This window comes from Streptomyces sp. PsTaAH-137 (assembly GCF_003259365.1).
Classification (GTDB): Bacteria; Actinomycetota; Actinomycetes; order Streptomycetales; family Streptomycetaceae; genus Streptomyces.
This window is the reverse complement of record NZ_QLLY01000011.1, coordinates 113494-171164: the sequence shown is the minus strand read 5'-3', so window position 1 is coordinate 171164 and position 57671 is coordinate 113494. Positions and strand designations below refer to the sequence as shown.

The following is a 57671-nucleotide window of genomic DNA, read 5'->3' as shown; positions in this document are numbered from 1 at the left end:
CGCGGCAGCGAGAAGAACCCGCAGCTCCAGCGCATCTACGGCACCGCGTGGCCGTCGAAGGACGAGCTCAAGGGCTACCTCGACTTCCTCGCCGAGGCCGAGAAGCGCGACCACCGCAAGCTGGGCGCCGAGCTGGACCTCTTCTCCTTCCCGGAGGAGCTGGGCCCCGGCCTCGCCGTGTTCCACCCCAAGGGCGGCGTGGTCCGCAAGGTCATGGAGGACTACTCGCGGCGCCGCCACGAGGTCTCCGGCTACGAGTTCGTGAACACCCCGCACATCTCCAAGGAAGGCCTCTTCCACACCTCGGGCCACCTGCCGCACTACGCCGAGGGCATGTTCCCGGCGATCGAGTTCGACGAGCAGAACTACCGCCTCAAGGCGATGAACTGCCCGATGCACAACCTGATCTTCAAGTCCCGCGGCCGTTCCTACCGTGAACTCCCGCTGCGGCTCTTCGAGTTCGGCACCGTGTACCGGTACGAGAAGTCGGGCGTCGTGCACGGCCTGACCCGCTCGCGCGGCTTCACCCAGGACGACTCGCACATCTACTGCACCAAGGAGCAGATGGCGGAGGAGCTCGACAAGCTCCTCACCTTCGTCCTCGACCTGCTGCGCGACTACGGCCTGACCGAGTTCGAGCTGGAGCTGTCCACCCGCGACGACTCCGACAAGTTCATCGGCTCGGACGAGGACTGGGCGGAGGCCACCGAGGCGCTGCGCCAGGCCGCCGAGAAGCAGAACCTGCCGCTGGTCCCGGACCCGGGCGGCGCCGCCTACTACGGCCCGAAGATCTCCGTGCAGGCCAAGGACGCCATCGGCCGGTCCTGGCAGATGTCGACCCTCCAGGTGGACTTCAACCAGCCCAAGCGGTTCGGCCTGGAGTACACCGCGGCGGACGGCTCGCGCCAGCAGCCCGTCATGCTGCACCGCGCCCTGTTCGGCTCGATCGAGCGGTTCTTCGGCGTGCTCCTGGAGCACTACGCGGGCGCGTTCCCGGCGTGGCTCGCCCCGGTCCAGGCCGTCGGCATCCCGATCGGCGACGGACACGTGGAGTACCTCCAGGAGTTCGCCGAGAAGGCCCGTGCCCAGGGGCTGCGCGTCGAGGTCGACGCGTCCTCGGACCGGATGCAGAAGAAGATCCGCAACCAGCAGAAGGCCAAGGTGCCCTTCATGGTCATCGCGGGCGACGAGGACATGAACGCCGGTTCGGTGTCCTTCCGCTACCGCGACGGCTCGCAGGAGAACGGCATCCCGGTCGACGAGGCCATCGCGAAGATCGTGAAGGTCGTCGAGGAGCGGGCGCAGGTCTGAGGCTCAGTCCTTGCCGTCGGAGGCCCCCGGGGAGTTCCCCGGGGGCCTCTCGCCCTCTCGCGCGAAGACCTGGAGCAGCCACGACGAGAACGTGCCGGTGACCGCGCCCAGCAGGGCCAGACCGCAGGCCATCACGCCCACCGCGATGAGCCGCCCCAGCGGCGTCACCGGTGCCAGATCGCCGTAGCCCACGGTCGACAGCGTCGTGCAGGTGAACCAGACCGCGTCCCCGTACGTGACGATGTCCGCGCCCGGAGCGGTGCGCTCCTGCTGGTACAGGGCGAGCGAGCCCGCGAAGCCGAGCAGGGTCACCGAGACACCGGCGTACGTGATCACCCGCGCGTGCAGGGCGAGCCGCGGCCGGTCGTGGTGGGCCTGCACCGTCTCGTAGGCCTGCACGATCCGCACCGGCCGCAGCAGCGGCAGCACCAGCACCACCGTGTCCAGCCAGTGCGTGCGCACGAAGCGCGGCCAGCGCTGCCCGCTGAGCCGCTTGCGCACCCCGTAGTCCAGGGCGAAGACGGCCCAGGACGCGAGGGTCACCGCCAGACACAGGTCGCGCACGGCGCCCGGCAGGCCGTGGCCCAGGACTCTGACCGCGTAACTGGCGAGGTACAGCAGGGAGGCCACGGCGAGCACGGTGCCGTTGTACCGCTCCCAGCGGGCGAGAGGGCTGTCCGTCATCCGCACAGCATCGCGTGCGGCCACCCGGTGTCCCACCCGGCGACACGCTGTCCGGAGGTCACGCCATATGCTGCACTTCATGACGAGTGAGCCGGAGCAGCAGGTCGGTCCAGTGGGTGAACCGGACGGATTCGGGCGTCTGTGGACCCCGCACCGCATCGCCTACATCCAGGGCGAGGGCAAACCGACGGGCCCCGGAGCCGACGACGGCTGTCCCTTCTGCGCCGCTCCCGGCAAGACCGACGAGGACGCGCTGATCGTGGCGCGCGGCGAGCACGTCTTCGCGATCCTCAACCTGTACCCGTACAACGGCGGGCACATGATGGTGCTGCCCTACCGGCACGTCGCCGACTACACCGACCTCGACGACGCCGAGACCGCCGAGCTGGCCGTCTTCACCAAGCACGCGATGACCGCGCTGCGCGCCGCCTCGGGGGCGCACGGGTTCAACATCGGCATGAACCAGGGCGCGGTCGCCGGCGCCGGTATCGCCGCCCACCTGCACCAGCACGTCGTCCCGCGCTGGGGCGGCGACACGAACTTCATGCCGGTCGTCGGCCACACCAAGGTGCTGCCGCAGATGCTGGCCGACACCCGGACCGCGCTCGCCAAGGCGTGGCCGGGCGCCTGATTCCCGGTACGTCCCGTCGGCGGATCCGGTTCCTGGACGGGCCCGGATCCGCCGTACCCGTGTCCTACGCGATCCAGTGCGGCCGGTGCGCCGAGGCGGCCGGGCCCGGCTCCTCGGCGAGCGCGCGGGCCATCCGCTGCACCGCTTCGGTGAGCGTGTCCGGCGGCAGGGTGAACGGGATGCGCAGCCGGTTCTCGAACAGACCCGGATCCGTACCGAAGTAGCCGCCGCCCTCGATCCGCACCCCGTGCGCGAGCGCCCGCTCGGCCAGGGCGGAGGAGACCGGCGCGCCCAGGTCGACCCAGAGGGAGAGGCCGCCGGGCGGGGTGTGCCACGACCACCGGGGCGTGTGCCGGCGCAGCGCCTCGACGAGCGCGGCGCGCCGCTCGCGCAGGCGGTCCAGATGGCCGGGCAGCAGATCGTCCGTCCTGGTCAGCAGGGCGAGCGCCAGGAGCTGGTCGACGACGGAACCGCCCATGTCGGTCGCCACCCGCTGCGCGGCCAGCTCCGTCACCAGCCGGGCGGGGGCGCGCACCCAGCCGATGCGCAGGCCCGCCCAGTGCGTCTTGCTCAGCGACCCGGTCGTGATGACTTTGCCCGCCGCCTCCGCCGTGCCGTGCGCCGCGAACGGCGGCGGGGCCGGTGCGTCGAGCGCCAGCTCCGCCAGGGTCTCGTCGACGATCAGCCAGGTCCCGGAGCGGTGCGCGGCCGACAGCACCCTGGCCCGCTCGGCGGACGGCATCAGCCGGCCCGTCGGGTTGTGGAAGTCCGGCACCAGATAGCCGAGCTGCGGCACGGAGCGGCGCAGCGTCGACTCGACGATCTCTACGTCCCAGCCGCCCCTCGCCGCGGCGCCTTCCCGTGCGGGGCCGTCCGTCACGGGGACCGACACCGTGCGCAGCCCGCGGCGGCGCAGCGCCTCCAGGGCGTTCGGGTAGGACGGGTTCTCGACCATGACCCGGTCCCCGGGCCCGGCCAGCAGGCCCAGGACGAGCGAGAGGCCGTGCTGGGCGCCTGAGGTGACCAGGATCTGCTCGGGCGTCGTGGCCAGGCCGCGCGCCGTGAACCGGTCGGCGATCACCGCTCTCAACTCCGGCAGCCCGTACGGGTGATAGCCCAGGGTTCCCGCGTGCCCGGCCGCCTGCGGGGCGATCTCGGCGAGGGTGTCGGCGAGGAGCTGCCCGGGCAGCGCGGCAGCGGCCCTGGCCAGGTCGATCGCCGTGTCCTCGGGGCGCAGCAGCCTGCTGACGCCCTTCGCGGCATGGCCCGCGGGCAGCGCGGTCCAGGTGCCGGAGCCCTGCCTGCTGTGCGCGTACCCGCTCTCGCGCAGCAGGTCGTACAGGGCCGTGACCGTGGTCCGGCTGGTGCCGAGCGCGGTCGCCAGCTCCCGCTCGGCGGGCAGCCGCACATGCAGCGCGAGCCGTCCGTCGAGGATCAACTCGCCCATGGCGTGGGCCAGATGACGGTATGCGGGCCGGGACCGCGCCGGGTCGGGAAGCAGCGCGGCGAGCCGGCGGGCTCCGATGGTCCGGGCTGTCCGGGCGCCGGGACCGGAGGCGTCGGCGTACCCGGAGGCGTACCCAGCGGCGTGCTCAGAGGCGTGCTCAGAGTCGGGAACCACACCATTCTCCTGCGATTGGCCCTGCATATCGAGCCAATCAATCTACAGAGTGACGGCATTGGCCCTGAAGCCGCCCTCCCGTGGCGGCGCACGCCCGTTCCTCCGGAGTCCTGATGTCCCTGTCCTACGTACCGCTGCGCGAACGGCCCGCCCGCCGGCTGCCGCAGCTCGTCGCCGGTCTGTTCCTGTACGGGTTCAGCGTCGCGCTCATGATCCGCTCGGGCCTGGGCCTCGCCCCGTGGAGCGTCCTCAACGAAGGGCTCGCCCAGCACCTCCCGCTCAGCTTCGGCACGCTCACCAATCTGATCGGCGTGGCCGTCCTGCTGCTGTGGATCCCGCTGCGCCAGCGGCCCACCCTGGGCACCTTCGCGAACATCCTCACGGTGGGCTGGTCCTGCGACCTGGGGCTGTGGCTCCTGCCCTCCGGCCTCGCCCTCCCGGCCCGCGCCGCACTGCTCGCGGCCGGGATCCTCCTCAACGGGCTCTCGATCGCCGTCTACGTCGGCGCCCGCTGCGGGCCCGGCCCCCGCGACGGCCTGATGACCGGCCTCACCGCCGCGACGGGCCGCAGCGTGCGCACCGTCCGCACCGCCATCGAGGTCGTGGTCCTCGCCGCCGGCTGGCTGCTCGGCGGGGGAGTGGGCATCGGCACCGTGCTGTACGCGGTGTCGGTGGGGCCGGTGGCGCAGTACTGGATGCCGCGGTTCACCTACCGGGGCGACGAGCGGGTGGGAGCTACGCGTCGTACACGTCGGCCTTGCGCGGAGACGGGTCCTGGACCTGGCCGCTGAGGAAGCCGGAGCGGGTGCCGAACTTCTCGGTGTCCACGCCGTGTTCCTCCAGGACGCGGATGGCCGCCGAGTGGACCACGCGCAGCACCGGGGTCGCGGTGCGCAGCGCGTCGTCCGCCATGAAGCGGTGCCGCCAGGGCTGGTCGGCCCAGGCGTGCCGCAGCCCGAACGGCTCGGGCAGCACCAGCTTGCCGCCCATGTGGTCCAGCAGCGGCGGGTACCAGGAGAGCGGGGCGCGGACCGCGATCCGGACGGCGTCGTCCGCCTCGATCAGCGGCAGCGTCCGGTCCGTGGTCTCCCAGAACCGTATCGACTTGGCGACCGTCTTCGTCTTCGCCTCGGGCTTCGACGTGAACAGGGAGTGCACCGGGCCCAGCGCGTGCCCGGTCACCTCGATGCGCAGCGTCTCGTGCAGCACCGTCACCGTGATCAGCATCGTGATCACCAACTGGCCGTCCCAGAGCGTGAACTGGACGCCCAGGTAGTGCCGGTCACCGCTGCCGAACTGCTGCTCGTTGCAGATCCGCTGTATCTCGTGCTGCTTGATCTGGAACGCGTCGACGTCCTCGCCCGTGGGGCGGGCCACCGACGAGGCGTTCTCCCCGATCGGGGTGACGATCCAGTGCTTGATCGACGGCGTCGGGAAGCCGCCCGTGTGCAGCGGGCCCCGCTCGAGCAGGCGCAGCTGGTCGTGGATCACGCGGATGACGTCCCAGCTGCGGAACGGGTGGATCTCCTTGCCCGGCTCGCGCGAGACCAGGTCCTCGGCGAGCTGCCAGCTGCCCCAGCGGGTGCCCATGCCCAGGATGCCCTTGGGGCCCGCGTAGAAGACCGTGTTCGACTGCTGCTCCGCGGTCAGCTTGGCCAGGTTCTGGCGCAGCTGCTCCGCGGCGGTCTCGCCGGGGCTGCCGGGCACCGCCTCCGGGATCTTCGCGCCGATCCCGCCGCCGGAGAGCAGCGCGTCCCACCGGTCGCGCAGGTCCTGCGCGGTCCGCTCGCAGACCCGCCGGGCCCAGAACGCGCCGATGACGGGCGCGACGAAGCACGCCCGCAGGTACCAGGCCCAGAAACCGCCGAACGGCAGCTTGATCAGCAGGATCACGATGCCCACGCCGACGACGACCATGACCGTCGTGGCGAAGGCCGACCGGCCGTGCGCGGCGATCTCGTGCTTCTTCGCCTCGCGCTGCGCCGCCGCTCCCTTGCCCGCGGCCTCCTTGACCTCCTTCTCCGCCAGCGCCACCCGCGCGTTGCTCCGCTGGCGGATCTGGAACGCGGCCAGCCACAGCAGGAAACCCGGAAGGAACAGGACACCGAAGACCAGGGTGATGATGGTGAGCAGCCGGTCGCGCTGACGGCGGATGTTGTTCGCCGCGAGACAGTGCTCCACGACGACCTGGGGCTCCGTGCCGAACGACTGGATGAGGGGCTTGCGGCCGCCGCCCAGCATCCGCAGCTGCACCGCGCGGGAGAACGCCTCGCCGAGATTGGGCGCGAACAGCGACGACTTGCCGCTCTTCAGCTCGGACTTGTGCCAGTCGTTGTTCGCCTCCAGGATCTTCGCCGCCGGGTCGTCCCGGTACGCCGCCGAGGCGATGGCGAACGTCGCCGCGGTCTGTCCCGCGGAACCCTGCAGCGGGACCTGGGCCCCGGGCCTGAAATCGAATGCGTCGTCCGCCACTGCCGCCCCCATCGCCGCCTGCCCTCGCTGCTGCGGCTCTTCCCGACTTCCCTGCCCCGCACACCTGTTGATCGGTTCATCGGCTTGATGATGTTGATCGTCGACCAGCGTAACGGCCCCTACCGACATCCGTCCCTCCAAGACGGGATGCCGGTGGGGGCGGGTCCGGCCGTTCCCCGGCTAGGGACTGTCCCCGGCCTGCTCGCGGATCCGGTCGCCGAGCTGCGGAGGCATCGGCTCGTGCCGTGCGTACCGGCGGCTGAAACGTGCGGTGCCGTGCGACAGGGAGCGCAGATCGACCGCGTACCGGCCGATCTCGATCTCCGGAACCTCGGCCCGTACGAGGGTGCGGCCGCCCGGCGCCTGTTCGGTGCCGACGACGCGGCCGCGCCGGCCGGACAGATCGCTCATCACGCTCCCCACGTAATCCTCGCCGACCAGGACCTGGACCTCGGCCACCGGTTCCAGGAGATGGATCCGGGTGCCCGCGGCCGCCTCCCGCAGCGCGAGCGCGCCCGCCGTCTGGAACGCCGCGTCCGAGGAGTCCACCGAGTGCGCCTTGCCGTCGAGCAGCGTCACGCGCACGTCGATCAGCGGATACCCGGCGGCGACCCCCTTCGTGGCCTGCGCCCGCACGCCCTTCTCGACGGACGGGATGAACTGCCGCGGCACGGCCCCGCCGACGACCTTGTCCACGAACTGGACGCCCGAGCCGCCGGGCAGCGGTTCCACCTCGATCTCGCAGATCGCGTACTGCCCGTGCCCGCCGGACTGCTTCACGTGGCGGCCGCGCCCCGCCGACCTGTTCGCGAACGTCTCGCGCAGGGAGACCTTGTGCGCGACGACGTCGACCTGGACGCCGTACCGGCTGCGCAGCCGCTCCAGCGCGACGTCCGCGTGCGCCTCGCCCAGGCACCACAGCACCACCTGATGGGTGTCCTGGTTCTGTTCGAGCCGCATCGTCGGATCCTCCGCGACCAGCCGCGACAGACCCTGCGACAGCTTGTCCTCGTCGGCCTTGCTGTGCGCCTGGATCGCCAGCGGCAGCAGCGGGTCCGGCATGTCCCACGGCGTCATCAGCAGCGGGTCGTCCTTCGCGGAGAGCGTGTCACCGGTCTCCGCCCGGTTCAGCTTCGCCACACAGGCGAGATCGCCCGCGATGCAGTGCGTCAGGGTCCGCTGCTGCTTGCCGAACGGCGCCGACAGGGCCTCGATCCGCTCGTCCACATCGTGATCCTCGTGGCCGCGGTCGGCCAGCCCGTGCCCCGACACGTGCACCGTCTCGTCCGGGCGCAGGGTGCCGGAGAAGACCCGTACGAGAGAGACCCGGCCGACATAGGGGTCCGAGGCGGTCTTCACGACCTCCGCCACCAGCGGTCCCTCCGGATCGCAGGACGGGATCGCGCGGGGCGCCCCGCCCGGCGTCGCCACGGCCGGTGCCGCGCGCTCCAGCGGGCTCGGGAAGCCACCCGTGATCAGCTCCAGGAGCTCGACCGTCCCGATGCCCTGCCGACCGCCCTCCGCGGCCGGGGCCGCGGCGAGGACCGGGTGGAAGACACCGCGCGCCACCGCCCGCTCCAGGTCCTCGACGAGCGTCTTGACGTCGACGTCCTCGCCACCCAGATAGCGGTCCATCAGGGTCTCGTCCTCGCTCTCCGCGATGATCCCCTCGATGAGCCGGTTGCGGGCCTCCTCGATCCGCGGCAGCTGCCCGTCGTCGGGCTCGGACTCCTTGCGTTCGCCCGACGCGTAGTCGTACAGCCGCTGGGAGAGCAGCCCGGTCAGACCCGTCACGGACGCGTGCCCGTCCGCTCCCTGCGCGCCGTGCAGCGGCAGGTACAGCGGCAGGACGGCGTCGGGATCGTCCCCGCCGAAGAACTCGGCGCAGGTACGGGTCACGTCCTCGAAGTCGGCGCGCGCCGCCTCCAGATGGGTGACCACGATGGCCCGCGGCATGCCGACCGCCGCGCACTCGTCCCACACCATCCGGGTGGCCCCCGCCAAGGTCTCCGGCCCGTCCGACGCCGAGACGACGAAAAGGGCCGCGTCCGCGGCCCGCAGACCGGCCCTCAGCTCCCCGACGAAATCCGCGTAGCCGGGGGTGTCCAGCAGATTGATCTTGAAGCCGTCCCACTCCACCGGGACCAGGGAGAGCTGGACCGAGCGCTGCTGCCGGTGCTCGATCTCGTCGTAGTCGGAGACGCACGTGCCGTCCTCGACGCGGCCCGCCCGGTTCACCGCCCCCGCGGTCAGCGCGAGCGCCTCCACCAGCGTCGTCTTGCCCGATCCGCTGTGGCCGACCAGCACCACATTCCGTACGGACGCGGGATGGTCGGCCGTCGTCGCCCTGCCGGCGGCTCCGGGGTGTCCGTTCGCCTTGTCGCCCATGTCCTTGCCTCCCGGTCGGTTCTCACGGTGAGGTGGCCCTCGTCGGGGCCGTGGTCACGGCAGGCGGACACGCGAACCCGCGTGTTGGGAGGCGGCTTCGGCGACGCCCGCGGTGCCTTCGAGCTTTCCACTCCGGTCACGGTGCGTCCATACGTCGTACGAGATCGCACGCGCGCGTGGTGGCCCGGCGGCCGTATCCGGGCACGCGTGGCTACGATGGGCCAGCCGGTGGCCAGAGGGGCCGCACGGCACCGACCCTCGGGAAGGCCATGCTGAACAAGTACGCGCGTGCATTCTTCACGCGTGTCCTCACACCGTTCGCCGCGTTTCTCATCCGTCGCGGGGTGAGCCCCGACACGGTCACACTCCTCGGCACGGCCGGAGTGATGGCGGGAGCGCTGGTCTTCTTCCCGCGCGGGGAATTCTTCTGGGGCACGGTCGTCATCACGCTGTTCGTCTTCTCGGACCTCGTGGACGGCAACATGGCGCGCCAGCTCGGCCGCTCCAGCCGCTGGGGAGCCTTCCTCGACTCCACGCTCGACCGGGTCGCCGACAGCGCCATCTTCGGCGGTCTCGCGCTCTGGTACGCGGGCAGCGGCGACGACAACACGCTGTGCGCGGTGTCCATCTTCTGCCTCGCCAGCGGCCAGGTCGTCTCGTACACGAAGGCACGTGGAGAATCGATCGGCCTGCCGGTCGCCGTCAACGGCCTCGTCGAGCGCGCCGAGCGGCTCGTCATCACGCTGGTGGCCGCGGGCTTCGCGGGTCTGCACAAGTTCGGCGTGCCCGGCATTCAGTACCTGCTGCCCGTCGCGCTGTGGATCGTCGCCGTCGGCAGCCTTGTCACGCTGATCCAGCGCGTGGTCACGGTGCGCCGGGAGTCCGCCGAGGCCGAGGCGGCAGCCGCCTCGGCCCAGGAGGAGGCCGCCTCGTGAGCGGCGCGCAGGAACGGATCACCGACGCGCTGTACGGGCTCGGCTGGGCCGGGGTCAAGAAGCTGCCCGAGCCGGTCGCCACGCGCCTGGGCCGGACCATCGCGGACGCCGTCTGGAAGAAGCGCGGCAAGGGCGTGCTCCGCCTGGAGGCGAACCTCGCGCGCGTGGTGCCCGACGCGAGCCCCGAGCACCTGGCGCGCCTCTCCAAGGCCGGCATGCGTTCGTACCTGCGCTACTGGATGGAGTCCTTCCGGCTCCCCACCTGGAGCAAGGACCGCATCAGGAACGGCTTCACGCCCGAGGACGTCCACCATCTCGTCGACGGCCTCGCCACCGGCAAGGGCGTCGTCCTCGCCTTGCCGCACATGGGCAACTACGACCTCGCGGGCGCCTGGGTCACCACCAAGCTGGAGACCCCCTTCACGACGGTCGCCGAACGGCTCAAGCCGGAGACCCTGTACGACCGGTTCGTCGCCTACCGCGAGGGCCTGGGCATGGAGGTGCTGCCGCACACCGGCGGCGCCGCCTTCGGGACGCTGGCGCGCCGGCTGCGGGCGGGCGGCCTCGTCTGCCTGGTCGCCGACCGCGACCTGTCCTCGTCGGGCGTCGAGGTGAAGTTCTTCGGCGAGCCGACCCGGATGCCCGCCGGACCGGCCATGCTCGCCCAGCAGACCGGCGCGCTGCTGCTGCCGGTCACTCTCTGGTACGACGACACGGCCGTCATGCGCGGTCGTGTCCACCCGCCCATCGACGTACCGGAGACAGGCACCCGGGCCGAGAAGACGTCTGTCATGACACAGGCGCTGGCCGATGCCTTCGCCACGGGGATCGCGGACCATCCGGAGGACTGGCACATGTTGCAGCGCCTGTGGCTGGCCGACCTGGACAGTTTTGAGGAGCGGCCGGCGTGAGGATCGGAATCGTCTGCCCGTACTCCTGGGACGTGCCGGGCGGCGTCCAGTTCCACATCCGCGATCTGGCGGAGCACCTCATCGCCCTGGGGCACGAGGTCTCCGTCCTCGCCCCGGCTGACGACGAGACCCCCCTGCCGCCGTACGTCGTCTCGGCCGGCCGGGCCGTGCCCGTCCCGTACAACGGCTCGGTGGCCCGTCTCAACTTCGGGTTCCTGAGCGCCGCGCGGGTACGCCGCTGGCTGCACGACGGCACCTTCGACGTGATCCACATCCACGAGCCGGCGTCACCGTCGCTCGGGCTGCTCGCCTGCTGGGCGGCGCAGGGGCCGATCGTGGCCACCTTCCACACGTCCAATCCCCGCTCGCGCGCGATGATCGCGGCGTACCCGATCCTGCAGCCCGCGCTGGAGAAGATCAGCGCGCGCATCGCCGTGAGCGAGTACGCCCGCCGCACCCTCGTCGAGCACCTCGGCGGCGACGCGGTCGTCATCCCCAACGGCGTCGACGTCGACTTCTTCGCGCGGGCCGAGCCCCGGCCCGAGTGGCAGGGGGACACCCTCGGCTTCATCGGGCGGATCGACGAGCCCCGCAAGGGCCTGCCCGTCCTCATGAGGGCACTGCCGAAGATCCTCGCGGAACGCCCGCGGACGCGGCTGCTGGTCGCGGGCCGCGGCGACGAGGAGGAGGCCGTCGCCTCGCTGCCCGCCGAGATGCGCGAACGCGTCGAGTTCCTCGGCATGGTCAGCGACGAGGACAAGGCGCGGCTGCTCGCCAGCGTCGACGTGTACGTCGCCCCGAACACCGGCGGCGAGTCCTTCGGCATCATCCTCGTCGAGGCGATGTCGGCGGGCGCCCCCGTGCTCGCCTCCGACCTGGACGCCTTCGCGCAGGTCCTCGACCAGGGCGCGGCCGGCGAACTCTTCGCCAACGAGGACGCCGACACGCTCGCCGAGGCGGCCGTCAAACTCCTCGGCAACCCCACCCGCCGCGCGGAACTGCGCGATCGCGGCAGCAGGCACGTCCGCCGCTTCGACTGGTCGACGGTCGGTGCCGACATCCTCTCCGTGTACGAGACGGTGACCCAGGGCGCGGCGGCGGTGGCGGAGGACGAGCGCCTGGGCCGCTTCAGATCCCGCTTCGGCCTGGCCCGCGACTGACCCCGCCGGGCGCGCTCTAGGGGGCCCGCACGCGCGGTGACACCCCGCGCCGACGGTAGCCTTGCCGCCCGTGACCGCCACCCTGATCTGGATCGCCGTAGCCCTCTTCGCGATCGGGCTCTATCTGAGCTGGACCGCGGGCCGCCTGGACCGCCTGCACGCCCGTATCGACGCGGCCCGCGCCGCTCTGGACGCCCAACTCCTGCGCCGCGCCTCCGTCGCCCAGGAACTGGCCACGTCCGGCGTGCTCGACCCGGCCGCGTCGATCGTCCTGTACGAGGCGGCGCACGCGGCCCGGCAGGCCGAGGAGGAGCAGCGCGAGGTCGCCGAGAGCGAGCTGAGCCAGGCGCTCAGGGCCGTGTTCAGCGAGCCCGACCAGGTCGAGGCGGTCCGGGAGGCGCCCGGCGGCGAGGAGGCCGCGGAGGAGCTGGCCCAGGCCGTGCGCCGGGTCCCCATGGCCCGCCGCTTCCACAACGACGCCGTCCGCGCGGCCCGCGCGCTGCGCCGCCACCGCAAGGTCCGCTGGTTCCGGCTCGCGGGACACGCGCCGTTCCCGATGGCGTTCGAGATGGACGACGAGCCGCCGGTCGCGCTGGCCGACCGCGCCACCGCCTGACCGGCCGGCTGATCGGCGGCCTGCCGCCCGTCGGCCTGCCGATCGCAGGCGGAAGGAGCCACCGGCTTCGTATTGGCCCTTGTAGTGGCCTGGTCCGCAGGGGTTTCCTCGGTGCTGTAACAAGCCCTCTTCACAGAGTTCACCGAGTGAGGTCACCCGTGTCCGTCAGCACCCAGTCCCACGAGTCCAACGCCACCGGCACCGCCCGCGTCAAGCGCGGCATGGCCGAACAGCTCAAGGGCGGCGTGATCATGGACGTCGTCACCCCCGAGCAGGCGAAGATCGCCGAGGACGCGGGCGCCGTCGCCGTCATGGCCCTGGAGCGGGTCCCGGCCGACATCCGCAAGGACGGCGGCGTGGCCCGGATGTCCGACCCGGACATGATCGAGGGCATCATCGAGGCCGTCTCGATCCCGGTCATGGCCAAGTCCCGCATCGGCCACTTCGTCGAGGCCCAGGTCCTCCAGTCGCTCGGCGTGGACTACATCGACGAGTCCGAGGTCCTCACCCCGGCCGACGAGGTCAACCACAGCGACAAGTTCGCCTTCACGACCCCGTTCGTCTGCGGCGCCACCAACCTCGGCGAGGCCCTGCGCCGCATCGCCGAGGGCGCCGCCATGATCCGCTCCAAGGGCGAGGCCGGCACCGGCAACGTCGTCGAGGCTGTCCGCCACCTGCGCCAGATCAAGAACGAGATCGCCCGCCTGCGCGGCTTCGACAACAACGAGCTGTACGCCGCCGCCAAGGACCTGCGCGCCCCCTACGAGCTGGTCAAGGAGGTCGCCGAGCTGGGCAAGCTGCCGGTGGTCCTCTTCTCCGCCGGTGGCGTCGCCACCCCGGCCGACGCCGCGCTCATGCGCCAGCTCGGTGCCGAGGGCGTGTTCGTCGGCTCCGGCATCTTCAAGTCGGGCGACCCCGCCAAGCGCGCCGCCGCCATCGTGAAGGCCACCACCTTCTTCGACGACCCGAAGATCGTCGCGGACGCCTCCCGCAACCTGGGCGAGGCCATGGTCGGCATCAACTGCGACACCCTCCCCGAGGCCGAGCGCTACGCGAACCGGGGCTGGTGATGACCGCTCCCGGCAACGACGGCACGCCCGTCGTCGGCGTCCTCGCGCTCCAGGGAGACGTACGGGAACACCTCATCGCCCTGGCCACGGCCGACGCCGTGGCCAGGGAGGTGCGGCGCCCCGAGGAGCTCGCCGAGGTCGACGGCCTGGTGATCCCCGGCGGCGAGTCCACCACCATCTCCAAGCTGGCCCACCTCTTCGGCCTGATGGAGCCGCTCCGCGCGCGTGTGCGCGAAGGAATGCCCGTCTACGGCACCTGCGCGGGCCTGATCATGCTCGCCGACAAGATCCTCGACCCGCGCTCGGGCCAGGAGACCGTCGGCGGCATCGACATGATCGTGCGCCGCAACGCCTTCGGACGGCAGAACGAGTCCTTCGAGGCGGCGGTCGACGTCCGCGGCGTCGCGGGCGATCCGGTCGAGGGCGTCTTCATCCGCGCCCCGTGGGTCGAGTCCGTGGGCGCCTCGGTCGAGGTGCTCGCCGAGCACGACGGTCACATCGTCGCCGTGCGCCAGGGCAGCGCCCTCGCGACGTCCTTCCACCCGGAGCTGACGGGCGACCACCGGCTCCACGCCCTGTTCGTGGACATGGTCCGTGAGAAGGCCGCGGCCGGATCCTTGTAGGATCTGCGGGGTCCCCCCGCGCTGCTGCCCGGGGAGTTCGTTCATGAGGTTGGTTACGCGAAGGAGACAGGCAGATGTCCGGCCACTCTAAATGGGCTACGACGAAGCACAAGAAGGCCGTGATCGACGCCAAGCGCGGCAAGCTCTTCGCGAAGCTGATCAAGAACATCGAAGTCGCGGCGCGCATGGGCGGCACGGACATCGAGGGCAACCCGACGCTGTACGACGCCATCCAGAAGGCGAAGAAGCAGTCGGTCCCGAACAAGAACATCGACTCCGCGGTCAAGCGCGGCGGCGGCCTCGAGGCCGGCGGCGCCGACTACGAGACGATCATGTACGAGGGCTACGGTCCGAACGGTGTCGCGGTGCTCATCGAGTGCCTCACCGACAACCGCAACCGCGCCGCGTCCGACGTGCGCGTCGCCATGACCCGCAACGGCGGCAACATGGCGGACCCGGGCTCGGTGTCCTACCTGTTCAACCGCAAGGGCGTCGTGGTCGTCCCCAAGGGCGAGCTGACCGAGGACGACGTCCTGGGCGCCGTGCTCGACGCGGGTGCTGAAGAGGTCAACGACCTGGGCGAGTCCTTCGAGGTGCTCTCCGAGGCCACCGACCTGGTCGCCGTCCGCACCGCGCTCGTGGACGCCGGCATCGACTACGACTCGGCCGACGCCAACTTCGTCCCGACCATGCAGGTCGAGCTGGACGAGGACGGCGCGCGCAAGATCTTCAAGCTGATCGACGCGCTGGAGGACAGCGACGACGTGCAGAACGTCTTCGCCAACTTCGACGTCTCCGACGAGGTCATGGAGAAGGTCGACGCCTGACGTGACATCAGCGGCGGGCCGGCGGGGACACACCCCGTCGGCCCGCCGCTTTGTCGGTGGCACCCGATAGCCTGCGGGAACAGGCGATCGAAGTGGGGGCAAGGCGTGCGCGTACTGGGCGTGGACCCGGGGCTGACCCGGTGCGGTGTCGGCGTGGTCGAGGGGGTCGCGGGCCGGCCCCTGACCATGCGCGGCGTCGGCGTGGTGCGCACCCCGCCGGACGCCGATCTGGGCCACCGCCTCGTCGGCATCGAGCAGGGCATCGAGCAGTGGCTCGACGAGCACGAGCCCGAAGTCCTCGCCGTGGAGCGGGTGTTCAGCCAGCACAACGTCCGTACGGTGATGGGCACCGCCCAGGCCAGCGCCGTCGCCATGCTGTGCGCGGCGCGCCGCGGCATCCCGGTCGTCCTGCACACGCCCAGCGAGGTCAAGGCCGCCGTCACCGGCAGCGGCCGCGCCGACAAGGCACAGGTGGGCGCCATGGTGACCCGGCTCCTTCGCCTCGACGCGCCGCCCAAGCCGGCCGACGCCGCCGACGCCCTGGCCCTCGCCATCTGCCACATCTGGCGCGCCCCCGCGCAGAACCGACTCCAGCAAGCCGTAGCGCTGCACGCATCGAAAGGCCGTACCGCATGATCGCCTTCGTCAGCGGCCCCGTCGCCGCACTCGCCCCCGACGCCGCGGTCGTGGAGGTCGGAGGCATCGGCATGGCCCTCCAGTGCACGCCGAACACGCTGTCGACGCTCCGGATCGGCCAGCAGGCCAAGCTCGCCACCTCGCTCGTCGTACGCGAGGACTCGCTGACCCTGTACGGCTTCGCGGACGACGACGAGAAGCAGACCTTCGAACTGCTCCAGACCGCGAGCGGTGTCGGCCCGCGCCTGGCCCAGGCCATGCTCGCCGTGCACAGCCCCGACGCCCTGCGCCGCGCCGTCGCCACCGGTGACGAGAAGGCCCTCACCGCCGTCCCCGGCATCGGCAAGAAGGGCGCCCAGAAGCTCCTCCTGGAGTACAAGGACCGTCTCGGCGAGCCGCTGGGCACCGGCGGCCCGGCGATCGGCGCCCCCGTGACCAGCGGCTGGCGCGACCAGCTGCACGCCGCCCTGATCGGCCTCGGCTACGCGACCCGCGAGGCCGACGAGGCCGTCGCCGCCGTCACCCCGCAGGCCGAGGCCGCCGAGGGCACCCCGCAGGTCGGCCAGCTCCTGAAGGCCGCCCTCCAGACCCTCAACCGCACCCGCTGATCCCCGTAGACCACCCGTAACGCGAGGCACACCACATGAACTGGGACGAGACGACCGACGAAGCCGCCCCACAGGCCGCCGACCGGCTCGTCGGTGCGTCCGCCGACGGCGAGGACCAGGCCGTCGAGGCGGCCCTGCGCCCCAAGGACCTGGACGAGTTCATCGGCCAGGAGAAGGTCAGGGAACAGCTCGACCTGGTGCTGCGGGCCGCCCGCGCGCGCGGCGCCACCGCCGACCACGTCCTGCTCTCCGGCGCCCCCGGCCTCGGCAAGACCACCCTCTCCATGATCATCGCGGCGGAGATGGCGGCCCCGATCCGGATCACCTCGGGCCCCGCCATCCAGCACGCCGGCGACCTGGCCGCGATCCTCTCCTCCCTCCAGGAGGGCGAGGTCCTCTTCCTCGACGAGATCCACCGGATGTCCCGGCCCGCCGAGGAGATGCTCTACATGGCGATGGAGGACTTCCGCGTCGACGTCATCGTCGGCAAGGGCCCCGGAGCCACCGCCATCCCGCTCGAACTGCCGCCGTTCACGCTGGTCGGCGCCACCACGCGCGCGGGCCTGCTACCCCCGCCGCTGCGCGACCGCTTCGGGTTCACCGCGCACATGGAGTTCTACGAGCCGGCCGAGCTGGAGCGGGTGATCCACCGCTCCGCCGGACTCCTCGACGTGGAGATCGACCCGGCCGGAGCGGCCGAGATCTCCGGCCGCTCCCGCGGCACCCCGCGCATCGCCAACCGCCTGCTGCGCCGCGTCCGCGACTACGCCCAGGTCAAGGCCGACGGCCACATCACCCGGGACATCGCCGCCGCCGCCCTCGGGGTCTACGAGGTGGACGGCCGCGGCCTCGACCGGCTCGACCGCGCCGTCCTGGAGGCCCTGCTCAAGCTGTTCGGCGGCGGGCCCGTGGGCCTGTCGACCCTCGCGGTGGCGGTGGGGGAGGAGCGCGAGACCGTGGAGGAGGTCGCGGAGCCCTTCCTCGTCCGGGAGGGCCTGCTCGCGCGCACCCCGCGCGGCCGGGTGGCCACTCCCGCGGCCTGGGCCCACCTCGGCCTCACCGCGCCCCAGGGAAAACCCGGTGCAAGCGGACAAGCGGACCTGTTCGGGGCGTGACAGCGCGCGTCATCGCCGGAGCTGGAACCCCGGTGCCACGCTGAGCGTTGTTCCCGGATGGCGGACTCGCTTAGACTCCGCCGACGTCGTCCTTGTGATTCAAGGCGCGACGGCCGACACCACACCCCCGACAAGGCCGCGCATCTGATGCGGTCGTATGAAGGAAGTCCCACCCGTGAGTCTCGTGACCCTCCTCCCGTTCATCGTGCTCATCGGGGCCATGTTCCTGATGACCCGGTCTGCCAAGAAGAAGCAGCAGCAGGCCGCGAGTATGCGCAATGAAATGCAGCCCGGTTCCGGCGTCCGCACGATCGGCGGCATGTATGCCACGGTCAAGGAGGTCAACGAGGACACGGTCCTCCTCGACGCGGGCCCCGGCGTCCACCTCATGTTCGCGAAGAACGCGATCGGCGCCGTGCTCTCCGACGACGAGTACAACCGCATCGTCCACGGCCCCGACGCCGACGCCGACGAGCTGACCGACGGCGCCGTCGTGCCGGACGACGCGTCGTCCCTCACCGAGACCGACGAGACCGCCGCCGACGACTCGCGCATCGACCTCGGCAAGAAGGACGAGACCGAGGTGACCGACGCGGCCGACGAGAGCGCCGAGGCCCCCAAGGCCGACGCCGCCCCCGAGGCCGCTGCCGAGGCGAAGAAGACCGACGGCGAGTCCGACGCGAAGTAGTCACGACCGGAGCCGGGGGGACGTACCGCTTGCGTCCCCCGGGGTCCTGGTTCGTGCGTGACGCGCGCGGATTCTCGACCATTTCATGGCCGTCCTGGCACGCATCCCCGATGCCGGACGGATGGAGAGGGAGTACGAGAAGGTGGCCACACCTAAAAAGAGCCGAGGGGCAGGTGCCCAGAGCAAGCCGGGCCGTGCTCTGAGCCTGATCGTGATCGTCATGGTCGCGCTCGTCGGCGGGATGTTCATCTCCGGCACGTTCACCCCCCGCCTCGGCATCGACCTCGCGGGCGGCACCAGCATCACCCTGCAGGCCAAGACCGAGCCGGGCCAGCCCAAGAACGCGATCAACAAGACCAACATGAACACGGCGGCGGACATCATCAACCGCCGTGTCAACGGCTTGGGTGTCTCCGAGGCCGAGGTCCAGACGCAGGGCAACGACAACATCATCGTCAACATCCCCCGGGGTACGAACGAGAAGCAGGCGCGCGAGCAGGTCGGCACGACCGCTCAGCTCTACTTCCGTCCGGTCCTGACGATGGCCGCCGGCTCCCCGACGGGCGACTCCTCGACGAGCCCGTCCCCGAGCGCCTCCTCCAGCGGCAAGCCCACGGACAAGGCGAGCGCGGGCTCCGGCGACAAGGCGACCGACTCGTCGTCCTCCGCGACGCCGTCCGCCTCGGCCACCTCGCAGGGCCGCGCCGTCACCGACGCCCTCAAGGCCGACGCGACGCCCAGCTCCTCCGCGAGCGACGAGGCCAAGGCCTCCGGCTCGCCGTCCGCGTCCGCCAGTGCCTCCGCGGACCCGGCCACGACCGCGCTGCAGAAGAAGTTCACCGAGCTGGACTGCACCGACTCCTCGGCCCGCACGAAGGTCAACGAGGGCGCCAAGCCCACCGACACCGTCGTCGCCTGCGGCAAGGACTCGGGCGGCCAGTGGGCCAAGTACGTCCTCGGCCCGTCCGAGGTGAACGGCAAGGACGTCAAGAAGGCCTCGGCCGGCATCAACCAGCAGAGCGGCCAGTGGGTCGTCAACATGGAGTTCACGGGCTCCGGGTCGAAGAAGTTCGCGGCGACCACCGCGAAGTTGAAGGACCAGCAGCAGCCGATGAACCAGTTCGCCATCGTCCTCGACGGCGACGTGGTCTCCGCCCCCAGCGTCAGCTCCGTGCTGAGCTCCAACGCCGAGATCTCCGGCAGCTTCAACCAGCAGTCCGCCCAGGACCTGGCCAACGTGCTGTCCTACGGCGCCCTGCCGCTCACCTTCCACGAGCAGAGCGTCACCTCGGTGACCGCCGCGCTCGGCGGTGAGCAGCTGCACGCCGGTCTGATCGCGGGCGCCATCGGCCTCCTCCTGGTCGTCATCTACCTGGTGGTCTACTACCGCGGCCTGTCGCTCGTCGCCCTGGCCTCGCTGCTGGTCTCCGGCATCCTCACGTACACGCTGATGACGCTCCTCGGCCCGGCCATCGGCTTCGCGCTGAACCTGCCCGCGGTGTGCGGTGCGATCGTGGCCATCGGTATCACCGCGGACTCGTTCATCGTGTTCTTCGAGCGGATCCGGGACGAGATCAGGGAGGGCCGCTCCGTGCGGCCCGCCGTCGAGCGCGCCTGGCCGCGCGCCCGGCGCACCATCCTGGTCTCCGACTTCGTGTCGTTCCTCGCCGCCGCGGTGCTCTACATCGTGACCGTCGGCAAGGTGCAGGGCTTCGCGTTCACGCTCGGCCTGACCACCCTGCTCGACGTCGTCGTGGTCTTCCTCTTCACGAAGCCGCTGATGACGATCCTGGCCCGCGGGAAGTTCTTCACCGGCCACAAGTGGTCCGGCCTCGACCCGAAGCGCCTCGGGGTCCAGCCGCCGCTGCGCCGCACCCGTCGTTCCGCCGGTCCCGTCGACCCGAAGGAGGCGTGAGATGTCGAAGCTCGGCAATCTCGGCGCCAGGCTGTATCGCGGTGAGGTCGGCTACGACTTCATCGGCAAGCGCAAGATCTGGTACGGCGTCTCGATCCTGATCACCATCACGGCCATCCTCGGCCTGACGGTGCGCGGGCTCAACATGGGCATCGAGTTCGAGGGCGGCGCCGTCTTCACGACGCCCAAGACCTCCGTCTCCGCCTCGCAGGCGGAGAAGGACGCGGAGGCGGCCGCCGGCGGTCACGACGCGGTCGTGCAGAAGCTCGGCACCGGCGGTCTGCGCATCCAGATCGCGGGCATCGACACCGACAAGTCGGACCAGATCAAGGAGGAGCTGTCCAAGGACCTGGGCATCCCCTCCGACAAGATCAACGCCGATCTGGTGGGCCCCAGCTGGGGTGAGACGATCGCCAACAAGGCCTGGCAGGGCCTGGCCATCTTCATGGTCCTCGTCGTGATCTACCTGGCGATCGCCTTCGAATGGCGGATGGCCATCGCGGCGCTCGTCGCGCTGATCCACGACATCACCATCACCGTCGGGATCTACGCTCTGGTGGGCTTCGAGGTCACACCCGGCACGGTGATCGGTCTGCTCACGATCCTCGGTTACTCGCTCTACGACACGGTCGTCGTCTTCGACTCCCTCAAGGAGCAGACGAAGGGCATCGAGAAGCAGACCCGCTGGACCTACAGCGACATCGCGAACCGCTCGATCAACTCCACCCTGGTCCGCTCGATCAACACCACGGTCGTGGCGCTCCTGCCGGTGGCGGGCCTGCTGTTCATCGGCGGCGGCTTCCTCGGCGCCGGCATGCTGAACGACATCTCGCTGTCGCTCTTCGTCGGTCTCGCCGCCGGTGCGTACTCGTCGATCTTCATCGCCACTCCGCTGGTCGCCGACCTCAAGGAGCGCGACCCGAAGATGAAGGCCCTCAAGAAGCGGGTGCTCGCCAAGCGGGCCGCCGCCGCGGCCAAGGCGGACACGGAGCCGGCCGGCTCCGTCGTCGCCCAGGCCGAGAGCCCGCTGCCGCAGGAGCCGGAGGACGCCGCCCCGGCCGGTGCGGGTCCGCGCAACCAGCCGGCCCGCAACCGCGGCCGCGGCCGCCCCTCGGGCAAGCGCCGCTGACCCCTCGGTCACGTACGCGCACGGGCGCCAGGAGCTGCGACGCTCCTGGCGCCCGTGCCTTTCCGGACAGGGACGACTGCTAGGGTTGACGACCGCGCGGACCTGCCGAAAAGGGCCGCGGCCAACTCCATCACAGACTCGCTGAGGTGCAGACATGACCGACATCAAGGAGCTGCTCCTCAGCCGCATCCGCGATGTGCAGGACTACCCGGAGCCCGGTGTCCTCTTCAAGGACATCACTCCGCTCCTCGCGGACCCGTCGGCGTTCACGGCCCTCACCGACGCCCTCGCCGAGCTCTGCGTCCGGCACGGCGCCACCAAGGTCGTCGGCCTCGAGGCGCGCGGCTTCATCCTCGGCGCCCCGGTCGCCATCCGCGCCGGGCTCGGCTTCATCCCCGTACGCAAGGCGGGCAAGCTGCCCGGAGCGACGCTCTCGCAGTCCTACGCGCTGGAGTACGGGACCGCCGAGATCGAGGTGCACGCAGAGGACCTCAGCGCCGACGACCGGATCATGGTCATCGACGACGTGCTCGCCACCGGTGGCACCGCCGAGGCCGCCCTGCACCTCATCCGCCGGGCCGGCGCCGAGGTCGCGGGCGTCGCGGTCCTCATGGAGCTGGGCTTCCTGCCCGGCCGCGCACGCCTGGAGCCCGCGCTCCAGGGCGCCCCGCTCGACGCCCTGCTGGTGGTCTGAAAACCCGGCTCACAGCCGTCGGGGCGGGCCCGGAGGAATCCGGCGCCCGCCCCTGTTGTTTCTCCAGTACAAGGCCGTACCACCGGCCGAATACGTTCGGTGGGCGCCGGATCGATACCATGGGCTCTCCGGGACCTGAACGGGGGACCCGTCGCGCACGAGGAGCGCCGTTGCCAGACGAGGCCAAGCCACTCACCGCCGCCACGCCCGACCAGCAGGCTGCCCAGGGCGCGGCTGAATCCGGCACGTCCGCGAACGGCACCCCGTCCGTGAACGGCGCGAAGCCCGCTCCGCCGCCCGGCACCAAGGCGGCCGAGTCGCCACGCCCCAAGCCCGCCGCCGAGCCGTCGCGCGCCACACCGGCGCCCGTCATCCGCGCCGCCGCGAACCAGCCGGCGTCCCGCTCGGGGTCCTCCAACCGCGTCCGGGCCCGTTTGGCCCGCCTCGGCGTCCAGCGCTCCAACCCGTACAACCCGGTCCTGGAGCCGCTGCTGCGGATCGTGCGCAGCAACGATCCCAAGATCGAGACCTCGACGCTGCGCCAGATCGAGCGCGCCTACCAGGTCGCCGAGCGCTGGCACCGCGGGCAGAAGCGCAAGAGCGGCGACCCGTACATCACCCATCCGCTCGCCGTGACGACGATCCTCGCCGAGCTGGGCATGGACCCGGCGACGCTGATGGCCGGGCTCCTCCACGACACCGTCGAGGACACCGAGTACGGCCTGGACACCCTCAAGCGCGACTTCGGCGACCAGGTTGCCCTGCTCGTCGACGGCGTCACCAAGCTGGACAAGGTCAAGTTCGGCGAGGCCGCGCAGGCCGAGACGGTCCGCAAGATGGTCGTGGCGATGGCCAAGGACCCCCGGGTCCTGGTCATCAAGCTCGCCGACCGCCTGCACAACATGCGCACCATGCGGTACCTCAAGCGCGAGAAGCAGGAGAAGAAGGCGCGCGAGACCCTGGAGATCTACGCGCCGCTCGCCCACCGCCTGGGCATGAACACCATCAAGTGGGAACTGGAGGACCTCGCCTTCGCGATCCTCTACCCCAAGATGTACGACGAGATCGTGCGGCTCGTGGCCGAGCGCGCCCCCAAGCGCGACGAGTACCTGGCCATAGTGACCGACGAGGTGCAGTCCGACCTGCGCGCGGCCCGCATCAAGGCGACCGTCACCGGCCGCCCGAAGCACTACTACAGCGTCTACCAGAAGATGATCGTCCGCGGCCGGGACTTCGCGGAGATCTACGACCTGGTGGGCATCCGCGTCCTCGTTGACACGGTCCGCGACTGCTACGCGGCACTGGGCACCGTCCACGCCCGCTGGAACCCGGTTCCGGGGCGGTTCAAGGACTACATCGCGATGCCCAAGTTCAACATGTACCAGTCGCTGCACACGACGGTGATCGGCCCGAACGGCAAGCCCGTCGAGCTCCAGATCCGTACGTTCGACATGCACCGCCGCGCCGAGTACGGCATCGCCGCGCACTGGAAGTACAAGCAGGAGGCCGTCGCAGGCGCCTCCAAGGTGCGCTCCGACGCGCCCAAGTCGACCGGCAAGGACGACCACCTCAACGACATGGCGTGGCTGCGCCAGCTGCTCGACTGGCAGAAGGAGACCGAGGACCCGGGCGAGTTCCTGGAGTCCCTGCGCTTCGACCTGTCGCGCAACGAGGTCTTCGTGTTCACGCCGAAGGGCGACGTCATAGCGCTGCCGGCCGGGGCCACCCCGGTGGACTTCGCGTACGCGGTCCACACGGAGGTCGGCCACCGGACCATAGGAGCACGCGTCAACGGACGCCTCGTGCCCCTGGAGTCCACGCTGGACAACGGCGACCTGGTGGAGGTCTTCACCTCCAAGGCCTCCGGCGCCGGTCCCTCCCGCGACTGGCTCGGCTTCGTCAAGTCGCCGCGGGCCCGCAACAAGATCCGTGGCTGGTTCTCCAAGGAGCGCCGCGACGAGGCCATCGAGCAGGGCAAGGACGCCATCGCGCGGGCCATGCGCAAGCAGAACCTGCCGATCCAGCGGATCCTGACCGGAGACTCGCTCGTGACGCTCGCGCACGAGATGCGCTACCCCGACATCTCGTCGCTCTACGCGGCCATCGGCGAAGGCCATGTCACGGCGCAGTCCGTCGTGCAGAAGCTCGTCCAGGCGCTCGGCGGCGAGGAGGCCGCCAACGAGGACATCGCCGAGAGCGCACCGCCGTCGCGCGGCCGCTCCAAGCGCCGGTCCAACGCCGATCCGGGTGTGGTGGTCAAGGGCGTCGACGACGTCTGGGTCAAGCTGGCCCGTTGCTGTACGCCGGTCCCCGGTGACCCGATCATCGGGTTCGTGACGCGTGGCAGCGGCGTATCGGTTCACCGCAGTGACTGCGTGAACGTGGACTCGCTGTCCCGGGAGCCCGAGCGCATCCTCGAGGTCGAGTGGGCGCCGACCCAGTCCTCGGTCTTCCTGGTCGCCATCCAGGTCGAGGCGCTGGACCGGTCCCGGCTGCTGTCGGACGTGACCCGGGTCCTCTCCGACCAGCACGTGAACATCCTGTCCGCGGCCGTCCAGACGTCCCGCGACCGGGTGGCCACGTCGCGCTTCACGTTCGAGATGGGCGATCCGAAGCACCTGGGGCATGTGCTCAAGGCGGTCCGGGGCGTGGAGGGCGTCTACGACGTCTACCGGGTGACCTCGGCCCGGCGCCCGTAGGGGGCGCGGGGAACTGCGCGAGAAGCCCCACCGGGGCTGCACCCGCGAACGGCGCTGCACTGGCCGCCCCTGAGGCGCTCGCCCCGCGCCGGGGCCGCCTTGCCCACCCTGCCGCCCTTGGCGGCAGATTGCCCAAGGCGGGGCGCTGGACAAGAAACGGCCCCGGGCCGTAGCCCGGGGCCGCTCTACAACCTGCTGTCAGCGGAGCGTCAGCCGCCGAACTCCTGGAGACCCTTCAGCGCCGAGTCCAGCAGCGCCTGACGCCCGTCGAGCTCCTTCTGGAGCTTGTCGGCCTTGGCGTTGTTGCCCTGGGTGCGGGCCTGCTCGATCTGGCCCCGGAGCTTGTCGACGGCGGCCTGAAGCTGCCCCGTCAGCCCCGCGGCACGCGCCCGCGCCTCCGGGTTCGTACGACGCCACTCGGCCTCCTCCGACTCCTGGAGGGCGCGCTCCACGGCGTGCATCCGGCCCTCGACCTTCGGCCGGGCGTCGCGCGGAACATGGCCGATGGCCTCCCAGCGCTCATTGATCGAGCGGAACGCGGCACGGGCCGCCTTCAGGTCCTCGATCGGGAGCAGCTTCTCGGCCTCTGCGGCCAGCTCCTCCTTGAGCTTGAGGTTCTCGCCCTGCTCGGCGTCCCGCTCGGCGAAGACCGAGCTGCGGGCCGCGAAGAACACGTCCTGGGCGCCGCGGAAGCGGTTCCACAGGTCGTCCTCGTGCTCGCGCTGCGCGCGCCCCGCGGCCTTCCAGTCCGTCATCAGCTCGCGGTACCGGGCCGCGGTGGCGCCCCAGTCCTGCGAGTTCGACAGCGCCTCCGCCTCGGCGACCAGCTTCTCCTTCGCCTTGCGGGCCTCCTCGCGCTGCGCGTCCAGCGAAGCGAAGTGGGCCTTGCGGCGCTTGGAGAACGCCGAGCGGGCGTGCGAGAAGCGGTGCCACAACTCGTCGTCCGATTTGCGATCGAGACGCGGCAGACCCTTCCAGGTGTCCACCAGCGCGCGCAGCCGCTCCCCGGCCGCCCGCCACTGCTCGGACTGGGCCAGCTCCTCCGCCTCGACGACCAGCGCCTCCTTGGAGTGCCGCGCCTCGTCGGACTGCTTGGCCTTCTGCGCCTTGCGCTCCTCGCGGCGCGACTCCACGGACTCGACGAGCTTGTCGAGCCGCTTGCCGAGCGCGTCCAGGTCACCGATCGCGTGCGCGTCGGTGACCTGGTCCCGGAGGTGCTCGATCGCCGTCATGGCGTCCTTGGCGGACAGGTCCGTCGTCTGCACCCGGCGCTCGAGGAGCCCGATCTCGACGACCAGACCGTCGTACTTGCGCTTGAAGTAGGCAAGGGCCTCGTCGGGAGAACCGGCCTGCCAGGAACCGACCTCACGCTCAGTGCCGTCGGCCGAACGCACGTACACGGTCCCCGTCTCGTCGACGCGGCCCCACGGGTCGCTGCTCACAGCGCCTCCTCCACATGATGCCTGCGGGAGGCTCTGAGCCCCCGGGCATCGTCCACAGTTTCGTCACGGCCAACATAGGCGACCGGCGGGGATGCTGTCCGCATCCCGCGCGACCGAAATTTGGCAGCGGACAGGTCAGCCCTTCTCCACTGTCACAGTCTTGACCTTGACGGTCTTCTTCGGTGCACCATCGGTCTCGCTCTGACCACCGGCGGCCACACCGCCCTTCGCGACGGCCTGCACGGCCTTGAGGCCGGCCGCGTCGATCTTGCCGAACGGGGTGTACGACGGCGGCAGCTTGCTGTCCTTGTAGACGAGGAAGAACTGGCTTCCGCCGGTGTGCGCCTGGCCCGTGTTCGCCATCGCGACCGTGCCCGCGGGGTAGGTGACGGTGCTGTCCTTGCCCGCCTTGCCCAGCCCGTCCAGGTTCTCGTCCGGGATCGTGTACCCGGGGCCGCCCGCGCCGGTGCCCTCCGGGTCGCCGCACTGCAACACGTAGATACCGGACGTGGTGAGCCGGTGGCACTTCGTGTTGTCGAAGAACTTCTTGTCGGCGAGGTGCTTGAACGAGTTGACGGTGTGCGGCGTCTTGGCCGCGTCCATGGCGATGCTGATGTCGCCCTGGCTCGTCCTCATCGCCATCGTGTACGTGGCCTTCTTGTCGATGGCCATCTTCGGCTCGGGCTTCTCCGTGGAGGAGGCGCTCGGGCTGGGGCTCGCCTCGGAGCCCGCGGTGTCCTTCTTGCTGTCACCGCTGAAGGCCCCGGCGGCGTACGCGCCACCGGTGCCCAGGACGGCCACCGCGAGCACGGAGGCGATCACGGTGTTGCGGGTGCGCGCCTTGCGTCGCGCGGACTCGCGCCGCTGCTGCTGGCGCAGGAACTTCTCCCGGGCGAGCTGACGCTGCCGCTGATCCTTGCTGACCACCGGATCTTCTCCTCGTACGTGTGTATGACCATGACCGGGCTCTTGATTGTGCCCCGTACCGTATATGGGTTCGCTGTGGAATCGGCAGCGCCGGTAGGCTCTGATCTGCCGCATCGCCGCATTCCGACGGCACTTCCGACGACACATGAAGGACGATCGTGCTGATTGCCGGGTTCCCCGCCGGGGCCTGGGGCACCAACTGTTACCTGGTTGCCCCCGCCGCGGGTGAGGAGTGCGTGATCATCGACCCGGGCCACCAGGCCGCCGAGGGAGTCGAGGAAGCGCTCAGGAAGCACCGGCTCAAGCCGGTCGCCGTCATCCTCACGCACGGGCACATCGACCATGTCGCCTCGGTCGTCCCGGTGTGCGGGGCGCACGACGTCCCGGCCTGGATCCACCCCGAGGACCGCTACATGATGAGCGACCCGGAGAAGGGCATCGGCCGCACCATCGGCATGCCGCTCATGGGCGAGCTCACGGTGGGGGAGCCCGACGACGTGCGGACGCTCTCCGACGGCGCCCGGCTGGAGCTCGCCGGCCTCGACTTCGGCGTCGCGCACGCCCCCGGCCATACCAAGGGGTCGGTGACCTTCCGGATGCCGGAGACGGCGGACGTCCCGTCCGTCTTCTTCTCCGGTGATCTGCTCTTCGCCGGCTCCATCGGACGCACCGACCTTCCCGGTGGCTCCATGGACGACATGCTCGAATCGCTGGCCCGCGTGTGCCTGCCGCTCGACGACTCGACCGTGGTGCTCTCCGGACACGGCTCCCAGACGACCATCGGCCAGGAGCGCGCCACCAACCCGTATCTGCGGCAGGTGGCCGCCGGCCAGGGACCCTCCACCGAGGCTCCCCGACGAGGAATGTGACGAAGACTTCCTGTGAGTACCTTCCAGGCCCCCAAGGGCACGTACGACCTGCTCCCGCCGGTCTCGGCGACGTACCTGGCGGTGCGTGAGGCGATCTCCGCGCCGCTGCGCAACTCCGGCTACGGCTACGTCGAGACGCCCGGCTTCGAGAACGTCGAGCTGTTCGCGCGCGGTGTCGGCGAGTCCACCGACATCGTGACCAAGGAGATGTACGCCTTCGAGACCAAGGGCGGCGACAGGCTCGCCCTGCGCCCCGAGGGCACGGCCTCCGTCCTGCGCGCCGCCCTCGAGGCCAACCTCCACAAGGCGGGCAACCTCCCCGTCAAGCTCTGGTACTCGGGCTCGTACTACCGCTACGAGCGCCCCCAGAAGGGACGCTACCGGCACTTCTCCCAGGTGGGCGCCGAGGCGATCGGCGCCGAGGACCCGGCCCTCGACGCCGAGCTGATCATCCTGGCCGACCAGGCGTACCGCTCGCTGGGTCTGCGCGACTTCCGGATCCTGCTGAACTCGCTGGGCGACAAGGAGTGCCGTCCGGTGTACCGGGAGGCCCTCCAGACGTTCCTGCGCGGTCTCGACCTCGACGAGGAGACGCTGCGCCGCGCGGAGATCAACCCGCTGCGCGTCCTCGACGACAAGCGGGCCGACGTCCAGAAGCAGCTGGTCGGCGCGCCCTCGCTGCGCGACTACCTGTGCGACGCGTGCAAGGCGTACCACGAGCAGGTGCGCGAGCTGCTGACCGCCGAGGGCGTCGCCTTCGAGGACGACGAGAAGCTGGTGCGCGGGCTCGACTACTACACCCGTACGACCTTCGAGTTCGTCCACGACGGGCTCGGCTCGCAGTCCGCGGTGGGCGGCGGCGGCCGCTACGACGGTCTCTCCGAGATGATCGGCGGCCCGTCGCTGCCGTCCGTCGGCTGGGCGCTGGGCGTGGACCGCACGGTCCTGGCTTTGGAGGCCGAGGGCGTGGAGCTGCGGCTCCCCTCCACGACCAGTGTGTTCGCCGTCCCGCTCGGCGACGAGGCGCGGCGCGTGCTGTTCGCCAAGGTGACCGAGCTGCGCAAGGCCGGGATCTCGGCGGACTTCTCGTTCGGCGGCAAGGGGCTCAAGGGCGCCATGAAGAACGCCAACCGCAGCGGTGCGCGGTTCACTCTCGTCGCGGGTGAGCGGGATCTCGCCGAGGGTGTCGTTCAGCTCAAGGACATGGAGTCCGGCGAGCAGTCCGCTGTCGCGGTGGACGAGATCGTCGAGGTGCTCCGCGCCAAGCTCGGCTGATCTTCGTCTGCGGGCCGGTGGGGCTTCTCGCGCAGTTCCCCGCGCGAAGCCCCACCGGCCCGCAGACGCGCCTGATGCCTACTCCAGCAACCCGTGGCGCATGGCGCTGGTGACGGCCGCCGTTCGGTCGTCCACCCCCAACTTGCCGAACGCCCGCAGCAGATGCGTCTTCACCGTCGATTCGGCTACATGAAGCCGCCGCCCGATCTCGGCGTTCGTACACCCGTCGGAGACCAGCCGCAGCACCGCCGTCTCCCGCTCCGACAGCCGAGGACGCTCAGGATTCGTCCGCAACTGGTCCACGAGCCGCGCCGCGACCGAGGGGGCCAGCACGGTCTCGCCCCGCGCGGCAGCGCGTACCGCGCCCGCCAGCTCGGCGCGGGCCATGTCCTTGAGCAGATACCCGGCGGCCCCCGCCTCCACGGCCCGCAGGATGTCCCGGTCCGTCTCGTACGTCGTCAGGACGATCGTGCGGCACGGCAGCCCGGCCGCCGTCATCCGGACGATCGACTCGACACCGTCGCCGCCGGGCATCCGCAGATCCATCAGGACGATGTCCGGGGCGAGTTCGGCCGCGAGGGCCTCCGCCCGCGGCCCGTTCGACGCCTCGGCGACGACGGTGAGGTCCGGCTCGGCGTCGAGCATGGCGCGCAGGCCCTCGCGCACCACGGGATGGTCGTCGGCGAGCAGGATGCGGATCACGGAAGGGTCCTCTCGGGTACCGGAAGCCGGACGGTGACGGTGGTGCCCGCGCCGGGCGCGCTGTCGACGACGGCGGTGCCGCCCACCTCGGCGGCGCGCGCCCGCAGCCCGCGCAGGCCGAAGCCGTCGCCGGGCGCGTCCGGCGCGAAACCGGGGCCCGTGTCCCGTACGACCAGGGTCAGGTCCGCCCCGGTGTAGGCGAGCCGGACCTGTACGGCGGTGTCGGGCGCCGCGTGTTTGCGTACGTTGGACAGGGCTTCCTGGCAGCCGCGCAGCACCACCACCTCCAGGCCGGGCGCCAGCGGCCGGGCGGTGCCGCTGATTTGGACGTTCGCGCCGTGCCGGGCCGCCAGCCGGTGCAGCGCGTCGGGCAGGGAGGCGCCATTCAGGTCGGCCGGGGCGCCGCCCGCCACGAGGGCCCGCGCCTCCGCGAGGTTCTGCCGCGCCGTGTCCGCCATCAGCCGCAGATGGCGGCGGGCCTGCGGGACGTCCGTCGCCAGCTCGGTCTCGACGGCCTGGACGAGCATCAGGACGCTGGTGAAGCCCTGCGCGAGGGTGTCGTGGATCTCCCGGGACATCCGCTCGCGCTCGGCCAGGGCCCCGCGGTCGGCGGAGAGCCGGGCGATCTCCTCGCGGCTCGCGTCCAGTTCGGCGATCAGGTCGGCCCGCTCCTGGCTCTGCTCCATGATCCGGATCGTCCAGCTGCCGAAGGCCGTCGAGAAGACGAGCGTCACCACGGCGAACACCGAGTTGAAGAAGACGTCCTGGCCACTGATGTCCCACAGCAGCGCCCAGCCCACCACCGGCGCGAGATTGACGACGGTGACCGCGATCATCGCCCTGCGGTAGCGCAGCGCCATGAAGCACTGGGGGACGAGCGCGAACGCCATCAGCCGGGTCTCGCCGACCAGCACCCCCGGCATCAGATACACGGCGACCGCCCCCGCGATGTACGTCACCGCCCGTCCCTCGTTCACCCCTTCGGTCAACAGTACGGGCCGCCCGAAACCCACGTACCAGGGGACGAGCAGGACCAGCAGACCGCCCGCGGCCAGCCGGACCGGCCACGCCGGCTGGGCCGTGCCCAGCACGAACACCAGCGTGGCCAGCCACACGACCGCGAAGTAGCCGTCCCAGAGCCGGAAGGTGCGGTCCCAGGCATGCTCGCCCCGCGGATCGGTGAGGGCGCTCACCCGGCGCGACGGTTCTTCCAGCGGAAAGTCAGCAGACACAGCAGCAATCCTCCGACGCACCAGGCCCCGAGCACCAGAGCCGCCTTCCCGAACTCCCAGCTGCCCGCCTGCTCCAGGACGTGCGCCGAGTCCGGCAGGAACACCCCGCGCAGCCCCTGGCACAGCCACTTCAGCGGGAACACCGCCCCGATGTTCAGCATCCAGTCCGGAATCGTGTCGATGGAGATGTAGACCCCGGAGATGAACTGCAGGACCAGGAACGGCAGAACGACGACGGAGGTCGCGCTCCGGCCCGACTTCGGTACGGAACCGATCGCGATGCCGAGCAGCGCGCACGCCGTGATGCCCAGCAGGAACAGCCAGCCGAACGTCAGCCACTTGCCCGGACTCGTCGGCAGCGAGACGTCGTAGAACGCCGTGCCGACGGCCAGCAGGACCGCCGTCTCCAGCAGGCCCGTGACGAGCACCAGCCAGACCTTTCCCAGAAAGTACGCGGCCGGTGGCATCGGCGTACCGCGCAGCCGGCGCAGCACCTTCTCGTCGCGCTCGATGGCGACGGAGATGCCGAGCGACTGGAAACTCGTCGACATGATGCCCGCCGCCATCATCGCGGGGACGTACAGCTGCGAGGCGGTGACGCCCGCGCCCCGCACGTCGTCGCTGAAGATCGACGCGAACAGGAACAGGAAGACGACCGGGAAGGCGAAGGTGAACACCACCTGCTCGCGCAGCCGGAAGAACTGCTTGAGTTCCAGTGCGCCGCGCCGCAGGCCCAACTCCCAGGCGCCGGGCAGGCGTTCGATGTCCGTCGTGCCGGTCCCGGCCGGCGTGGCCGCGGTCGTGGCCGCGTTCGCGTGCGTCTTCATCGGGTCGTCTCCTGTTCCTGTCCGGTGAGGCGGAGGTACACGTCCTCCAGCGTCGGGCGGCCGACCCGCAGGCCGGGGATCTCGCCGTCGAAGCGCCGCGTGAGCTCGGCGACCGTGCGGGTGGGGGTGTCCGTGCGCTCGCTGCGCGCAGTGCCGTCGGGCTCGGTCCACTCCACGGTGGCGCGGCTGCCGTAGCGGTCGCGCAGCTCGGCGGGGGCGCCCTCCGCGACGACCCGGCCGGACGCGATCACCGCGAGCCGCTGCGCGAGCGCCTCGGCCTCCTGGAGGTAGTGGGTGGTCAGCAGGATCGTGGTGCCCTCGGCGGCGAGCATCCGGATCAGCTCCCAGAACTGACGCCGGGCCGCCGGGTCGAACCCGGTCGTCGGCTCGTCCAGGAGCAGCAGCTCCGGATCGCCGATCACGCCGAGCGCCACGTCGAGGCGGCGCCGCTGCCCGCCCGAGAGCGCCTTGATCCGGGCGTTCGCCTTCTTCTCCAGGCCCACCATCTCGATGACCCGGTCCGGGTCGCGCGGTCTCGGGTAGTAGTGCGCGAAATGCCGTACGGTCTCGCGCACCGTCAGCTCCGCGGGCGCCGACTCGTCCTGCCAGACGATGCCGACCCGGGACCGCCAGGCGCGGCCCGCGCTGCCCGGGTCCGCGCCGAGCACGGTCACTTCTCCGCCGTCCCGGGCCCGGTTGCCCTGGAGGATCTCCACCGTCGTCGACTTGCCCGCGCCGTTCGGCCCGAGCAGGCCGAAGACCTCGCCGGTCCGGATCGTCAGGTCGATGCCGTCGACGGCGGTCACGTCGCCGTACTGCTTGCGCAGCCGCCGTACGTCCACCGCGAGTTCCGCTGTCTGTGGGGTCATGCCGACGAGCGTCCCGCCGAACCGCACGTTCCGGGCCCTACGGGAGGACATCCTTATGTCCATCGAACGGTGGACACCCGCGCCCGTACGGCAGAATGAGCGTGCCCGCAGGCCTCACCTCTCACATACGGATCGGCGTGATGAGCAAGACGACCACAGCAAGCGACAGCGACAGCGTCTCCCGCGACATCGACACCGCGGGCGCCCCACGCACGGTCGGCGGCAGTCGCGGGTTCGGACTGCTCCTGGTGATCACGGGAGCGGCCGGGCTGCTCGCCGCCTGGGTCATCACGCTGGACAAGTTCAAGCTGCTGGAGGACCCGAGCTTCATCCCGGGCTGCTCCATCAACCCGGTCATCTCCTGCGGCAGCATCATGAAGAGCGACCAGGCGTCGGTCTTCGGCTTCCCGAACCCGATGCTGGGCCTCGCCGCCTACGCCGTCGTGATCTGCGTCGGCATGAGCCTGCTCGCGCGGGCGAGCTTCCCGCGCTGGTACTGGCTGACGTTCAACGTCGGCTGCCTGTTCGGCGTCGGCTTCGTCACCTGGCTGCAGTTCCAGTCCCTGTACCGGATCAACGCGCTGTGCCTGTGGTGCTGCCTGGCCTGGGTCGCCACGATCCTCATGTTCTGGTACGTCACGTCGTCCAACGTCCGCAACGACCTGCTGCCGGCCCCGCGCTGGCTGAAGACGTTCTTCGAGGACTTCACCTGGGCGCTGCCCGTCGTGCACATCGGGATCATCGCCGTCCTGATCTTCACGCGCTGGGGCGAAAAGCTCTGGGCCTGACGCCTCCCGGCGGGGTTGTCAGTGCGGTGACTTAGGGTTTTGTCCGTGGAACCCGACCTCTTCACCGCCGCAGCCGAAGAACGCCAGGAGAAGGACCCCTCCGCGAGCCCCCTGGCCGTCCGGATGCGCCCGCGCACCCTCGACGAAGTCGTCGGGCAGCAGCATCTGCTCAAGCCGGGCTCGCCGCTGCGCCGCCTGGTCGGCGAGGGCGGCGGCGGGCCGGCGGGCGCGTCGTCGGTGATCCTGTGGGGGCCGCCTGGCATCGGCAAGACGACGCTCGCGTACGTCGTCTCCAAGGCGACGAACAAGCGGTTCGTGGAGCTGTCCGCGATCACCGCGGGCGTCAAGGAGGTCCGGGCCGTCATCGAGGGCGCCCGGCGGGCGATGGGCGGACACGGCAAGGAGACCGTCCTCTTCCTCGACGAGATCCACCGCTTCAGCAAGGCCCAGCAGGACTCGCTGCTGCCCGCGGTGGAGAACCGCTGGGTGACGCTGATCGCGGCGACCACGGAGAACCCGTACTTCTCTATCATCTCGCCGCTGCTCTCCCGCTCCCTGCTCCTCACCCTGGAGCCGCTGACCGACGACGACCTGCGCGGGCTGCTCGCGCGGGCGCTCACCGACGAGCGGGGGCTCGGCGGGGCCGTGACCCTCGCCGAGGACGCCGAGGAGCACCTGCTGCGCGTCGCGGGCGGGGACGCCCGGCGGGCGCTCACCGCGCTGGAGGCCGCCGCCGGGGCCGCCCTCGCCAAGAGCGAGGACGCCATCAGCCTCGAAAGCGTCGAGGAGACCGTCAATCGCGCGGCCGTGAAGTACGACCGTGACGGCGACCAGCACTACGACGTCGCCAGCGCCCTCATCAAGTCCATCCGCGGCTCCGACGTGGACGCCGCGCTGCACTATCTGGCCCGCATGATCGAGGCCGGTGAGGACCCCCGCTTCATCGCCCGGCGGCTGATGATCTCCGCCAGCGAGGACATCGGGCTCGCCGATCCGACGGCCCTGCCCACCGCGGTCGCCGCCGCGCAGGCCGTTGCCATGATCGGGTTCCCGGAGGCCGCGCTGACGTTGAGCCACGCGACGATCGCGCTCGCGCTGGCCCCCAAGTCGAACGCGGCGACGACCGCGATCGGCGCCGCCATGGAGGACGTCCGCAAGGGCCTCGCCGGGCCGGTCCCGGCCCACCTCCGGGACGGCCACTACAAGGGCGCCGCCAAGCTGGGGCACGCCCAGGGGTACGTCTATCCCCACGATGTCCCCGGGGGCATCGCGGCCCAGCAGTACGCGCCGGACGCCATCGCGGGGCGCCGCTACTACGAGCCGACGCGCTACGGGGCCGAGGCGCGCTATGCCGACGTGGTCGAGCGGGTCCGAGAACGCCTGCGCGGCGAGCCCGGCCCCGCCTGACCCGCCGCCGTTCCCGGGGTGCCGCCCAGTTCCCCGGGCGCGGCCCGGTGACCGCTTCTCGCGCAGTTCCCCGCGCCCCTGGGCACTCCTCCACGCGCGCCACTCGTCGTGGCTGGTCGCGCCGTTCCCCGCGCCCCTGGGTTGTCTTTCACGCGCGCCACCGTCGTGGCTGGTCGCGCAGTTCCCCGCGCCCCTGAGATGCGCACTTCGTGCGGCATCTCATCAGGAGGACGCGCCACGGCTGCCTCATCAGGAGGGCGCCCCACCGCCGTCTTTTCAAGAGAGACGCGCCACCGTCTCTCCCAACGGGAGGCGCGCGGAGCGCAGCCTCAAGGGGAGGCGGCGCGAAGCGCCTGCCTCAGGGGCGCGGGAACTGCGCGAGAAGCGGCCACCGGCCGTCGGTCGACGTACGACCTAGGGGCGCGGGGAACTGCGCGGGAAGCGGCCACCGGGCCGCAGTCGACGTACGACTCAGGGGCGCGGGGAACTGCGCGGCCAGCCACGACGAGCGGCGCGGAAGTCGTCCGGGTGGTGTGCTCGGCGGGCAGTCCGGGGCGTGCCCGCCTAGGCTCGCCCCATGCGCATCAGGGCCGCGGTCGCCACCGGCATCGTCCTGCTCGGCGCCGCCGCATGCGGTGCCGAGCAGCAGAAGAAGCCGGCACCCGCGGCAGCCCTGAGCCAGGGATTTCCCCCCACCGCGGCGCAGGCAAAGGCCCAGCTCAACACCCTCACCGTCGCCTGGGGCAAGAACTGGCAGACGTACAAGAGGAGCGAGTTCGGCGACGGCTGGAGCGACGACGTGGACGCCCCGGGCGGGCGCAACGGCTGTGACACCCGCGACGACGTCCTGCGCCGCGACCTCGACGACCTGCGCGAGGGCGACCGCAACCGCTGCGTGGTGATCTCCGGCACGCTGCACGACCCGTACACGGGGAAAAGCCTGCCGTACTACTACCGCAGGGCCTCCCAGATCCAGACCGACCACGTGGTCGCGCTCGGCGCCGCCTGGCGGGCCGGAGCCTGGGCGTGGACACCGAAGAAGCGCCTCACGTACGCCAACGACCTCGACGTCCTGCTGGCCGCCGACAAGACGGCGAACTACGAGAAGAGCAGCAGGACGCCGGACAAGTGGAAGCCCGCGAACAAGGCGTTCTGGTGCGAGTACGGGCGGCGCTGGACCGGGATCAAGAGCAAGTACGCGCTGACGGTGACCGCCCCGGAGAAGAAGGCCCTCCAGGACCTGCTGGCAAGCTGCCGCTGAGCCATCCGGTAGACTTCGTCGAAGTGCTGTGTCCTGTGCCCGGTGTCCCGAAAGGGAGACAGGGCGTCACCAGAGCAGGACATCCAGCCGGATCCCCCGAACCGCGAGGCACAGGGGATCCAGGAGCGTCGCGCACCTTCGAAGGTGTCGCGGGCAGCCCACCACCCTCCCGGGCTCCGGGACCAGGTCGGTGGGCCACTCGCGTGCTGCACGTATGTGCCCAGTATCCGGGAGCGGCTGCCCACCCATCCTCGTGATGGACGGGTTTCCCGGGCTGCGGATGCGACCTCCCAAACCCTGGTGAAGCCGTATTCGCATCAGAAACATGAGGTGTTTGGTTCATGGCGAACCAGTCCCGCCCCAAGGTCAAGAAGTCGCGTGCCCTCGGCATCGCGCTGACCCCGAAGGCCGTCAAGTACTTCGAGGCCCGCCCCTACCCGCCGGGCGAGCACGGCCGCGGCCGCAAGCAGAACTCGGACTACAAGGTCCGTCTGCTCGAGAAGCAGCGTCTGCGCGCGCAGTACGACATCAGCGAGAAGCAGATGGCCCGTGCCTACGACCGCGCCAAGAAGGCCGAAGGCAAGACCGGCGAGGCCCTGGTCATCGAGCTGGAGCGTCGTCTCGACGCGCTGCTGCTCCGTTCGGGCATCGCCCGCACGATCTACCAGTCGCGCCAGATGGTCGTCCACGGCCACATCGAGGTCAACGGCCAGAAGGTCGACAAGCCCTCGTTCCGTGTCCGTCCCGACGACGTCGTGATGGTCCGCGAGCGCAGCCGCGAGAAGCCGCTGTTCCAGGTCGCGCGTGAGGGTGGCTTCGCCCCCGAGGGCGAGACCCCCCGTTACCTCCAGGTGAACCTGAAGGCCCTGGCCTTCCGCCTGGACCGGGACCCGAACCGCAAGGAGATCCCCGTGATCTGCGACGAGCAGCTCGTCGTCGAGTACTACGCCCGCTGACCGACCAGCGGACGTAGTCTCACCTGCGTTTCAGCCCGTCGTCTCCCCGCCGTTCGCGGTGGGGGAGGCGGCGGGTTCTCGCTTTTCCGGGGCGAGCGCGCGGGCCGGGCGCGGCGCCGGGACCGTGACCTTCGGCGAACCCCCGCCGAGCGCCCGCGCCACCGTCTCGTCGTGGCCCAACAGACCGCCCGCGCGCGTCAGTTCCTCGAAACGGGCATCGCCAAGGGCCTCACGGGCCCGCGCCTCGCACACCTCGTGCGGCACGTTGTAGTGGCCCGAGCCGAACAGCCGCAGGCCCACCGAGGACCACATCCGGCCCGCCGCGCCCTGGAGCACCGCCGCCTCCGCGGCGTCCCCCTCCGCCACTGTGACCAGCGCCAGCAGCTCCACGGCCAGCACCGTGCCGAGCAGGTCGCGGAACTCGTGGTCGATGGTCAGGCACTCCTCCAGGAGCCGCCGGGCGGCGGCCGGCTCGCCCTCGGTCCACCGCGCGTAGGCCAGCACATAGAGCGCGTAGGCCCTGGTCCACCGCTCCCCGTGGTCCTCGCACACCTGCCGCACGTCCTCGCACAGCGCGACGGCCTGCCCCAGCTCGCCCCGGAAGGCCAGCGCCATCGCCAGCTCCACCTGCCCCATCAGCACATTGCTGTTGAGCTCACCGATCTCGCGGTAGCGGGTCAGCGACTCGCGCAGCAGCAGCTCGGCGCGCGACATGTCGTCCGTGACCAGCGCCAGGCAGCCGGTGCGGTGCACGGCGTAGGCGATCGCCGTCGTGTTGCCCGTGCGCTCCGCCTCGTCGCGGCACTCCTGCAGCGCCGCGAGCGCGGGCACCGTGTCGCCCTGGAGGATCGCCACATAGCCGAGCACCCACAGCGCCTTGAGCCGGGAGTCCAGGTACGCGGACTCGGGGCGCCCGCCACCCGCGGCGTCCAGCTCGATGCTGTGCTCCAGCCAGTGCCGGCCCTCCGCGAGATGGCCGCAGCCCGCCCAGTAGAACCACAGCGTGCCCGCCAGGTACTGGCCCAGATGCGTCTCACCCGGCTCGTTCAGGCAGAACTCCATGGCCGCACGCAGATTCGGCAGCTCGCCGTCGATCCGGGCCGCCACCTCGCCCTGCCGCGGGGAGAACCAGTCCAGCTCGCACCAGGTCGCCAGACCCATGTACCAGTCCCGGTGCCTGCGCCGCATCCGCTCGGTGTCGCCGACGCTGTCCAGCCACTCGGCGCCGTACGCACGGACCGTGTCCAGCATCCGGTAGCGCACCCCGGCGGGCGCCTCCTCGCGGCTCACGACGGACTGGGCGATGAGTTCCTGGAGCACGTCGAGGAGTACGTCCGCGTGCAGTCCGTCGCCGCTGCAGATGTACTCGGCGGCCTCCAGGTCGAACGAGCCGGCGAACACCGAGAGCCGCGCCCACAGCAGCCGCTCCGGCGTCGTGCACAGCTCGTGGCTCCAGCCGATGGCCGTGCGCAGGGTCTGGTGCCGGGGCAGCGCGTCCCGCCCGCCGCCCGTGAGCAGCCGGAACCGGTCGTCGAGCCGCTCCGCGAGCTGAGCGGGCGACAGCGCCCGCAGCCGCCCCACCGCCAGCTCCACCGCGAGCGGCAGACAGTCCAGCCGGCGGCAGACCTCCAGGACGTCGGACCGGTTGCCGTCGTCCAGCCGGAAGCCGGGCAGCAGCGCCGCCGCCCGGTCGGCGAACAGCTCCGCCGCGCCCTCGACCGGCAGGGGCGCCAGCGGCAGCAGCCGCTCGCCGTCCAGTGCGAGCGGCCGGCGGCCCACCGCGATCACCCGCAGACCCGGCGCCGCGCGCAGCAGATCCCGTACGAGAAGGGCGCACGCGTCGACCAGGTGCTCGAACCCGTCCAGGATCAGCACCAGGGAGCGCTCGGCGAGATGGTCGAGCAGGACCTCGCGCGAGGACCGGGTGGTGTGGTCGGTGAGGCCCAGCGCCTCGGCCAGCGCGTACTCCACCAGCTCCGGCCTGCGGACCGCCGCCAGCTCCGCCCGCCACACCCCGTCGGCGCACAGCTCCCGCGGGATCAGTGCGGCCGCGTGCGCGGCGAACCGGGACTTGCCGACGCCGCCCGCCCCGGTGACCGTGACCAGACGCACGGCGGTCAGCGCCTCCTGAAGGGCGGCGAGTTCGGCGACCCGGCCGAGGAAACGGTTCACTTCATGCGGGAGGTTGCCCGGTCGCGGGGGAGCGGCGGAGGCGGAGTCGGGGCGCGGAGTGCGTGGCATGGCATACGGAGCGTACTCATTCGTACGCACTCCGTACAATCGCCTGGATCAAAGTGCGGCGGTACCGAGGGGAATGCGGTGTGGAGCGCGGGGCGGGGCGCGATAGGCTCGGGGGACGACTTTTCGATGTTCAGCAGCGGCGCAACAGCAGACAACCAGGGAGCGGTGCCAAGTGTCCGGTGGAGAGGTGGCCGGGATCCTCGTGGCCGTCTTCTGGGCGATCCTGGTCTCCTTCCTCGCGGTGGCACTCGCGAGGCTGGCCCAGACGCTCAGGGCGACCACCAAGCTCGTCGCGGACGTGACCGATCAGGCCGTCCCGCTGCTCGCGGACGCCTCCTCTGCGGTGCGCTCCGCGCAGACGCAGATCGACCGGGTCGACGCGATCGCCTCGGACGTCCAGGAAGTCACGTCGAACGCGTCGGCGCTGTCCTCCACCGTGGCCTCCACCTTCGGCGGCCCGCTGGTCAAGGTGGCCGCGTTCGGCTACGGGGTGCGCCGGGCCATCGGCAGCCGCGGCAAGGACGCGCCCGCCAAGCAGACCCGCCGTACCGTGATCGTGGGCCGAGCGGTCCCGCAGTCGCGCCGCGCCAAGCGGGCCGACCGGAACAAGAGGGACTGACCACAGCTATGTTCCGCCGTACGTTCTGGTTCACCGCGGGCGCAGCCGCCGGCGTGTGGGCCACCACCAAGGTCAACCGCAAGATCAAGCAGCTGACGCCGGAGAGCCTCGCCGCCCAGGCCGCGAACAAGGCGGTCGAAGCGGGCCACCGGCTCAAGGACTTCGCTCTCGACGTCCGCGACAACATGGCCGAGCGAGAGGCCCAGCTCGGTGACGCGCTGGGCCTGACCGACCCGGTCGAGGGCGAACTGCCCCCGCAGCGCCGCTTCGCGGTCGTCGAGAACACCTTCAGCGCCAAGCAACCCAAACCCATCGAGTACAACGCGCGCAACGCGTACAACCGGAATGAGGACCACTGATGGAGTCGGCTGAAATCCGTCGCCGCTGGCTGAGCTTCTTCGAGGAGCGTGGCCACAAGGTCGTGCCCTCGGCGTCGCTCATCGCCGACGACCCGACTCTGCTGCTCGTCCCCGCGGGCATGGTCCCGTTCAAGCCGTACTTCCTGGGCGAGGTCAAGCCGCCCGCGCCGCGCGCCACTTCGGTGCAGAAGTGCGTGCGCACGCCGGACATCGAAGAGGTCGGCAAGACCACCCGCCACGGCACGTTCTTCCAGATGTGCGGCAACTTCTCCTTCGGCGACTACTTCAAGGAAGGCGCCATCAAGTACGCCTGGGAGCTGCTCACCAGCCCCCAGGACAAGGGCGGTTACGGCCTGGAGCCGGAGAAGCTCTGGATCACGGTCTACCTCGACGACGACGAGGCCGAGCGCATCTGGCACGAGGTCGTCGGCGTGCCGAAGGAGCGCATCCAGCGCCTGGGCAAGAAGGACAACTTCTGGTCCATGGGCGTCCCCGGCCCGTGCGGCCCGTGCTCCGAGATCAACTACGACCGCGGCCCCGAGTTCGGCGAAGAGGGCGGCCCGGCGGTCAACGACGAGCGCTACGTGGAGATCTGGAACCTGGTCTTCATGCAGTACGAGCGCGGCGCGGGCACCGGCAAGGACGACTTCGAGATCCTCGGCGACCTGCCCTCGCAGAACATCGACACGGGCCTCGGCCTGGAGCGCCTCGCCATGATTCTGCAGGGCGTGCAGAACATGTACGAGACGGACACCCTGCGGGTCGTCATCGACAAGGCCACCGAGCTGACCGGTGTCGCCTACGGCGCGAAGCACGAGTCGGACGTCTCGCTCCGCGTCGTCGCCGACCACATGCGTACGTCGACGATGCTCATCGGCGACGGCGTCACGCCGGGCAACGAGGGCCGTGGCTACGTGCTGCGCCGCATCATGCGCCGCGCCATCCGCAACATGCGCATCCTCGGCGCCACCGGACCGGTCGTGCAGGACCTGCTCGACGTCGTGATCGACACGATGGGCCTGCAGTACCCGGAGCTGGTCACCGACCGCAAGCGCATCGAGCAGGTCGCGCTCGCCGAGGAGGCCGCGTTCCTCAAGGCCCTCAAGGGCGGCACGAACATCCTGGACACCGCCGTCACCGAGACCAAGGCCGCGGGCGGCACGGTCCTCGCCGGCGACAAGGCGTTCCTGCTGCACGACACGTGGGGCTTCCCGATCGACCTCACCCTGGAGATGGCCGGCGAGCAGGGCCTGTCCGTGGACGAGGACGGCTTCCGCCGTCTGATGAAGGAGCAGCGGGAGCGCGCCAAGGCCGACGCCCAGGCCAAGAAGACCGGTCACGCCAACGTCGGCGCGTACCGCGAGATCGCGGACGCCGCCGGTGCCACCGACTTCATCGGCTACACGTCGACGGACAGCGAGTCGACGGTCGTCGGCCTGCTGGTCAACGGCGTCTCCTCGCCGGCCGCCACCGAGGGCGACGAGGTCGAGGTCGTCCTCGACCGCACCCCCTTCTACGCCGAGGGCGGCGGCCAGATCGGCGACACCGGCCGCATCAAGCTGGACAACGGCGCGATCGTCGAGGTCCGCGACTGCCAGAAGCCGGTGCCCGGCGTCTACGTCCACAAGGGCGTCGTCCAGGTCGGCGAGGTGACCGTCGGCGCTCCGGCGCAGGCGATCATCGACGTGACCCGCCGCCGCGCCATCGCCCGCGCCCACTCCGCCACGCACCTGACCCACCAGGCGCTGCGCGACGCGCTCGGCCCGACGGCCGCCCAGGCCGGTTCGGAGAACCAGCCGGGCCGCTTCCGCTTCGACTTCGGTTCGCCCGCCGCCGTGCCCACGGCCGTGATGACGGACGTCGAGCAGAAGATCAACGAGGTCCTGGCCCGCGAGCTCGACGTGCAGGCCGAGGTCATGTCGATCGACGAGGCGAAGAAGCAGGGCGCCATCGCCGAGTTCGGCGAGAAGTACGGCGAGCGCGTGCGCGTCGTCACCATCGGCGACTTCTCCAAGGAGCTGTGCGGCGGCACCCACGTGCACAACACCGCCCAGCTGGGTCTGGTGAAGCTGCTCGGCGAGTCGTCCATCGGCTCGGGCGTGCGCCGCATCGAGGCCCTGGTCGGCGTCGACGCGTACAACTTCCTGGCCAAGGAGCACACGGTCGTCGCCCAGCTCCAGGAGCTGGTCAAGGGCCGTTCCGAGGAGCTGCCGGAGAAGATTTCCGCGATGCTCGGCAAGCTGAAGGACGCCGAGAAGGAGATCGAGAAGTTCCGCGCGGAGAAGGTCCTCCAGGCCGCCGGCGGTCTCGCCGACTCCGCCAAGGACGTCCGCGGCATCGCCCTCGTCACCGGCCAGGTGCCCGACGGTACGAGCGCCGACGACCTGCGCAAGCTGGTCCTCGACGTGCGTGGCCGCATCCAGGGCGGCCGTCCCGCGGTCGTCGCGCTGTTCACGACGGTCAACGGCAAGCCGCTCACCGTCATCGCGACGAACGACGCGGCCCGCGACCGCGGCCTCAAGGCCGGTGACCTGGTCCGTACGGCGGCCAAGACCCTCGGCGGCGGTGGCGGCGGCAAGCCGGACGTCGCGCAGGGCGGCGGGCAGAACCCGGCCGCGATCGGCGACGCCATCGACGCCGTCGAGCGCCTCGTCGGGGAGACCGCGAACTGATGCGCAGAGGCCGCCGGCTGGCGATCGACGTCGGGGACGCCCGGATCGGGGTCGCGTCCTGCGACCCCGACGGGATCCTCGCGACTCCGGTGGAGACGGTGCCGGGACGTGACGTCCCGGCCGCCCACCGGCGGTTGAAGCAGCTCGTCGAGGAGTACGAGCCGATCGAGGTGGTCGTCGGACTGCCTCGCTCCCTCAAGGGGGGCGAGGGCCCGGCCGCCACCAAGGTCCGCGGCTTCACCCAGGAGCTGGCGCGTGGCATCGCACCCGTTCCGGTGAGGCTCGTGGACGAGAGGATGACCACAGTGACGGCCAGTCAGGGTCTGCGCGCCAGCGGCGTAAAGTCCAAAAAGGGCCGTTCTGTCATTGACCAGGCGGCCGCCGTCATCATCCTCCAGCAGGCCTTGGAGTCCGAACGGGCGTCAGGAAACGCTCCTGGCGAGGGCGTCGAAGTGGTTGTCTGATCGCGATACGGTAACGTTCCGCGCGATCGGCGGCGTTCGAACAGCTGCCGCACAGCATCAAGAGGCGGAACGGTTGCCCTCCCGATCGGACATCGGGTCCTCCCTCCCCGCCTCGCGGCTTGTAGGGGACCGATGACTGATTATGGCCGGGGCCAAGGCTCCGAACCGTGGCATCCCGCGGACCCGCTGTACGGGGACCAGGGGTGGCAGCAGCAGGCCGGGCACGGCCAGGCTGCCTACGGCGGCCAGGGGAGTTACGACCCGCAGCAGCAGCCGCAGCAGACGTACGGCGGTGAGTGGGGTCACGGCCAGCAGCAGGGTGGGAACGGCTACGGCCAGGGCCAGGGGTACGGCCAGGACCCTTCGTACGGTCAGGGCTACGGCCAGGGCCAGGGCTACGGCCAGAACCACCAGAACCAGGGGTACGGCCAGGACCCGGGCTACGGGCAGCAGGGGTACGACGGAGGGCAGCAGGGCCAGGGCGGCTGGGACGCCGGCGGTCAGGGCCAGGTCCCGTACGGCGTCGACCCCACGGACCCCTACGGCACCGGTCATCAGGCCGCGTACAACAGCGGTGATCAGCCGGACTACTACAGCACCCCCGACGCCTACCCGCCGCCGGAGCCGCCGGGCCGCCGTCGCGCGCCCGAGCCGCAGACCGAGTGGGACGCGGGCCCCGACCAGGGCGAGGACGCGTTCTTCAACGGCGGCGGCGATGACGAGGAGGGCGACGACCGGGGCGCCCGGCGCGGCGGCCGCAAACCGAAGAAGCGCCGCAGCGGCTGTGCCTGCCTGGTGCTCACGGTGATCTTCGCGTCCGGCGTCGGCGGCGTCGGCTATTTCGGCTACCAGTTCTACCAGGACCGCTTCGGCTCGGCGCCGGACTTCTCGGGCGACGGCAACGGCGAGACGGTCAGCGTCGTCATCGACAAAGGGTCGGACGGCTACACCATCGGCCAAAGGCTCAAGGCGGCCGGTGTCGTGCAGAGCGTCGACGCCTTCGTCGCGGCCCAGTCGGCGAACCCGCAGGGCAAGACGATCCAGGCCGGCGCGTACGTGCTGGAGAAGGAGATGTCCGGGGCCAGTGCGGTCAAGTCCATGCTCAGCCCGGCCAGCCACGCGAACCTGAAGATTCCCGAGGGCTGGCGGAACGCCAAGATCTACGCCGCGGTCGACAAACAGCTGAAGGTCTCGAAGGGCACGACCGCCAAGGCCGCCAAGAGTGGCTTCAAGGATCTTGGCCTGCCGTCCTGGGCGCTCAACCACAAGGACGTGAAGGACCCGCTGGAAGGGTTCCTGCTCCCGGGGAGCTATGCGATCGCCAAGGGCATGAAGCCCGAAGACGCGCTGAAGCAGATGGTCGAGCGGGCCGACGAGAGCTACAAGACCCTCGATCTCGAAGGCCAGGCCAAGAAGTTCGACCTCGACGGTCCGTGGCAGCTGCTCACCGTCGCCAGCCTCGTGAACGCCGAGGGCAAGACCCACGACGACTTCCGCAAGATGGCCGAGGTCGTCTACAACCGGCTCAAGCCCGGCAACATGGAGACGGTCGGCAAGCTCCAGTTCGACTCGACGTACAACTACGCCAAGGGTCAGAGCAACATCGACATCGGCGAGTCCGAGATCAACAGCGACCCGGACCCGTACAACACCTACTACCACAAGGGTCTTCCGCCCGGCCCGATCAGCAATCCCGGAGAAGAGGCGCTGGCCGCCACGCTCAACCCGACCAGCGACGGCTGGCTGTACTTCGTGGCGACGGACGGTATGCACAAGACCGAGTTCGCCAAGACCAACGCGGAATTCGAGAGGCTCAAGGACAAGTTCAATGCCAGCCAGCAGGGCAACTGACGCACGCAGGGCGGCAGTCCTCGGTTCCCCCATCGCCCACTCGCTCTCGCCGCAGCTGCACACCGCTGCGTACCGGGCCCTCGGCCTCGACGGCTGGACGTACGACCGGTTCGACGTCGACGAGGCGGCGCTGCCCGGGTTCTTCAAGAGCCTCGGCGCCGAGGAGTGGGCCGGGCTCTCGCTGACGATGCCGCTGAAGCGGGCGGTGATGCCGCTGCTCGACGGGATCACCGACACCGCGGCCTCGGTCGAGGCGGTGAACACCGTCGTCTTCCACGCCGACGGACGGCGGACCGGCGACAACACCGACATCCCCGGGCTCGTCGCCGCGCTGCACGAACAAGGCGTGGAGAAGGTCGGGTCCGCCGCGATCCTCGGCGCGGGCGCCACCGCGTCCTCGGCGCTCGCCGCGCTGGCCCGGATCTGCACGGGCGAGGTCGTCGTCCACGTCCGGAGCCGGCAGCGGGCCGACGAGATGCGCGGCTGGGGCGAGCGGCTCGGCGTCGCGGTGCGCGTCGCCGCCTGGGACGACGCGGCCCGCGCCTTCGAGGCGCCGCTGGTCATATCGACGACGCCCAAGGGCAGCACCGACCACCTGGTCGACGCGGTGCCCGCGCGCGTGGGCACGCTGTTCGACGTGATCTACGACCCGTGGCCGACGCCCCTCGCGGCGGCCTGGCAGCGGCGCGGCGGGCCCGTGCTCAGCGGCCTCGACCTGCTCGTGCACCAGGCCGTCTTCCAGTTCGAACAGTTCACCGGGGACAGCCGTCCGGTGCTCGACGCGATGCGCGAGGCCGCGCTGAGGTCGCTGGACTGATCCCCGCAGCGGCCCGCCACCCGACCCTCACCTCGCGTGTTCCCCGTCTCACCCCACGTCCGCAGGGCGGACACCGGGACGAGCGCCCGGCCGGGCATGGGAGGATCAGAGGACGCGCGGTGGGCCGGACATGTGCCGTCCGGGGCCGCCCGCAGAGCCGTAACGCAGAGCGCGAGCATGAGGAGCACCGTTGAGCAGGTTGCGCTGGCTGACCGCGGGGGAGTCGCACGGACCCGCACTTGTCGCGACGCTGGAGGGGCTTCCCGCCGGCGTTCCGATCACCACGGAGATGGTGGCGGACCACCTGGCACGGCGGCGCCTCGGCTATGGCCGCGGCGCGCGGATGAAATTCGAGCGGGACGAGGTCACCTTCCTGGGCGGCGTCCGGCACGGCCTGACCCTGGGTTCCCCGGTCGCGGTCATGGTGGGCAACACCGAGTGGCCGAAGTGGGAGCAGGTCATGGCGGCCGACCCCGTCGACCCCGAGATCCTCAAGGACCTCGCGCGCAACGCGCCGCTGACCCGGCCCCGCCCCGGCCACGCCGACCTGGCGGGCATGCAGAAGTACGGCTTCGACGAGGCGCGGCCCATCCTGGAGCGGGCCTCCGCGCGCGAGACGGCGGCCCGGGTGGCCCTCGGCGCGATCGCCCGGTCGTACCTGAAGGAGACGGCCGGGATCGAGATCGTCAGCCACGTCGTCGAGCTCTGCTCCGTCAAGGCCCCGCACGGCGTGTACCCGACGCCCGCCGACGTCGAGAAGCTGGACGCCGACCCGCTGCGCTGCCTGGACCCCGTCGCGTCCAAGCAGATGGTCGCGGAGGTCGACCAGGCCCACAAGGACGGCGACACCCTCGGCGGCGTCGTCGAGGTCCTCGCCTACGACGTGCCGGTGGGCCTGGGCTCGCACGTGCACTGGGACCGCAAGCTGGACGCCCGTCTCGCCGGTGCCCTCATGGGCATCCAGGCCATCAAGGGCGTCGAGATCGGCGACGGCTTCGACCTGGCCCGGGTGCCGGGCTCGCAGGCGCACGACGAGATCGTCAACACCGCCGAGGGCATCCGCCGCGTCTCCGGCCGCTCCGGTGGCACCGAGGGCGGCCTCACCACCGGTGAGCTGCTGCGGGTCCGCGCCGCGATGAAGCCGATCGCGACCGTGCCGCGCGCCCTGAAGACCGTCGACGTCGCCACCGGCGAGGCCGCGCAGGCCCACCACCAGCGCTCCGACGTCTCCGCCGTGCCGGCCGCCGGCATCGTCGCCGAGGCCATGGTCGCCCTCGTCCTCGCGGACGCGGTCGCGGAGAAGTTCGGCGGCGACAGCGTGCCCGAGACCCGGCGCAACGTCCGGTCCTACCTCGACAACCTCCAGATCCGGTGAGCGGGCCGAGGGTCGTCCTCGTCGGGCCCATGGGCGTGGGCAAGTCGACGGTGGGCGCGCTGCTCGCCGAGCGGCTCGGCTGCTCCTACCGGGACACCGACGACGACATCGTGACCGCGCAGGGCCGGACCATCGCGGACATCTTCGTCGACGAGGGCGAGGAGAGCTTCCGCGCCATCGAGAAGGCGGCCGTCGCCACCGCGCTGGCCGGGCACGAGGGTGTCCTCGCGCTCGGCGGCGGCTCGATCCTCGACGCCGACACCCGGGAACTGCTCGACGGGCAGCCGGTCGTCTTCCTCTCCATGGACGTCGAGGAAGCCGTCAAGCGGACCGGTCTGAACGTGGCGCGGCCGCTGCTCGCCGTCAACCCCCGTAAGCAGTGGCGGGAGTTGATGGAGGCGCGCCGCCATCTGTACACCGAGGTCGCCCGGGTGGTCGTCGCCACCGACGGCCGCACACCCGACGAGGTCGCAGCCGCCGTCCTCGACGCACTGGAGCTGAAGCAGGCATGAGCGAGCAGATCACCCGTATCCAGGTCGGCGGCACCGCGGGCACCGACCCCTACGAGGTGCTGGTGGGCCGTCAGCTCCTGGGCGAGCTGGGCCAGTTGATCGGCGACCGGGCCAAGCGGGTGGCCGTCGTGCACCCCGAGGCGCTGGCCGAGACCGGCGAGGCGCTCCGCGCCGACCTGGCCGACCAGGGCTTCGAGGCCGTCGCCATCCAGGTGCCGAACGCCGAGGAGGCCAAGACCGCCGAGGTCGCCGCCTACTGCTGGAAGGCGCTCGGCCAGTCCAACTTCACGCGCTCGGACGTCATCGTCGGCGTCGGCGGCGGCGCGACCACCGACCTCGCCGGGTTCGTGGCCGCGACCTGGCTGCGCGGCGTGCGCTGGATCGCCGTCCCGACCACCGTGCTCGCCATGGTGGACGCGGCGGTCGGCGGCAAGACCGGGATCAACACCGCCGAGGGCAAGAACCTCGTGGGCGCCTTCCACCCGCCGGCCGGCGTGCTGTGCGACCTGGCCGCCCTCGACTCGCTCCCGGTCAACGACTACGTGTCCGGGCTCGCCGAGGTCATCAAGGCCGGGTTCATCGCCGACGAGCGGATCCTGGAGCTGGTGGAGGAGGACCCGCAGGCCGCACGGACGCCCGCCGGGCCGCACACCTCCGAGCTGATCGAGCGCGCCATCAAGGTCAAGGCCGAGGTGGTCTCCTCCGACCTCAAGGAGTCGGGCCTGCGCGAGATCCTCAACTACGGGCACACGCTCGCCCACGCCATCGAGAAGAACGAGCGCTACAAGTGGCGGCACGGCGCCGCCGTCTCCGTCGGCATGCTCTTCGCCGCCGAACTCGGCCGCCTGGCCGGGCGGCTCGACGACGCCACCGCCGACCGGCACCGCACCGTCCTGGAGTCGGTGGGGCTGCCGCTGACGTACCGCTACGACCAGTGGCCCAAGCTGCTCGAGACGATGAAGGTCGACAAGAAGTCCCGTGGCGACCTGCTGCGCTTCATCGTCCTCGACGGCCTCGGCAAGCCCACCGTCCTGGAGGGCCCGGACCCCGCCGTCCTGCTCGCCGCCTACGGTGAAGTGGCCGAATAGCCCCGCTCGTTGAGGGCCGGGCACTTCGCGGCCGCCCGGGCCGTTCACACAACAACGGCCCGGGACGGTACCGTTCGATAGCGCTCGGTTCGCCGACGCCTCCCTGACGGTTGTACGAGACGGAGTGGCACCGGATGCAGCACGCTGTGGGGTCTCCGCTGCCACCGCCCCATCAGCCGGGGCACGGCCCGGGCCCGGGCCCGGCCATCGCCGGGAGCCAGGCACAGCAGCAGCCCGGGGCACCCGGATTCACCGGCGCCCCGCACCACCCGCCCGTCCCGCCGCCGCACCCGCATCCGCCGGTGCCGCCGCACCGGGACACCACGGGACATGTGCAGCTCCCGCCCGGCGGCCCGGTCGCCGTGCCGAGCCCGCCGCCCGCGCAGGCCCACGCCGACCCGAGCGCCACCACCCTCGCGGTCCTGCTGATCGGCCCCGCGGGCGCCGGCAAGACCAGCGTCGCCAAGTACTGGGCCGAGTGCCGCCGGGTCCCCACGGCCCACATCAGCCTCGACGACGTACGGGAATGGGTGCGGTCCGGGTTCGCCGACCCGCAGACGGGGTGGAACGACAACAGCGAGGCGCAGTACCGCCTGGCCCGCCGCACCTGCGGCTTCGCCGCACGCAACTTTCTGGCCAACGGGATCTCGTGCATCCTCGACGACGCCGTCTTCCCCGACCGGCCGGTCGTCGGCCTCGGCGGCTGGAAGCGGCACGTGGGGCCCGGTCTGCTGCCCGTCGTCCTGCTGCCGGGCCTGGAGATCGTCCTGGAGCGCAACGCCCAGCGCAGCGGCAATCGCCGGCTGACCGACGAAGAGGTCGCCCGCATCCACGGCCGCATGGCCGGCTGGTACGGCTCGGGCCTGCCGATCATCGACAACTCCCAGCTCGACGTGGCCGGCACCGCGCAGGTGCTCGACGACGTGCTCGCCCGGGCCATCGCGAGCCCGCCCCAGTGGTGAATCGTCACCCCTGAGCCACTCCCGCCCCCGGGAGAACGTACGTACCGCCGCCCGTCCGGACGCGCTGAACCGGCCGGGGCGCGCGCCCGCTCGTACGCTCGGCCTCATGGCAGAGGTGTACGCGGCCCGACGGGACCGGCTGAGAGAGCGTGCGACAGCGGGCGGCAGTGCGGCCGCCCTGGTGTCGCGGCCCGCCAATGTCCGCTATCTCGCCGGAGCGGCGCCGCACGGCGCGGTGCTCCTGCTGGGCCAGGAGCCCGGCGGCGGCGAGGACGTGCTGCTGTGCGGGCGACCGCCGAGCGGACAGACCGCGGAGGGCCGCGCCGACGAGGAGCTGCGGGTGCAGCTGCTGGCCGCGCCCGCCGGGGACGCGGCCGTCGCCGCCGCGGACGTGGCCGCCGCCCTGGGCGCCGACTCGCTCGCCGTCGAGGAGCACCATCTGACGGTGGCCCGGCACCGGGCGCTCGGCTCCGTCGCGCCCCGGCTGCGGCTCGCCGATCTCAACCGGGCGGTCGAGCAGCTGCGCCTGGTCAAGGACGCGGAGGAGATCTCCTGTCTGCGGATCGCCGCCGAGATCGCCGACCAGGCGCTGGGCGAACTCCTCGAATCGATCCTTGTTGGCCGCACGGAGCGGCATCTCGCCCTGGAGCTGGAACGTCGACTTGTCGATCACGGTGCCGACGGCCCCGCCTTCCCCACCTCGGTCGGTACGGGACCGAACTCGGGGCGCAGTGGGCACCGGCCCGGTGACCGCAGGGTCGAGGAGGGCGATTTCCTCTCCGTCTGCCTGGGTGCCACCTACCGCGGCTACCGCTGCGAGATCGGCCGCACCTTCGTCATCGGGACCGCGCCCGCCGACTGGCAGATCGACCTCTACGACCTGGTCTTCGCCGCTCAGCGGGCCGGCCGGGAGAGCCTGGCGCCGGGTGTGGAGTGCCGGGAAGTGGACCGGGCCGCCCGCCACGTACTGGACGCCGCAGGGTATGGTGACGGGCTCGCGCAGCTGACCGGACACGGGGTGGGCCTCGAAATCGAAGAGGACCCGCAGTTGGCCCCCGCCGCCATGGGTAAACTTGACGCTTGTGTGCCGGTCACCGTCGAACCGGGGGTCCACCTCCCGGGCCGGGGCGGCGTCCGGATCGATGACACGCTCGTCGTCCGCCCCGAGGCGGACGGCGGACCCGAGCTACTCACCATCACGACCAAGGAGCTGCTCGCGCTCTAGCCCGCAGGGCTGTGTGCGGGACCCGGGGTCGTCCACGTCAGTCCAGGAGATTCCGCAACCGTGGCTTCCACGAACGACCTCAAGAACGGCCTGGTGCTCAAGCTCGACGGGGGCCAGCTCTGGTCCGTCGTCGAGTTCCAGCACGTCAAGCCCGGCAAGGGCCCTGCCTTCGTGCGCACCAAGCTCAAGAACGTGCTCTCCGGCAAGGTCGTCGACAAGACGTTCAACGCCGGCGTCAAGGTCGAGACGGCCACTGTCGACAAGCGCGACATGCAGTTCTCGTACATGGACGGCGAGTACTTCGTCTTCATGGACATGGAGACCTACGACCAGCTCATGGTCGACCGCAAGGCCGTCGGCGACGCCGCCAACTTCCTGATCGAGGGCTTCACCGCCACGGTCGCCCAGCACGAGGGCGAGGTGCTCTTCGTCGAGCTGCCGGCCGCCGTCGAGCTGGTCGTCAAGGAGACCGAGCCGGGCGTCCAGGGCGACCGCTCCACCGGTGGCACCAAGCCGGCGACGCTGGAGACGGACCACCAGATCCAGGTCCCGCTCTTCATCACCACGGGCGAGAAGATCAAGGTCGACACCCGTGACAGCAGCTACCTCGGCCGGGTGAACAGCTAACCGTGGCCGCCCGTAACACGGCCCGCAAGCGAGCCTTCCAGGTCCTCTTCGAGGCCGACCAGCGCGGCGCCGACGTCGTCACGGTCCTCGCCGACTGGGTCAAGAACTCGCACAGCGACCCGCAGCAGCCGCCGGTCAGTGAGTACACGATGGAGCTGGTCGAGGGGTACGCCCCCAAGGCGCGCCGGATCGACGAGCTGATCTCGCAGTACGCCGTCGACTGGACCCTCGACCGGATGCCCGTCGTCGACCGCAACATCCTGCGGCTCGGTGCGTACGAGCTGATCTGGGTCGACGGAACGCCGGACGCCGTGGTGCTCGACGAGGCCGTCTCCCTGGCCAAGGAGTTCTCCACCGACGAGTCCCCGGCGTTCATCAACGGACTTCTGGCCCGCTTCAAGGACCTGAAGCCGTCGCTGCGCCGCGACGAGGCCTAGAGCTCAGCAACCCGCAGGCCCGAAGCAGAACTTGAACATTGTTCTGCTTCGGGCCTGGTGCGTTCCCGGGGATCCTGCGTAAGTTCTCGCCATGTCCCCAACAGGCCTCTCCGCCCGGGTCCGGATCGGCTACGGCCTCGGCTCCTTCGCCACCGGCACCTTCGGTACCGTCCCCGGTCTGCTGCTGCTCTACTACCTGACCGACGTCCTCGGCGTCGGCGCGGGCCTCGCCGGACTCCTGGTCTTCCTGCCCAAGGCGTGGGACGTGCTGCTCAACCCGTGGATCGGCAGCCTCTCCGACCGCAGCACCCGCTCCCGCTTCGGCCCGCGCCGCTCCTGGATGCTGCTCGGCGCCGTCACCATGCCGCTCTGCTTCGCCGCCATGTTCGCGGCGCCCGGCGGCCTCGACGGCGGGCCCGCCGCCGCGTACGTCGCCGTGCTCTTCCTGCTGACGGCCTCCGCGTACGCCTTCTTCCAGGTCCCCTACGTCGCGCTGCCCGCGGAACTCACCGCCGACCCCGACGAGCGGGCCCGCGTGATGTCCTGGCGCGTCGCCTTCCTCGCCGTCGCGATCCTGCTGTCGGGCGCTGTCGCGCCGATGCTCGCCGGCTCCACCGCCGACGACCGGGGCAGCGCGGGCGGCTACCGGCTGATGGGACTGGTGATCGGCGCGGTCCTCGCCTGCGGGATGCTCGCCGCGGTGGGCGCGACCGCCGGGACCCGGACCGTCATCCGCACCACCGGTGAGCCCGGCCTGCGGGCCCAACTGCGCGCCGCCCGCGGCAACGCGCCCTTCTTCTGGCTGCTCGCCGCCTTCGTGGTGCAGGCCGCCGCGACCGGCCTGATGCTCGCCGGCACCCAGTACTTCGCCACGTACATCCTGGACCGGCCGAGCGCCACGACCGTCCTCTTCGCCTGCCTCATCGTGCCGTCACTGCTCGCGATGCCGCTGTGGCTGGCCGTCGGCCGCCGGGGCGGCAAGCGCGACGCGGCCATCGGCGCCTCGCTCTGCTTCCTGGTCGGCGCACTGGGCGCGGCGGCGGGCCGGCACCTCCCCGACACCCTGATCTACGCGGCCGTGGCCCTGGCCGGCGTCGGGTACGCGGGCATGCAGATGCTGCCGCTCGCCCTGCTCGGCGACGCGATCGCCGCCGACGCGTACACCAGCGGCCGGCGCCGGGCGGGCGTCTTCACCGGCCTGTGGACCGCGGGCGAGACGCTCGGACTCGCGCTCGGGCCCGGCCTGTTCGGGCTCGTGCTCTCGCTCGGCGGCTTCGTCTCCTCCGACGCCGACCACCGGGTCGCCCAGCCCGGCTCGGCGCTCACCGCGATCGTGACCGGCTTCGGCGTGCTGCCCGCCGTCCTGCTGCTCCTGAGCCTTCCGCTGCTGGCCCGCTACCGGCTCACCGAGGCCGAACTGACCCGCCTGCGGGACGCGGCCGAGACGCGTCCCGCCCGTGCCACCGCCCCGTACGACGAGGAGAGTTCCGCATGAGTACCGATCACGACGCGATCCTGGAGCGTCTCGCCGAGCTGCGCGCGGGCGATCTGCCCGTTCGCGGCGGACGCACCATGGCCTACGTCTACGACTCCGGGCTCGACGGCCTCGAAGAGCTCGGGATCGCCGCGCAGGCCGCCTTCGCCGGAGTCAACGGACTCGACATGACGGCCTTCCCGAGCGTCGTCGAGCTGGAGAACGCCCTGGTGCGACGGGCCACCGCGCTGCTCGGCGGAGAAGCGGGCACCTTCACCAGCGGCGGCACCGAGAGCTGCCTCCTCGCCGTCCTGACGGCCCGGCAACACGCACGCAGGACACGCGGCGTGACCCGTCCCGAGCTGATCCTCCCGGACACCGCGCACGCGGCGTTCCACAAGGCGGCCGAACTCTTCGGGCTCACCGTGGTGACCGTGCCCGTCGATCCGGACACCTTCAAGGTGCGGCCCGCCGACGTCGCGGCCGCGCTCACCGAGGACACCGCCCTGGTCGTCGTCTCCGCACCGAGCTACGCGCACGGTGTCATCGACCCGGTCGCCGAGGTCGCCGCCCTGGCCGCCGCGCGCGGAGTGCTCTGCCATGTCGACGCCTGCATCGGCGGCTGGTACCTGGGCCATCTCGGACGCGCCGCGGACGCTCCGGAGATCCCCGACTTCGGCCTCACCGTCCCCGGCGTCACCTCGCTCTCCGTCGACCTGCACAAGTACGGCTACGCGGCGAAGGGCGCCTCGCTGCTGCTCTTCGCGGACGCCGAGCTGCGCCGGCACGGCTGGTTCGCGCACGCCTCCTGGCCCGGCTACCCCGTCGTCAACTCCACCCTCCAGGGCACCAAGTCCGCCGGACCGCTCGCCGCGGCCTGGGCGGTGACCGAGAGCGTCGGGACCAACGGTTACACCGCGCTGTCGACGCGCGTACACCGCACGACCCTCGACCTCGCCGACGGTGTTCAGGCCATCGACGGTCTGCGACTGCTCGCCCGGCCCGAGGCCTCGCTCATCGCGGTCGCCTCGGACGACCCGGAGGTGGATGTGTTCGTCGTCGCGGACGAGATGCGCGAGAGCGGCTGGTACCTCCAGCCGCAGCCCGCCTTCGGCTCCTCGCCGGCCAATCTGCATCTGACGGTGACCGCGGCGGTCGCGGACGAGGAGACCGTGCGGCTGCTCCTCGACGAGCTGGAGAAGGCCGTGGGGCGAGCAAGGGCGGCCGGTCCGGTGCGGATCGATCCGGCGATCGTCGAGGCCGCGGCCACGCTGGACCCGGACGCGCTGACGCCTGAGGAGGTCGAGATCGCGCTGGCCCTCGCGGGCGTGGGGGAGGGCGGGGCGCTGCCGCGCCGGATGGCGCCGGTCCTCGCGGTCCTCCAGGCGCTTCCGCCGAGGCTCAGCGAGCGGCTGTTGCCCGAGGTCATCGGGCGGCTCTACACGGCGGCGGGGGAGTGACGCCCGAGGGGCGGAGCCGGTCGGCTCCGCCCCTCGGTGTGACGTTTCTGCTCTGGTGGCCCGTCGGCCGGATCAGGCTCAGGCCTCTTCGTGGGCCACGGCGCGGCGCGCGTCGGCGTCGAGCACGCCCCAGCTGATCAGCTGCTCGGTCAGGACCGAGGGCGACTGGTCGTAGATGACGGCGAGGGTGCGCAGGTCGTCCTGGCGGATCGACAGCACCTTGCCGTTGTAGTCACCGCGCTGCGACTGGATCGTCGCGGCATAGCGCTGCAGCGGGCCCGCCTTCTCCGGCGGCACGTGGGCCAGCCGCTCAAGGTCCAGGACCAGCTTCGGCGGGGGCTCGGCGGCTCCGCCCGGGGTGGTGCCCGGCAGCAGCTCCTGAACCGGCACGCCGTAGAAGTCCGCCAGCTCGGCGAGGCGCTGCACGGTCACGGCACGGTCGCCGCGCTCGTACGAACCGACCACGACCGCCTTCCAGCGGCCCTGGGACTTCTCCTCGACACCGTGGAGGGAAAGGCCCTGCTGGGTACGGATCGCGCGGAGCTTCGCCCCGAGCTGTTTGGCGTATTCGCTGGACATATAGCTCCCCGGACACTGCATCACTTAGCGGCTGCGCCGCGTGGCTGGTAACTCACTGTGAGGTTACGCAGCGTTACTTGGCCGCGTCAAGCCGAATGGTCCGTACCGACCATCTCCCGAATCCGGCGTTCTCGCACCTTCAGGGGGGTGATCAGCGGTGTTTCCGGGCTGGTAGTGTGGATGGCGCAATTCCGACGTCCTTTAAGATCCGTCCCGTGAGGCGGAGAAGGGGGTCCGTTTCGTATGGACACGCAAAATTCCGATGCCCGGTCCGTTCTCGAAGGCCCTGACATCGCGCGGGTGATGACCCGTATCGCCCACGAGATCGTCGAGCGCGCCAAGGGCGCCGAGGACGTGGTCCTCCTGGGCATTCCCACGCGGGGCGTCTTCCTCGCCCGCCGCTTGGCCGACAAGCTCCGAGAGATCACCGGCCGCGCCATCCCCGTCGGCTCGCTCGACATCACGATGTACCGCGACGACCTGCGGATGCACCCGCCGCGCGCCCTGGCCCGCACCGACATCCCCGCCGAGGGCATCGACGGCCGGCTCGTCGTGCTCGTCGACGACGTGCTCTTCTCGGGCCGCACCATCCGCGCCGCCCTCGACGCACTGAACGACATCGGGCGCCCGCGCGCCGTGCAGCTCGCGGTCCTCGTCGACCGCGGCCACCGCGAACTCCCGATCCGCGCCGACTACGTCGGCAAGAACCTCCCCACGTCGCTGCGGGAGACGGTCAAGGTCCAGCTCGCCGAGGAGGACGGCCGCGACGCCGTGCTGCTCGGTGCCAAGCCGGACCCCCAGGCGGCCGAGCAGTAGCCACCTCTCCTGCCGTACGTGTGCCACGTACGGCGAGACAGGTGCGCCCGCGCGCGCCCGTATGCCCCGAAACGTCCTGAACTTCCTTACGGAGCACCCCCGATGATGCGACACCTCATCTCGGCCGCCGACCTCACCCGCGACGACGCCGTCCTCATCCTCGACACCGCCGAGGAGATGGCGCGGGTCGCCGACCGGCCCATCAAGAAGCTGCCCGCCCTGCGCGGCCGGACCATCTGCAACCTCTTCTTCGAGGACTCGACGCGGACGCGGATCTCGTTCGAGGCCGCCGAGAAGCGTCTGTCCGCCGACGTCATCAACTTCGCCGCCAAGGGCTCCAGCGTCTCCAAGGGCGAGTCCCTGAAGGACACCGCCCAGACGCTGGAGGCCATGGGCGTCGACGCGGTCGTCATCCGGCACAGCGCCTCCGGCGCCCCGTTCCGGCTCGCGACCTCCGGCTGGATCGACGCCCCGGTCATCAACGCGGGCGACGGCACCCACCAGCACCCCACCCAGGCGCTGCTCGACGCCTTCACCATGCGCCGCCGCCTGGTCGGCCGGGACGCCGGGATCGGCCAGGGCCTGGACGGCAAGCGCGTCACCCTCGTCGGCGACGTCCTGCACAGCCGCGTCGCCCGCTCGAACGTCGACCTGCTGCACACCCTCGGCGCCGAGGTCACCCTCGTCGCGCCGCCCACCCTGCTGCCCGTCGGCGTCGAGTCCTGGCCCTGCGAGGTCAGCTACGACCTGGACAGCACGCTGCCGAAGACCGACGCCGTGATGATGCTCCGCGTGCAGCGCGAGC

The 57671-nt window shown here is 71.1% G+C and carries 53 protein-coding genes (2 of these 53 only partly in view); 41 read left to right on the top strand and 12 right to left on the bottom strand.

Features of this window, described 5'->3' with window-relative positions; all coding sequences use genetic code 11:
- On the top strand, positions 1-1311 hold the 3' portion of the coding sequence (gene thrS / locus K377_RS24725; protein ID WP_111665698.1) for a threonine--tRNA ligase. Its footprint begins 669 nt before the window's first position; 1311 of the gene's 1980 nt are visible here — the last part of the coding sequence; its start codon lies beyond the left edge, outside the window; it ends in the stop codon at positions 1309-1311.
- Between the two features lie 3 nt (positions 1312-1314).
- On the opposite strand, the gene K377_RS24720 is transcribed toward thrS, so the two are convergent.
- On the bottom strand, positions 1315-1995 hold the full coding sequence (locus tag K377_RS24720; RefSeq protein ID WP_111665697.1) for a potassium channel family protein: 681 nt from the start codon (positions 1993-1995) through the stop codon (positions 1315-1317).
- 67 nt (positions 1996-2062) lie between these two features.
- Here K377_RS24720 and K377_RS24715 point away from each other — a divergent pair, with 67 nt between their 5' ends.
- Positions 2063-2626, top strand: coding sequence for an HIT domain-containing protein (locus K377_RS24715; protein ID WP_111665696.1), 564 nt, complete (start codon positions 2063-2065; stop codon positions 2624-2626).
- A gap of 64 nt (positions 2627-2690) precedes the next feature.
- On the opposite strand, the gene K377_RS24710 is transcribed toward K377_RS24715, so the two are convergent.
- Positions 2691-4247, bottom strand: coding sequence for a PLP-dependent aminotransferase family protein (locus K377_RS24710; protein WP_309252246.1), 1557 nt, complete (start codon positions 4245-4247; stop codon positions 2691-2693).
- A 113-nt stretch (positions 4248-4360) separates the two neighbouring features.
- On the opposite strand from K377_RS24710, the gene K377_RS24705 reads away from it, so the two are divergent.
- The gene (locus K377_RS24705; protein ID WP_111665694.1) at positions 4361-5038 is read left to right on the top strand and encodes a YitT family protein; all 678 of its coding nucleotides are present in this window, start codon (positions 4361-4363) and stop codon (positions 5036-5038) included.
- On the opposite strand, the gene K377_RS24700 is transcribed toward K377_RS24705, so the two are convergent.
- Both K377_RS24700 and K377_RS24695 read right to left on the bottom strand, forming a co-directional pair.
- Positions 4983-6731 (bottom strand): hypothetical protein, encoded by a 1749-nt coding sequence (locus K377_RS24700; RefSeq protein ID WP_111665693.1) that lies wholly within the window; start codon positions 6729-6731, stop codon positions 4983-4985. The two genes, K377_RS24705 and K377_RS24700, sit on opposite strands and share 56 nt — an antisense overlap.
- A 168-nt stretch (positions 6732-6899) precedes the next feature.
- Positions 6900-9107, bottom strand: a complete 2208-nt coding sequence (locus K377_RS24695) for an elongation factor G-like protein EF-G2 (RefSeq protein WP_111665692.1) — start codon at positions 9105-9107, stop codon at positions 6900-6902.
- Positions 9108-9376: 269 nt separating this feature from the next.
- Between K377_RS24695 and pgsA the strand changes: the two genes are divergently transcribed.
- From pgsA to K377_RS24620, 15 genes are all read left to right on the top strand, one after another.
- Complete coding sequence (pgsA, locus tag K377_RS24690; protein WP_111665691.1) at positions 9377-10042, top strand: phosphatidylinositol phosphate synthase; 666 nt, start codon at positions 9377-9379, stop codon at positions 10040-10042.
- Complete coding sequence (locus tag K377_RS24685; protein ID WP_111665690.1) at positions 10039-10953, top strand: phosphatidylinositol mannoside acyltransferase; 915 nt, start codon at positions 10039-10041, stop codon at positions 10951-10953. The genes pgsA and K377_RS24685 overlap by 4 nt, the downstream gene beginning before the upstream one ends.
- Positions 10950-12113 (top strand): glycosyltransferase family 4 protein, encoded by a 1164-nt coding sequence (locus K377_RS24680; RefSeq protein WP_111665689.1) that lies wholly within the window; start codon positions 10950-10952, stop codon positions 12111-12113. Before K377_RS24685 ends, K377_RS24680 begins: the two co-directional genes overlap by 4 nt.
- 70 nt (positions 12114-12183) lie before the next feature.
- Positions 12184-12729 carry a hypothetical protein gene (locus K377_RS24675; protein WP_111665688.1) on the top strand — a complete coding sequence of 182 codons (546 nt, stop codon included), beginning with the start codon at positions 12184-12186 and terminating at the stop codon, positions 12727-12729.
- A gap of 221 nt (positions 12730-12950) precedes the next feature.
- Positions 12951-13799 carry a pyridoxal 5'-phosphate synthase lyase subunit PdxS gene (gene pdxS, locus K377_RS24670; protein ID WP_237551419.1) on the top strand — a complete coding sequence of 283 codons (849 nt, stop codon included), beginning with the start codon at positions 12951-12953 and terminating at the stop codon, positions 13797-13799.
- Positions 13799-14422, top strand: a complete 624-nt coding sequence (pdxT, locus tag K377_RS24665; RefSeq protein ID WP_111665686.1) for a pyridoxal 5'-phosphate synthase glutaminase subunit PdxT — start codon at positions 13799-13801, stop codon at positions 14420-14422. Before pdxS ends, pdxT begins: the two co-directional genes overlap by 1 nt.
- A 74-nt stretch (positions 14423-14496) precedes the next feature.
- Entirely contained in the window at positions 14497-15249 is a 753-nt protein-coding gene (locus tag K377_RS24660) for a YebC/PmpR family DNA-binding transcriptional regulator (RefSeq protein ID WP_111665685.1), read from the top strand.
- Positions 15250-15354: 105 nt separating this feature from the next.
- Positions 15355-15885 (top strand): crossover junction endodeoxyribonuclease RuvC, encoded by a 531-nt coding sequence (gene ruvC / locus K377_RS24655; protein ID WP_111665684.1) that lies wholly within the window; start codon positions 15355-15357, stop codon positions 15883-15885.
- On the top strand, positions 15882-16493 hold the full coding sequence (gene ruvA, locus K377_RS24650) for a Holliday junction branch migration protein RuvA (protein WP_111665683.1): 612 nt from the start codon (positions 15882-15884) through the stop codon (positions 16491-16493). Before ruvC ends, ruvA begins: the two co-directional genes overlap by 4 nt.
- A 35-nt stretch (positions 16494-16528) precedes the next feature.
- Positions 16529-17608, top strand: coding sequence for a Holliday junction branch migration DNA helicase RuvB (gene ruvB, locus K377_RS24645; RefSeq protein ID WP_111665682.1), 1080 nt, complete (start codon positions 16529-16531; stop codon positions 17606-17608).
- A 175-nt stretch (positions 17609-17783) separates the two neighbouring features.
- A complete protein-coding gene (gene yajC / locus K377_RS24640) occupies positions 17784-18296 on the top strand; it encodes a preprotein translocase subunit YajC (protein ID WP_111665681.1) in 513 nt (170 codons plus the stop codon).
- Between the two features lie 142 nt (positions 18297-18438).
- On the top strand, positions 18439-20211 hold the full coding sequence (secD, locus tag K377_RS24635; RefSeq protein WP_111665825.1) for a protein translocase subunit SecD: 1773 nt from the start codon (positions 18439-18441) through the stop codon (positions 20209-20211).
- A gap of 1 nt (position 20212) precedes the next feature.
- Positions 20213-21340: a protein translocase subunit SecF gene (gene secF / locus K377_RS24630; protein WP_111665680.1), complete on the top strand. Its 1128-nt coding sequence runs from the start codon at positions 20213-20215 to the stop codon at positions 21338-21340.
- Between the two features lie 154 nt (positions 21341-21494).
- Positions 21495-22034, top strand: coding sequence for an adenine phosphoribosyltransferase (locus tag K377_RS24625; protein WP_111665679.1), 540 nt, complete (start codon positions 21495-21497; stop codon positions 22032-22034).
- 170 nt (positions 22035-22204) lie between these two features.
- Complete coding sequence (locus K377_RS24620) at positions 22205-24733, top strand: bifunctional (p)ppGpp synthetase/guanosine-3',5'-bis(diphosphate) 3'-pyrophosphohydrolase (protein ID WP_111665678.1); 2529 nt, start codon at positions 22205-22207, stop codon at positions 24731-24733.
- Positions 24734-24942: 209 nt separating this feature from the next.
- On the opposite strand, the gene K377_RS24615 is transcribed toward K377_RS24620, so the two are convergent.
- Positions 24943-26175 carry a DUF349 domain-containing protein gene (locus tag K377_RS24615; RefSeq protein WP_111665677.1) on the bottom strand — a complete coding sequence of 411 codons (1233 nt, stop codon included), beginning with the start codon at positions 26173-26175 and terminating at the stop codon, positions 24943-24945.
- Positions 26176-26310: 135 nt separating this feature from the next.
- Complete coding sequence (locus tag K377_RS24610) at positions 26311-27102, bottom strand: peptidylprolyl isomerase (RefSeq protein ID WP_111665676.1); 792 nt, start codon at positions 27100-27102, stop codon at positions 26311-26313.
- A gap of 158 nt (positions 27103-27260) precedes the next feature.
- Between K377_RS24610 and K377_RS24605 the strand changes: the two genes are divergently transcribed.
- Together K377_RS24605 and hisS are read left to right on the top strand one after the other, a co-directional pair.
- Entirely contained in the window at positions 27261-27971 is a 711-nt protein-coding gene (locus tag K377_RS24605; protein WP_111665675.1) for an MBL fold metallo-hydrolase, read from the top strand.
- A gap of 12 nt (positions 27972-27983) precedes the next feature.
- Positions 27984-29246, top strand: coding sequence for a histidine--tRNA ligase (gene hisS, locus K377_RS24600; RefSeq protein ID WP_111665674.1), 1263 nt, complete (start codon positions 27984-27986; stop codon positions 29244-29246).
- A gap of 78 nt (positions 29247-29324) precedes the next feature.
- On the opposite strand, the gene K377_RS24595 is transcribed toward hisS, so the two are convergent.
- From K377_RS24595 to K377_RS24580, 4 genes are read right to left on the bottom strand one after another with little or no spacing between them, the layout of a single operon-like run.
- Positions 29325-29948 (bottom strand): response regulator transcription factor, encoded by a 624-nt coding sequence (locus K377_RS24595; RefSeq protein WP_111665673.1) that lies wholly within the window; start codon positions 29946-29948, stop codon positions 29325-29327.
- The gene (locus K377_RS24590) at positions 29945-31162 is read right to left on the bottom strand and encodes a sensor histidine kinase (protein WP_202454786.1); all 1218 of its coding nucleotides are present in this window, start codon (positions 31160-31162) and stop codon (positions 29945-29947) included. Before K377_RS24590 ends, K377_RS24595 begins: the two co-directional genes overlap by 4 nt.
- Positions 31138-32007: an ABC transporter permease gene (locus K377_RS24585; protein ID WP_111665671.1), complete on the bottom strand. Its 870-nt coding sequence runs from the start codon at positions 32005-32007 to the stop codon at positions 31138-31140. Before K377_RS24585 ends, K377_RS24590 begins: the two co-directional genes overlap by 25 nt.
- Positions 32004-32876 carry an ABC transporter ATP-binding protein gene (locus K377_RS24580; protein WP_111665824.1) on the bottom strand — a complete coding sequence of 291 codons (873 nt, stop codon included), beginning with the start codon at positions 32874-32876 and terminating at the stop codon, positions 32004-32006. Before K377_RS24580 ends, K377_RS24585 begins: the two co-directional genes overlap by 4 nt.
- 140 nt (positions 32877-33016) lie before the next feature.
- On the opposite strand from K377_RS24580, the gene K377_RS24575 reads away from it, so the two are divergent.
- The 4 genes from K377_RS24575 (at position 33017) to rpsD (ending at position 37288) form a co-directional block, all read left to right on the top strand.
- A complete protein-coding gene (locus K377_RS24575) occupies positions 33017-33664 on the top strand; it encodes a vitamin K epoxide reductase family protein (protein ID WP_111665670.1) in 648 nt (215 codons plus the stop codon).
- Positions 33665-33709: 45 nt separating this feature from the next.
- Positions 33710-35071, top strand: coding sequence for a replication-associated recombination protein A (locus tag K377_RS24570; RefSeq protein ID WP_111665669.1), 1362 nt, complete (start codon positions 33710-33712; stop codon positions 35069-35071).
- A gap of 577 nt (positions 35072-35648) precedes the next feature.
- Positions 35649-36332 carry a DUF1524 domain-containing protein gene (locus K377_RS24565; RefSeq protein ID WP_111665668.1) on the top strand — a complete coding sequence of 228 codons (684 nt, stop codon included), beginning with the start codon at positions 35649-35651 and terminating at the stop codon, positions 36330-36332.
- 341 nt (positions 36333-36673) lie between these two features.
- Positions 36674-37288 carry a 30S ribosomal protein S4 gene (gene rpsD / locus K377_RS24560; RefSeq protein WP_018534860.1) on the top strand — a complete coding sequence of 205 codons (615 nt, stop codon included), beginning with the start codon at positions 36674-36676 and terminating at the stop codon, positions 37286-37288.
- A gap of 30 nt (positions 37289-37318) precedes the next feature.
- On the opposite strand, the gene K377_RS24555 is transcribed toward rpsD, so the two are convergent.
- On the bottom strand, positions 37319-39529 hold the full coding sequence (locus K377_RS24555) for an AAA family ATPase (RefSeq protein ID WP_111665667.1): 2211 nt from the start codon (positions 39527-39529) through the stop codon (positions 37319-37321).
- 172 nt (positions 39530-39701) lie between these two features.
- On the opposite strand from K377_RS24555, the gene K377_RS24550 reads away from it, so the two are divergent.
- From K377_RS24550 to K377_RS24475, 15 genes are all read left to right on the top strand, one after another.
- Entirely contained in the window at positions 39702-40148 is a 447-nt protein-coding gene (locus K377_RS24550; protein ID WP_111665666.1) for a DUF948 domain-containing protein, read from the top strand.
- An 8-nt stretch (positions 40149-40156) separates the two neighbouring features.
- Entirely contained in the window at positions 40157-40507 is a 351-nt protein-coding gene (locus K377_RS24545; RefSeq protein ID WP_111665665.1) for a DUF6167 family protein, read from the top strand.
- Complete coding sequence (alaS, locus tag K377_RS24540) at positions 40507-43179, top strand: alanine--tRNA ligase (protein WP_111665664.1); 2673 nt, start codon at positions 40507-40509, stop codon at positions 43177-43179. Before K377_RS24545 ends, alaS begins: the two co-directional genes overlap by 1 nt.
- Positions 43179-43643 carry a Holliday junction resolvase RuvX gene (ruvX, locus tag K377_RS24535; protein WP_111665663.1) on the top strand — a complete coding sequence of 155 codons (465 nt, stop codon included), beginning with the start codon at positions 43179-43181 and terminating at the stop codon, positions 43641-43643. The genes alaS and ruvX overlap by 1 nt, the downstream gene beginning before the upstream one ends.
- 132 nt (positions 43644-43775) lie before the next feature.
- Complete coding sequence (gene mltG, locus K377_RS24525) at positions 43776-45494, top strand: endolytic transglycosylase MltG (protein ID WP_111665662.1); 1719 nt, start codon at positions 43776-43778, stop codon at positions 45492-45494.
- Positions 45472-46311, top strand: a complete 840-nt coding sequence (locus tag K377_RS24520) for a shikimate dehydrogenase (protein WP_111665661.1) — start codon at positions 45472-45474, stop codon at positions 46309-46311. The genes mltG and K377_RS24520 overlap by 23 nt, the downstream gene beginning before the upstream one ends.
- 190 nt (positions 46312-46501) lie before the next feature.
- On the top strand, positions 46502-47686 hold the full coding sequence (aroC, locus tag K377_RS24515) for a chorismate synthase (protein WP_111665660.1): 1185 nt from the start codon (positions 46502-46504) through the stop codon (positions 47684-47686).
- 29 nt (positions 47687-47715) lie between these two features.
- A complete protein-coding gene (locus tag K377_RS24510) occupies positions 47716-48198 on the top strand; it encodes a shikimate kinase (RefSeq protein WP_111665659.1) in 483 nt (160 codons plus the stop codon).
- On the top strand, positions 48195-49286 hold the full coding sequence (gene aroB / locus K377_RS24505) for a 3-dehydroquinate synthase (RefSeq protein WP_111665658.1): 1092 nt from the start codon (positions 48195-48197) through the stop codon (positions 49284-49286). The genes K377_RS24510 and aroB overlap by 4 nt, the downstream gene beginning before the upstream one ends.
- Positions 49287-49420: 134 nt before the next feature.
- Positions 49421-50248 carry a Pro-rich N-terminal domain-containing protein gene (locus tag K377_RS24500; RefSeq protein WP_111665657.1) on the top strand — a complete coding sequence of 276 codons (828 nt, stop codon included), beginning with the start codon at positions 49421-49423 and terminating at the stop codon, positions 50246-50248.
- A 106-nt stretch (positions 50249-50354) separates the two neighbouring features.
- The gene (locus tag K377_RS24495; protein ID WP_111665656.1) at positions 50355-51473 is read left to right on the top strand and encodes an aminopeptidase P family protein; all 1119 of its coding nucleotides are present in this window, start codon (positions 50355-50357) and stop codon (positions 51471-51473) included.
- 60 nt (positions 51474-51533) lie between these two features.
- Positions 51534-52100 carry an elongation factor P gene (efp, locus tag K377_RS24490; protein WP_111665655.1) on the top strand — a complete coding sequence of 189 codons (567 nt, stop codon included), beginning with the start codon at positions 51534-51536 and terminating at the stop codon, positions 52098-52100.
- 2 nt (positions 52101-52102) lie between these two features.
- Positions 52103-52537: a transcription antitermination factor NusB gene (nusB, locus tag K377_RS24485; protein ID WP_111665654.1), complete on the top strand. Its 435-nt coding sequence runs from the start codon at positions 52103-52105 to the stop codon at positions 52535-52537.
- A gap of 91 nt (positions 52538-52628) precedes the next feature.
- Positions 52629-54032, top strand: coding sequence for an MFS transporter (locus K377_RS24480; protein WP_111665653.1), 1404 nt, complete (start codon positions 52629-52631; stop codon positions 54030-54032).
- The gene (locus tag K377_RS24475; RefSeq protein ID WP_111665652.1) at positions 54029-55471 is read left to right on the top strand and encodes an aminotransferase class V-fold PLP-dependent enzyme; all 1443 of its coding nucleotides are present in this window, start codon (positions 54029-54031) and stop codon (positions 55469-55471) included. The genes K377_RS24480 and K377_RS24475 overlap by 4 nt, the downstream gene beginning before the upstream one ends.
- A 78-nt stretch (positions 55472-55549) precedes the next feature.
- On the opposite strand, the gene bldD is transcribed toward K377_RS24475, so the two are convergent.
- On the bottom strand, positions 55550-56050 hold the full coding sequence (gene bldD / locus K377_RS24470) for a transcriptional regulator BldD (RefSeq protein WP_093894511.1): 501 nt from the start codon (positions 56048-56050) through the stop codon (positions 55550-55552).
- Between the two features lie 243 nt (positions 56051-56293).
- Here bldD and pyrR point away from each other — a divergent pair, with 243 nt between their 5' ends.
- Together pyrR and K377_RS24460 are read left to right on the top strand one after the other, a co-directional pair.
- Positions 56294-56866, top strand: coding sequence for a bifunctional pyr operon transcriptional regulator/uracil phosphoribosyltransferase PyrR (gene pyrR, locus K377_RS24465; RefSeq protein ID WP_111665651.1), 573 nt, complete (start codon positions 56294-56296; stop codon positions 56864-56866).
- Positions 56867-56968: 102 nt separating this feature from the next.
- Positions 56969-57671, top strand: the 5' portion of a protein-coding gene (locus K377_RS24460) for an aspartate carbamoyltransferase catalytic subunit (protein WP_111665650.1). Its footprint extends 275 nt past the window's final position; the window shows 703 of its 978 coding nt (coding positions 1-703); it begins with the start codon at positions 56969-56971; its stop codon lies beyond the right edge, outside the window.

Coding starts and splice junctions, on each gene's coding strand:
- K377_RS24720 (WP_111665697.1), bottom strand. CDS start 1,995: ATGACGGACAGCCCTCTCGCCCGCTGGGAGCGGTACAACGGCACCGTG.
- K377_RS24715 (WP_111665696.1), top strand. CDS start 2,063: ATGCTGCACTTCATGACGAGTGAGCCGGAGCAGCAGGTCGGTCCAGTG.
- K377_RS24705 (WP_111665694.1), top strand. CDS start 4,361: ATGTCCCTGTCCTACGTACCGCTGCGCGAACGGCCCGCCCGCCGGCTG.
- K377_RS24700 (WP_111665693.1), bottom strand. CDS start 6,731: ATGGGGGCGGCAGTGGCGGACGACGCATTCGATTTCAGGCCCGGGGCC.
- K377_RS24695 (WP_111665692.1), bottom strand. CDS start 9,107: ATGGGCGACAAGGCGAACGGACACCCCGGAGCCGCCGGCAGGGCGACG.
- pgsA (WP_111665691.1), top strand. CDS start 9,377: ATGCTGAACAAGTACGCGCGTGCATTCTTCACGCGTGTCCTCACACCG.
- pdxS (WP_237551419.1), top strand. CDS start 12,951: ATGGCCGAACAGCTCAAGGGCGGCGTGATCATGGACGTCGTCACCCCC.
- pdxT (WP_111665686.1), top strand. CDS start 13,799: ATGACCGCTCCCGGCAACGACGGCACGCCCGTCGTCGGCGTCCTCGCG.
- K377_RS24660 (WP_111665685.1), top strand. CDS start 14,497: ATGTCCGGCCACTCTAAATGGGCTACGACGAAGCACAAGAAGGCCGTG.
- ruvA (WP_111665683.1), top strand. CDS start 15,882: ATGATCGCCTTCGTCAGCGGCCCCGTCGCCGCACTCGCCCCCGACGCC.
- ruvB (WP_111665682.1), top strand. CDS start 16,529: ATGAACTGGGACGAGACGACCGACGAAGCCGCCCCACAGGCCGCCGAC.
- secF (WP_111665680.1), top strand. CDS start 20,213: ATGTCGAAGCTCGGCAATCTCGGCGCCAGGCTGTATCGCGGTGAGGTC.
- K377_RS24625 (WP_111665679.1), top strand. CDS start 21,495: ATGACCGACATCAAGGAGCTGCTCCTCAGCCGCATCCGCGATGTGCAG.
- K377_RS24585 (WP_111665671.1), bottom strand. CDS start 32,007: ATGAAGACGCACGCGAACGCGGCCACGACCGCGGCCACGCCGGCCGGG.
- K377_RS24580 (WP_111665824.1), bottom strand. CDS start 32,876: ATGACCCCACAGACAGCGGAACTCGCGGTGGACGTACGGCGGCTGCGC.
- K377_RS24575 (WP_111665670.1), top strand. CDS start 33,017: ATGAGCAAGACGACCACAGCAAGCGACAGCGACAGCGTCTCCCGCGAC.
- K377_RS24565 (WP_111665668.1), top strand. CDS start 35,649: ATGCGCATCAGGGCCGCGGTCGCCACCGGCATCGTCCTGCTCGGCGCC.
- rpsD (WP_018534860.1), top strand. CDS start 36,674: ATGGCGAACCAGTCCCGCCCCAAGGTCAAGAAGTCGCGTGCCCTCGGC.
- K377_RS24555 (WP_111665667.1), bottom strand. CDS start 39,529: ATGCCACGCACTCCGCGCCCCGACTCCGCCTCCGCCGCTCCCCCGCGA.
- K377_RS24545 (WP_111665665.1), top strand. CDS start 40,157: ATGTTCCGCCGTACGTTCTGGTTCACCGCGGGCGCAGCCGCCGGCGTG.
- alaS (WP_111665664.1), top strand. CDS start 40,507: ATGGAGTCGGCTGAAATCCGTCGCCGCTGGCTGAGCTTCTTCGAGGAG.
- ruvX (WP_111665663.1), top strand. CDS start 43,179: ATGCGCAGAGGCCGCCGGCTGGCGATCGACGTCGGGGACGCCCGGATC.
- mltG (WP_111665662.1), top strand. CDS start 43,776: ATGACTGATTATGGCCGGGGCCAAGGCTCCGAACCGTGGCATCCCGCG.
- K377_RS24520 (WP_111665661.1), top strand. CDS start 45,472: ATGCCAGCCAGCAGGGCAACTGACGCACGCAGGGCGGCAGTCCTCGGT.
- K377_RS24510 (WP_111665659.1), top strand. CDS start 47,716: ATGGGCGTGGGCAAGTCGACGGTGGGCGCGCTGCTCGCCGAGCGGCTC.
- aroB (WP_111665658.1), top strand. CDS start 48,195: ATGAGCGAGCAGATCACCCGTATCCAGGTCGGCGGCACCGCGGGCACC.
- K377_RS24500 (WP_111665657.1), top strand. CDS start 49,421: ATGCAGCACGCTGTGGGGTCTCCGCTGCCACCGCCCCATCAGCCGGGG.
- K377_RS24495 (WP_111665656.1), top strand. CDS start 50,355: ATGGCAGAGGTGTACGCGGCCCGACGGGACCGGCTGAGAGAGCGTGCG.
- K377_RS24480 (WP_111665653.1), top strand. CDS start 52,629: ATGTCCCCAACAGGCCTCTCCGCCCGGGTCCGGATCGGCTACGGCCTC.
- K377_RS24475 (WP_111665652.1), top strand. CDS start 54,029: ATGAGTACCGATCACGACGCGATCCTGGAGCGTCTCGCCGAGCTGCGC.
- bldD (WP_093894511.1), bottom strand. CDS start 56,050: ATGTCCAGCGAATACGCCAAACAGCTCGGGGCGAAGCTCCGCGCGATC.
- pyrR (WP_111665651.1), top strand. CDS start 56,294: ATGGACACGCAAAATTCCGATGCCCGGTCCGTTCTCGAAGGCCCTGAC.